The following is a 54,515-nucleotide window of genomic DNA, read 5'->3' on the forward strand; positions in this document are numbered from 1 at the left end:
CTGGAGGTCGCCGGGCTCGGCCACGGCGCGGACCCGACCAGCGACGACTTCGGCTCCCGGGTCATCGCCTCGACCGGGGCCAGCGGCCACAACGGCTACCTCGCCGCCGGGACCGCCAGCCTGCGGAACTTCGCCGACATCGCCCTGGACCGCTACGCGGACGTGATCTGCGCCGACCACGGCGGGTCCTGCGTCAGCGGGCTGTAGCGCGCGGGCCGGTTACTCGCGGGCGGCCGAGGTGGAGCTCATGTCCGGGTAGCGGTCGCCGGCGACCTGGGCCGCGATCGGCTCCAGCGCGGCCAGTTCCTCCGCGCTCAGCCGCAGCGTGGCCGCGGCGGTGTTCTCCTCCAGCCGGCTGCGCTTCCTGGTGCCCGGGATCGGCACCACGGTCAGCCCGTGCACCTCGGCCTGCTGCTGCACCCAGGCCAGCGCGATCTGCGCCGGGCTCGCGCCGTGCGCGGCCGCGATCTTGTGCACCGGGGTCAGCAGCGCCGCGTTGTGCGCGGCGTTGTCGCCGGTGAACCGGGGCTGGTACTGCCGGAAGTCGCCGCCGGTCAGCTCGGAGGCATGGGCGAAGGAGCCGGTCAGGAAGCCGCGCCCGAGCGGCGAGTAGGGCACGAAGCCCACCCCGAGCTCGGCGGCGGCCTGGACCGCGCTGCGCTCCACGTCGCGGGAGAACAGCGACCACTCCGACTGCAGCGCGGTGATCGGGTGCACCGCGTGCGCCTCGCGCAGCTCGGCGCCGGTGACCTCGGACAGGCCCAGGTACTTGACCTTGCCCGCCTGGATCAGCTCCGCCATCGCCCCGACCGACTCCGCGAACGGCACCTCCGGGTCGCGCCGGTGCATGTAGTACAGGTCGATGACGTCCACGCCGAGCCGGCTCAGACTGGCGTCCACGGCCTGCCGGATATAGGCGGGGTCATTGCGGATCGCCCGGTGGGACGGGGCGTCGGCGCGGCGATCGATGGAGAACTTGGTGGCCAGCACCACCCGGTCCCGGTTGGCCCGGACGAAGGGGCCGATCAGCTTCTCGTTCTCGCCGTTGCCGTAGATGTCGGCGGTGTCGAACAGGGTGACGCCCAGCTCCAGGGCGCGGTCCAGGGTGGCCAGCGCCTCGGTGGTGTCGGTGTCGCCGTAGAACTCGCTCATGCCCATGCAGCCGAGGCCCTGGACCCCGACGACGGGTCCGGCGCTGCCCAGAGTGGTGGTGGGGATCGTGCTGCTGCTCATAGCTGCTGCTGCCTCTCCGCATAGAAGTCGATCTTGTAGTCGATGATCAGAAGGGTGGCCTGCAGGTCGGTGATCCGCTGCCGGACCTCCTCGCGGTGCCGCGCCAGCAGTTCCTGCCGGGCGGCGGCGGTGTGGTCGCCCTCCCGGCACAGGTCCGCGTAGCGCACCATGTCCGCGACCGGCATGGCGGTGAGCCGCAGTTTGCCGAGGAACTCCAGCCAGCCGAGGTCCCGGTCGCTGAAGCGGCGCTGCCCCGAATGGGAGCGGGCTGGGTGGTCCAGCAGCCCGATCCGCTCGTACCAGCGCAGGGTGTGCGCGGTCAGCCCGGTCCTGACGGAGACCTCGCCGATGGTGTAGCGCGGGGTGTCCTCGGGTTCCGGCTCTTCCACTACGACTGCCAGTGACATCGCCATGCCTCGAACCTACCTAGTTGGAGTGCACTCCAAGCAAGCGCGGAGCAGGCGCCGCCGAACGCTCGCTAGTCTGTCCGGTATGGACAGCCTGCTGATGATCGACAAGTGGCCGGTACCGACCGTGGCCGCAGCGGTGGTACGGCGCGACGGGACGCTCGCCGGGGCCCGGGGGCCGCAGCAGCACGCCTTTCCGCTGGCCTCGGTGACCAAACCGCTCAGCGCCTACGCGGTGCTGGTCGCGGTCGAGGAGGGGGCGCTGGAGCTGGACCAGCCGGCCGGCCCCGAGGGCTCGACCGTACGCCACCTGCTGGCGCACACCTCCGGGCTGGCCTTCGACGCGCACCGGCAGCTGGCCGCCCCCGGCACCCGCAGGCTCTACTCCAACGCCGGGTACGACGTCCTGGCGGAGACCCTGGAGAAGGCCACCGGCATCCCCTTCGCCCAGTACACGGCGGAGGCCGTGTTCGAGCCGCTGGGCATGGCCGACACCAGGATCGACCCGGCCGCGCCGAGCCAGGCCGGGGCCGGCGGCGTCTCCACCGCCGCCGACCTGGCCCGCTTCGTCGCCGAACTGCTGGCGCCGGCCGTGCTGCACCCCAGCACCCTGGCCGAGGCCACCACCGTGGCCTTCCCCGGGCTGGACGGGGTGCTGCCGGGCTTCGGGCACCAGCGCCCCAACGACTGGGGTCTCGGCTTCGACCTGCGCGACCACAAATCCCCGCACTGGATGGGAGCCAACAGCGCCCCCACCGCCTTCGGCCACTTCGGCCAGACCGGCACCTTCCTCTGGGCGGACCCGGTCGCCGGGGCCGGCTGCGTCGCCCTCTGCGACCGCAACTTCGACGCCTGGGCCGCGGAGCTCTGGCCCCCGTTCACCGACGCGATCCTGCGGGAGCTTCCCCGGCTGCCCTAGCTGAGAATCAGCCGTACCGCAGGGCTGATCCCATCACCCAGAGCAGCGCCTCGACCCCGTCCGGGCCCGCCGCGGGGTCGACCGGCTCGGCCGTCCCGCTCAGCCGCAGGCTGTCCCCCGGGCCCAGCTCCTGCCCCACCCCGCGCGGCCCCCGGGCACTGCGCAGGCCGAGGCCGCCGCGCAGCAGATGCAGATAGCGGTAGCCGGCGGGCGGCAGCGCGGGCAGGGCCTGGTAGGGCCCCAGCCGGAGCAGATACAGCGCCGCGTCGGCCCGGCGCAGCTCGGTGCCGTCCGCCAGCGGCAGCAGCCCGGAGCCGGCCGGGGCCTGGCGCAGGCCGTAGCGCGGCGGGGTGCCGAACTCGTCCGGTTGCAGCCAGAACTGGACGAAGCGGACCGGCCCCGCCGCCCCGCCGACGTTGCCCTCGCTGTGCGACACCCCCGCGCCCGCGCTCAGGTACTGCACCTGGCCGGGGCGGACCACGGCCGCGTGCCCGTGGTCGTCCCGGTGCGCCAGCGCGCCCTCGACCACCCAGCTGAGGATCTCGGTGTCCCGGTGCCGGTGCGGGGCGAAGCCCGCGCCGGGCGCGAGGGTCTCCTCGTTGCAGGCCAGCAGCGCTCCGAAGTGGGTGTTCGCGGGGTCGTAGTGCCCGGCGAAGGAGAACGCGTGCCGGGTGTCGACCCCGTCCTGCGGCGCGGAGCGGTGGCGCTGGTCGGCGCGGTGCACGGTCAGCCCGGCCACGGGCGGGTCATGGTCAGCCATGCGCCGACGCTACCGCCCGCCGCGCGTCGCGCAGCGCGTTCTGTGACCGTTGCCACGCACCGGGGACGCGCTGCTCGGCACGTATCGCGCTCCCGGTAGGGCAGTCTTGTGCCTGTGCCAGCCGCCCCTGCCAAGAAGCCCGCCAGGACCGCCTCCGCCTCGCCCGCGAAGAAGGCCGCCGAGCCGCCCGCCGCCGAGCCCGCGGCCGGCGACCCGCCCGTCCGCCGGGGCTCCCCGCGCGGGACGGCCATAGAGCGGCGGACCGCCGCCGAACGGGCCGAGCGGCATGCCGCGACGCTCAAGCGCCTGGAGCGCGCCTCCGGGAAGCTGTCCACCGCGGCGATCGCCCGGATGGACGAGCAGCTGTCCTGGTACCGCAACATGCCGCCGGAGCACCGCTCCTGGATCGGCCTGGTGGCCCAGGCCGGCATCGCCGCGTTCACCGAGTGGTTCCGCCACCCGGAGGCCCCGCAGGCGATCAGCACCGACGTCTTCGGCACCGCGCCGCGCGAGCTGACCCGGGCGGTGACGCTGCGGCAGACCGTGGAGATGATCCGCACCACCATCGAGGTGGTCGAGGAGGCCATCGACGAGGTCGCCTCCCCCGGCGGCGAGGACGGGCTGCGCGAGGCCGTGCTGGTCTACGCCCGGGAGATCGCCTTCGCCACCGCCCAGGTGTACGCGCAGGCCGCCGAGGCGCGCGGGGCCTGGGACGCCCGGCTTGAGGCGCTGGTGGTGAACTCGCTGCTGTCCGGGGACGCCGACGAGGGCGTGCTGTCCCGCGCGGCGGCCCTCGGCTGGGGCTCGCCGGACCGGGTGATGGTGGTGATGGGCAGCGCCCCGGCCGGGGACAGCGAGCTGGTGGTGGAGGCGATCCGCCGGGCCGCCCGGCACGCCAAGCTGCATGTGCTGACCGGGGTGCTGGGGGCCCGGCTGGTGGTGGTGGTCGGCGACGGCGGCAAGAATCCGGACCGGCTCTGGGATCCGGTCCCGGCCGCCCGCTCGCTGATCGGCCAGTTCGCCGCGGGTCCGGTGGTGATCGGCCCGACCGTGGGCGACCTGCTGTCGGCGACCCGCTCGGCCCAGGCCGCCGCGGCCGGGCTGCGGGCCTGCGCGGCCTGGCCGGACGCGCCGCGCCCGGTGCTCGCCGACGACCTGCTGCCGGAGCGGGCGCTGGCCGGCGACCAGGCGGCGCGCCAGCAACTGGTGGAGGAGATCTACACCCCGCTGGACGAGGCGGGCTCGGCCCTGCTGGACACCCTCTCGGTCTACCTGGAGCAGGCGTCCTCGCTGGAAGGCGCCGCCCGGATGCTGTTCGTACACCCCAACACCGTCCGCTACCGGCTACGCCGTGTGACCGATGTCACCGGATACGCGCCCAGCGACGTCCGTTCGGCGTTCACCCTGCGCATCGCCCTGGCCCTGGGACGACTCCAGGCATCCTGACCTGCGTACATGCACGACTGTAGGGAACCCACAACCAGGGGTTCGGTTCTTCGTCTCCGTCCCCACCCGCGCGAGGTGGCCTCAGCGAGAGAAGGTTGGTTTCGTGCTCGTTATCGTTGCTCCCGGACAGGGTGCCCAGACGCCAGGATTCCTCGCCCCGTGGCTCGAGGTCGACGGTGTGGCCGACAGGCTGCACTGGTGGTCCGCCGTGGCCGGGCTCGATCTGGTGCACTACGGCACCGAGGCTGACGCGGACGCCATCAGGGACACCGCCGTCGCCCAGCCGCTGCTGGTGGCCGCGGGCCTGGCGGCCGGATCGGCCCTGCTCGCCGGGTCGAAGCCGCTGCGGCCGGAGCTGCTCGGCGCGGTCGCCGGGCACAGCGTCGGCGAGATCACCGCCGCCGCCTTCGCCGAGGTGCTCACCCCCGAGCAGGCGATCGCCTTCGTCCGGCAGCGCGGCCTGGCCATGGCCGGCGCCGCCGCCGAGACCGCGACCGGGATGTGCGCCGTCCTCGGCGGCGACCCGGACGAGGTCGCCGCGAAGATCGCCGAGCACGGCCTGACCGCGGCCAACAACAACGGCGGCGGCCAGATCGTCGCGGCCGGCACGCTGGAGCAGCTGGAGGCGTTCAAGGCGGACCCGCCGGCCAAGTCCAGGATCATCGCGCTGGCGGTGGCCGGGGCCTTCCACACCGGGCACATGGCGGCCGGCGTCGAGCGCCTCGCCAAGCTGGCCCCGGGGCTCACCGTGCGCGACCCGCGGACCGCCTATGTCTCCAACGCCGACGGCAAGACCGTGGACGGCGGGGCCGAGGTGCTGAGCCGTCTGGTGTCGCAGGTCTCCAACCCGGTCCGCTGGGATCTCTGCATGGAGGCGCTGGAGCGTCTCGGCGCCACCTGCGTGATCGAGGTCCCACCTGCTGGGACGCTGACCAATCTGGTGAAGCGCAACCTCAAGGGGGTGGCTACCCTCGCTCTGAAGACTCCGGACGACCTCGACAAGGCCCGCGAGTTGATCGCTGAGCACGCCGCACCCGAGGGGATCCCTTCATGACAGAGACTTCACTGCCCGCGCAGATCAAGCCGAGCAGCGGCGCCGCGTACGCGCGGATCCTGGGCGTGGGCGGCTACCGTCCGGTCCGGGTCATCCCCAACTCCGAGGTGCTGAACTGGATCGACTCGTCCGACGAGTGGATCCGCACCCGCAGCGGCATCACCGAGCGGCGCTGGGCCGGGCCCGAGGAGTCGGTCGCGGAGATGTCGGTGCAGGCCGCCGCCAAGGCCATCGCCCACTCCGGGATCGCGCCCGAGCAGATCGGCGGGGTGATCGTGGCGACCGTCTCGCACCTCAAGCAGACGCCGGCCATCGCCACCGAGATCGCCCAGCGGCTCGGCTGCGGCACCGCCCCCGCCTTCGACATCTCGGCCGCCTGCGCCGGCTTCGGCTACGGCCTCAGCCTGGCCGACGGCATGATCCGCACCGGCAGCGCCGAGTACGTCGTGGTGATCGGGGTCGAACGGCTTTCCGACCTGACCGACAAGACCGACCGTTCGACCGCGTTCATCTTCGGCGACGGCGCCGGCGCGGTCGTGGTCGGCCCGTCCGAGACTCCCGGCATCGGCAAGGTGATCTGGGGTTCGGACGGTTCGCAGAAGGACGTCATCAGCCAGACCCAGGCCTGGGACACCGCGTTCGCCAAGCCGGACGCGGTCAACGGCGTGGGCGAGGAGGCGAAGTGGCCGGCGCTGCGGATGGAGGGTCAGGCGGTCTTCCGCTGGGCCGTCTGGGACATGGCGAAGGCTGCGCAGCGCGCGCTGGACGCCGCCGGGATCACCGCCGACCAGCTCGGCGCGTTCATCCCGCACCAGGCCAACATGCGGATCATCGATGCCATGATCAAGGCACTGAAGCTTCCCGAGACAGTCCCGGTCGCCCGGGACATCGCGGAGACCGGTAACACCTCGGCCGCCTCGATCCCGCTGGCGATGGAGCGGATGCTCCAGACCGGCGAGGCCAAGAGCGGCGACCTGGCCCTGATCATCGGTTTCGGGGCCGGTCTCGTCTACGCGGCGGCAGTCGTTACCCTGCCCTAGTACCAACCAGTTACCAACCAGTACGGACCGGTTGATCTTCCGACCGGACCACCACGGACGACCGTGGCCCGCATTCCGGCGGACGCGGAAAGTGCACAACACGAAGGAGTGCCGACATGGCCACCAAGGACGAGGTCCTTACCGGTCTCGCGGAGATCGTCAACGAGATCGCCGGGATCCCGACCGAGGACGTCGAGCTGGACAAGTCGTTCACCGACGACCTGGACGTCGACTCGCTGTCCATGGTCGAGGTCGTCGTCGCGGCCGAGGAGCGCTTCGGCGTCAAGATCCCGGACGACGAGGTCAAGAACCTGAAGACCGTCGGCGACGCCGTCGACTTCATCCTCGCCAACAGCTGAGACATCTCGACCCGGTTGGGGTTCGTCCCGGCCGCCGCGCGCGGCCGGGACGGGCCCGGACCAACTGGACCACCCGGACCAGCACCACCCCCAGTAGGCAGACGCAGAACGTGGGAGAAGAAGCAGTGACCAACGACAACCGCACCGTGGTCGTCACAGGGATCGGCGCCTTCACGCCGCTCGGCGCCGACGCCGCGTCCACCTGGGAGGGCCTGGTCACCGGGCGCTCCGGGGTACGCCTCCTGGAGGAGGAGTGGGCCGCCGACATCCCGGTCAGGATCGCGGCCCGTACCGCCGTCGAGCCCGGCACGATCATCCCCAAGCACCAGGCCCGCAAGCTGGACCGGTCGGCGCAGTTCGCGCTGATCGCGACCCGTGAGGCCTGGACCGACGCGGGCTTCGAGACCTCCGCCACCGCCGAGGGCTCGACCGTGGACCCGGACCGGCTGGGCGCGGTCGTCGCCTCCGGCATCGGCGGTGTGACCACCCTGCTCGACCAGTACGACGTGCTGCGGGAGAAGGGCGTCCGCAGCGTCTCCCCGCACACCGTGCCGATGCTGATGCCGAACAGCCCGGCGGCCAACGTCGGTCTGGAGATCGGCGCGCGGGCCGGCGTGCACACCCCCGTCAGCGCCTGCGCCTCCGGCGCCGAGGCCATCGGCTACGCCATCGAGATGATCCGCACCGGCCGCGCCGATGTCGTGGTCGCCGGCGGCACCGAGGCGGCCATCCACCCGCTGCCGATCGTCGCCTTCGCCAACATGATGGCGATGTCCAAGAACAACGAGCACCCGCAGGAGGCCTCGCGCCCCTACGACAAGGCCCGGGACGGCTTCGTCCTGGGCGAGGGCGCCGGCATCGTGGTGCTGGAGTCCGCAGCCCACGCCGCCGCGCGCGGAGCCCGGGTGTACTGCGAGGCCGTGGGCCAGGGCCTGTCCTCGGACGCCCACCACATCGCGCAGCCCGAGCCGACCGGCGCCGGCATCGCCCGCGCCCTCGCGCACCTGTTTGAGTCCACCGACCTGAACCGGGACGAGGTGGTGCACCTCAACGCGCACGCCACCTCCACCCCGCAAGGCGACGTGGCCGAGATCAAGGCGCTGCGCAAGGAACTCGGCGACCACGTGGAGCACATCGCGGTCTCCGCCACCAAGTCGATGACCGGCCACCTGCTCGGCGGCGCCGGCGGCATCGAGACCGTCGCCACCGTGCTGGCGCTGCACCACCGGCTGGCCCCGCCCACCATCAACGTGGACGACCTGGACCCGGAGGTCGACGCCGATATCGTCACCAAGGAGCCGCGCAAGCTGCCCGAGGGCCCGATCGCGGCACTGAACAACTCCTTCGGCTTCGGCGGCCACAACGTGGTGCTGGCCTTCCGGCGGGACTGACCGGAGACACACCACCGACCCGGAGAGACGCCACCGACCGGAGAGACGCCATGGCCAAGGGCCGGGGATCCGAGGAGACCAAGGCCGCGCTGGTGGAGGCGGCCATCTCCGCCCTGCGCGAGAACGGCTTCGCCGGGGCCAGCGCCCGGGAGATCGCCCAACGCTCGGGCTGCAACCAGGCGTTGATCTTCTATCACTTCGGCACGGTGGCGCGGCTGCAGCTGGCCGCCCTGGACGCGGTCAGCGCCACCCGCGACGCCCGCTACCGGGAGATGGTCGCGGAGTCGCACGGCCTCGCCGCCCTGGTCCGCGCGGCCCGGGCGGTGTTCGACGAGGATCTGGACCAGGGGCATGTCACCGTCCTGGTGGAGATGATCGCCGCCGCCCAGTTCAACCCGGAGCTGCGGCCCGAGGTCGCCGCCCGGATCCGCCCCTGGCGCGAGTTCGCGGCCGGCACGGTCAAGGACGCCCTGGCCGGCTCCCCCGCCGCCCGGCTGCTGCCGCCCGACGAACTGGCCCACGCCGTGGTGGCGATGTACCTGGGGCTGGAGATGCTCGCCAACCTGGAGGGTGAGCGCGAACCGGCGCTGGCCCTGTTCGACCGGGTCGGGAAGATCGCTTCGCTGCTCGACATCTTCAAGAGAAAACGCAAGTGAGCGTGCGTGCCGGAGCCCGGCGGGTGTTTCCCCGCCGGGCTCCGGTTCACCGCCTGAGCGGTGTGTGCCACCGCCTGAGCGGTGTGAGGTTCACCGCCGAAGCGGTGTGAGGTTCCGTCAGCCGTTGGTGAACGACTTCAGGTAGGCCTCGGTGGGCGAGCCGACACCGGTGGCGGAGTCGTAGCCCTTGACCGCGGTCAGACCGTAGTCGCGGCCGAAGGCGATCAGCCGGGCCCGCAGCGTGCCGCTGATGACGCCGGCGTCGAAGACCGAGCTCAGCGGGGGCTGGCCCTTGATCGCCGTCTTGTTGACGACGTCGGTGTAGGACTTGCCGCCGTAGCGGGAGTAGATCTCCGGGTTGGCGAAGCCGATCGCACGGCCGTGGTGGGCCTGGATCGCGTCGGCCTGGACCGCGGAGAACTCCGGCGCCGAGACGCTGGTGCCGCCGTAGCCGCCCTCGCTGTAGGCAGCCCCGTCGGAGATGCCGACCAGGACCGAGGTGTAGAGGTCACCGTTCATCGAGATGTCCGGGGTGACCCGCTGCGCGGTGGCGCTGTGGGCGCCGGTCTGCAGGGTGTGCGACAGCGAGCTGGGAACGACCGGACCCTGGTACCAGGGCTGGGCGAAGTCCTCGCTGACGCCGCCGCCACCACCGAAGTAGAAGGCGCCGGGCAGGGGGGTCCAGCCCTTCTGGTCGGCCGTGAGGGCCGAGCGCAGGGTGCCCATGTCGGTCTCGAAGCCGTAGGTGCCCTTCTTCGAGGAGATCGCCAGGGCGGTCCCGCCGACGCTGGTGACCCAGACCGAGGAGTCGGGCCAGTTGGCCTGGGCCCGGTTGGTGGTCGGGTCGCAGTTGGCACCCGTGGCCGCGGCACCCGGCGAGCTGTCGCCGCAGTCGCCCGCGGAGAAGTCGAAGCCGATGCCCTCGGCCGCGCCCTGCTGGAAGGTCTGCTCGTAGGACGCGATCAACGCCGGCGAGGTGTCGCCGTTGACCGAGCTGTGCATGATCTCGCCCCAGGAGTTGGAGACGACATCAGCGAGGTGCTTGTCCACGACGTTGGCCAGGGCAGCGCCCAGGTCGTCGTCCGAGCAGGAGTTCGCGCCGACGTAGACGACCTTGGCGTCGGGCGCGAGCCCGTGCACCATCTCGACGTCCAGCGCCTCCTCGGGGGCCCAGCCGGCCGGGCCGCCACAGGCGTCCTGGCTGTTCCACTGGTCCGGGGTGACGACCTCGGTGTACTGGCCCGTCTTGAAGGCCTTGTCACCGTGGTTGGTCGAGTACTGGTTCGCGTCCGCCTCCATGGTGCTGGAGCCGTAGGCGTCGATGATGGCGACCGTGGCGCCCTTGCCGGTCAGACCGGAGGCGGTGATGCCGTACGCCTTGCGGAGCTGCGAGGGGTAGAACGAGCACTGGTCGAACGAGGTCTTGGCGACGTAGCCGACCGGTGCGCCCTTGGCGTCCTTCTGGCCCCAGTAGTCGGAGCAGGTGGCGACGGTCGGCAGGCCGGCCTTGCCGGGCTTGGCGGCGTCACCCTTGGCCGCGGTGTTGACCGGGATCGACGCCGGCTTGGCCGACGGGGTAACCGAGGAGAGGCCGACGACGCCGATGACGTCCGCGGCGACTCCGGCCGGGATGACCGCGTTCGCGCTGGGCGCGTGCACGTTCTTGCCCTTGACCAGGTACTTGTGCAGCGAGGTGCCGAAGGCCCGCTTGATCGCCGCGCTGTTGCCGCTGACGGTGATCGCGTGCTCGGTGGTGCTGCCGATCTTCAGGCCGGCTCCGGTGAGCCAGGCCTGCACGGCCTTGATCTGGGCCGGGGTGGCCAGGAACTTCGCCGTGGCTGCGGCCGGGGAGAGGTACTTGCCGTAGCTCGGGTCGCCCGGCGTGGAGACGGCCTTCGCGTAGGCCGCGAGGGCCGCCGGGTCCTGTGCGTTGAGATAGACCGTTGCCGAGGTGACGGTACTGGCAGCGACCGCCCCCTTGTCAGCGGCTGCGGTGGCCCAGGACGGACGTGTCCCGGCCAGTACCTTGGCCTTGGCCGAGGGGGCCGCCTGGGAGGCGGGGGCGAAGGCAAGCGTGCCGGCCCCGAGTGCCAGTGCGGCACCCGCGGCGGTGGCGAGACGAATGCGGCGTCCGCGTGATGACAGGTGATTGGTGATGACGTCTCCAGATATGAGGGACCGTCAGGAATGACACCTCGAGTGACTCATATGTTTGTCTGTTCGAAGTGTTCATGTGATGTGTACACGGGGGAGGAATTGCGGCGCAAGGGGTTGCCGGGAACTTGTCGAGCTGTGTCACCACTCGGAGTGGAAACAACCTGGACCAGACGCAGCTCCGACCGGGGAGCCGACCCGGCACGCCGCAGGGCCCGACCGCCGGTGCGGTCGGGCCCTGCGTCTGCTCGGTTCAGAAGCTCTCGAAAGGCACCGGGTTCCCCGCGGCGTCGAGCGGGACCGGGGTTGCCAGCACCGTGCCCTGGGCCTGGTCCGGCCAGGCGGAGGACGGCGGAGTGAAGATCCAGTACCGCCCGGCCGGCAGCCCCTTCCCCGCCGGGAGCGGGTAGGTGGGGATGACCACGTTGGTCGCGATCCGGATCCGCACCGCACGCTCCGGAAGCGGCCCGAAGGTGATCGGCAGCGTGTCGGAACCCGGTGCCGGAGCGTCCGCGTAGTAGTCGTCGTCCGGTGGCTTCAGGTCGAAGCCGCAGGCCCCCGAGGTCCAGCTGACGCCGGAGCCGGGGCCGCGCGCGTCGTCCACGGTGAGGCACAGCCCGTGCTTGCCGTCGGCGCGGGCGTCCAGCTGCCAGTTCACCCCGAAGGTGGACTGCTTCGTCAGGACGACGTACGCCGGACCCTGCGCGGAACAACCCGTCAGGCCGGCGGGTGCCAGCACCGCGAGGACGGCCAGGACCGTTGCTGCCTTGCCCATGCGGAGGCCCCCCTTGCGTCGAGCACTGGTTCACCGTGGGTCCGGTCACCCGGATCCTGATGCCGCCGGAGCTGCCGCCGCCACCTCGGTTCACCTAGACGATGTCGCCGGGGCCCTTTTGGTTGCACTGCCGCAGTGCATGGCACGGTCACCGGGACCGTCCGCAGCGGCGTCACCGGGCGCGGCGGTCAGACCACCTGGTGCAGCCAGCGCACCGGCGCGCCCTCGCCGGCGTGGCGGAAGGGCTCCAGCTCGTCGTCCCAGGGCTTGCCGAGCAGACGGGAGACCTCGGCCTCCAGGTCCACCTCGCCGGTGCGGGCGCGCAGCAGGGCCGCGCGGAGCCGGTCCTCCGGGATCAGGATGTCGCCGTGCGTCCCGGTGACGGCATGGAAGATGCCGAGATCGGGCGTGCTGCTGAAGCGCTCGCCCTCGAAGCCGACGCAGGGCTCCTGGGTCACCTCGTAGCGCAGCAACTGCCAACCGCGCAGGGCGGATGCCAGCCGGGAGGCCGTACCCGGCTCGCCCTCCCAGGAGCACTCGGCACGCCAGGTGCCGGGAGCGACGGGCTGGCGAATCCAGTCGAGGCTGACCCGCACGCCGAGCACGCCTGCTGCGGCCCACTCGACGTGGGGGCAGAGCGCGCGCGGCGCGGAGTGCAGATAGAGAACTCCACGAGTCGTCACCGGGACCTCCAGTGTGGTGCGAGGGGCGCCTTCCCCAGCGGCCTCGTTGCCACGTCCGAACGGTTCCTGTGAACTGCTCCTGGTCTCCGTACTGGTGTCAGTACGTCACAGCGGTAATGACTACCCGGGGTGACTTTCTGTAAACACTACTCAATCAACAATCTCCACAAAACGGACTAACTCTCACTCAGCGTGGCCAAAAACAGGCCGACTTGGTCAATCCGAGGAGAAAGTTGATCGCTCACCGGAATGTTGAGGAAACGGTACCGCGCCTGGGCCCGCCATGGGCGGCGGTCCCGGCGAACCACCCGAAAGCACTTCGCATCCGTTCATCATTCAAGCTGATCTTCCAGGCCCAGCCCCCCGATTGGGACCGGCCGCGCCGAACTCGGCACGGCCGGCGGCCCGCTGACGAGCGGTCGGCGGGGATGTCGGAGGGGGCTCGGCGGGGCTCCGCGGGGGGCTCGGCCCTCAACCGTCCTGGGGCTCAGCCCTCAACCCTGACCAGCATCTTTCCGTTGTTGGCCCCGCGCAGCATGCCGAGGAAGGCGTCCACGGTGTGCTCGAAGCCGTCCACCACGGTCTCGTCCACCACCAGCTTGCCCTCGCGCAGCCAGCCGCCGACCTCCTCGACGAACTGCGGCTGCAGGGCGAAGTGGTCGCCCACCAGCATGCCCTCGAGGCGCAGCCGCTTGCCGATCACCAGCGCCAGGTTGCGCGGCCCGACCGGCGGCTCGGTGTCGTTGTACTGGGCGATGGCGCCGCAGAGCACCGCGCGGCCGCGGAGCTTGAGCGCGCCGACCGCCGCCTCCAGGTGCTCGCCGCCGACATTGTCGAAGTAGACGTCGATGCCCTCCGGGGCCGCCTTGGCCAACTGGTCGGCAACGGGGCCGGTCTTGTAGTCGAAGGCGGCGTCGAAGCCGAGCTGCTCGGTCAGCCGGCGGACCTTCTCCGGCGATCCCGCACTGCCGACGACCAGCGAGGCCCCGCGCAGCTTGGCGATCTGGCCGACCATGCCGCCGACCGCGCCGGCCGCGCCGGACACGAACACGGCCTCGCCCGGCTTGAACGCGCCGACCTCGAGCAGCCCGGCGTAGGCGGTGAGGCCGGTCATCCCGAGCACTCCGAGGAAGGACTGCAGCGGCAGCTTGCCGTCGACCTTGACCGCCTTGGCCGCGTCCAGGGTCGCGTACTCGCGCCAGCCGAGACCGTGCAGCACCGCGTCGCCGACCGCGAAGCCCTCGGCCTCGGAGGCGACGACCCGGCCGACCGCGCCGCCGTCCATCACCGCGCCGAGCCGGAACGGGGGAACGTACGACTTGACGTCGTTCATCCGGCCGCGCATGTAGGGATCGACCGAGAGGTACTCGTTCCTGACGGTGATCTGCCCCGCCGCGGGCGCCTGGACCGGCGCCTCCACCAGCGCGAAGTCCTCCGGAACCGGCCAGCCGTTCGGACGTGCGGCCAGGTGCCACTCGCGGCCGGTCGCGGGCAGGGTCTGCTCAGCCATGTCAAAATTCCTTAACTTTGTCGTCCATTGAGCACTTCAAGTAACTGTGCGACCAAAAGCTTCACCATGTCAAATATTCAGCTAACCTTTCGCTATGTCGCAACCCCAGGACCCCCTCACCCTTGAGGTGGTCGACCTGATGGCCAACCTCGTCTCGCTCTTCCACAAGGAGTACGAGGAGGCCGCCGCCGCCCGCTCGCTCACCGGGGCCCAGGCCAAGGTGCTGGCGCTGCTGCGGCGCGGCCCGATGCCGATGCGGCAGATCGCGCAGACCCTCGCCTGCGAGCCGTCCAACATCACCGGCATCGTGGACCGGCTCGAAGCCCGCGGCCTGGTGGCCCGGCAGGCGGACCCGGACGACCGCAGGGTCAAGCGGGTGGCCACCACCGAGGCCGGACGCGCCGCGTCCGAGGAGCTCAGGGAGTCGCTGGACTTCGCCCGCACCCCGCTGGCCGGCCTGGCCCCGGACGAGCGCGGCCAGCTGCGGGACCTGCTGCAGCGCATCGTCGACGGCGCCAAGCGTCCGACGCCGTCCGGCACGCAGTAGTCACGCAGTGGTTACCCGGGTGTAGTCCATAAGGATGAGAGGGCTCAGCCAGCCTGGGGACGTCACCGCCGAGGCGCACCTATAGGCTCCCTGTGGACGAAGGACCGGACAACTGCCCGGCCCCGACAGCAGGTGGAGGCAGGCACGTGGCGGGGGAAGCGGTACGCGACAGGGCGACGGCAGACAGCCGGCGCACCGGCTCCACACCCCCGGGACCCCGCCTGGGCAGCCGGTTCGGGAGTCGGCTCGGGGGTCGGCTGGCGAGCCGAATCGGCACCCGGACGGCCTGGATCCTGGTCCTCTCCGGCACCGTGCTGTCGCTCGCGCTCTACGCCGTCGTCCGGCACGCCGTCGGCGTCGACATGGTCGACATGGTGGTCTACCGCGCCGAGGGGAACACCGTCCGGCACGGCACCGACCTCTACACCATGGTCGTGCCCAAGTTCGATCTTGTCGCGACCTACCCTCCCTTCGCCGCGCTGATGTTCGTGCCGACCACCTACTTCCCCATCGAGGTGCTGCGGGTCCTGGTCACCGGGATCAACCTGGTCCTGCTGGGAGTCCTGGCCCTGCTCTCCTTCCGGCTGGTCGGCTGGCCCCGCCGGGAGATACGGCCGATCGCCGCGGTCGCCCTGGTCGGCGCCGGCGTCTGGCTGGAGCCGGTGTGGGCCACCCTCAAGTACGGCCAGATCAACCTGCTGATCGCCTGCCTGGTGCTGGCCGACCTCACCCGCCCGGACCACGCCCGCAGCAAGGGCCTGCTGATCGGGATAGCCGCCGGGCTGAAGCTCACGCCCGGCGTCTTCGGCATCTACCTGCTGCTGACCGGCCGCCCGCGCGCGGCCCTGGTCTCCTGCGGCGGCTTCCTCGGCACCGCCCTGCTCGGCTGGATCGCCCTGCCGAACGCCTCCAGGCGCTTCTGGACCCACTACCTCTACGACTCGCACCGGGTCGGGGTCACCCACATCCCGGACAACCAGTCGCTCCGCGGCGCCGTCGCCCGGCTGCTGCACGAGCAGGACCCCGGGCTGCCCTGGGTGCTGCTGGCCGGCCTGGTCGCGGTGGTCGGACTGGGCACCGCCGCGTACGCCACCCGGAGCAACCGCCACGTCCCGCGCGCCGAGGCCTGGGGCGTCGTCTGCGCCGCCGTCACCGCCCTGCTGATCTCGCCGATCAGCTGGACCCACCACTGGGTGTGGTGCGTCCCGCTGCTGGTCCTGCTCACCGCCGAGGCGGTGACGGAGCAGCAGCAGCCGCGCGGCACCCGCCATCTGCGCTGGCGGCTGGTGCTGGCCGGCGGTCTCGTCACCTTCCTGGGGTACGGCATGTGGCTCACCCCGCACAGTCCGCGGCGCAGCATCAGCCTGCAGCTCTGGCAGCAGCCGATCTCCTCGGTCTACGCCGTTTTCGGCCTGCTGCTGCTCGGTGTGGCCCTGGCCCGGGTGATCCGCAGGAACCGCGCGGCGGCGGCCGCAGGAAAGATCCGTAGGTCGGAACCTCGCGCGCGGTCCACGCGTCTCACCAGCTATGCTGCGGCGAGCGGTCCACACGCGGACCGCTAGTCCTGATGTATGACGATCGGCTGGAAAGATCGTCCATGCAGTCGGTACTGTGTGCGAATGACCTGGGGCGGTAGCTCAGCCGGTTAGAGCAGGGGACTCATAATCCCTTGGTCGTGGGTTCGAGTCCCACCCGCCCCACCAGAGCCGGAGTCAGCCACAAGGCCCTTGAGCTGGGACTTAACGTCCGAGCGCGAGGGCTTTTGGCGTGCCGCGCGAGCATCGCCAATCTCCTGCGGGAGCGGTGCGGGAGCGAGGGCGCCGGAAACCCTCGCAGAAGCCCGAGGGACGATCTTCGATGCAGCCTCGGCGATAGTCATATCAACCTCCGACAGGAGGCTGGTATGGGTGTCCATCGAGATCCCGATGCTCGAATGCCCCAGGATCTCCTTGATCGCGAACATGTCACCGCCGCGCGAAGACAGGGGCCGCCAGATGGAGCGGCAGAAGCCGATCGTGGACAGCGCTGGGCAAAGCCAGGACGTCCCTGGTGTCCGACGTCGGGCAGATCCAGCCGGATCTGAAACCGACGCGGCCAGGGCTGCCCGAGCGGGCCGACTGCTCAGCCCCAGACCCGGCCCCCACGCCGATCCCCCGCATCTCCTGACTGCGGCACACTGCCCCTGGTGTGATTCTCGGTGTCCGTCCTACCGTCGGCTGACCTTGAACAGCCGACTCCACCAGGAGGCACCGTGAAGCTCAAGTTCCTCGGCACGTCGTCCGAGGAGGGCAAATGCCCCACCCTGTACGAGACCGAAACCGGGGACATCGTGGTCCAGGGCTACACCCTGACCGACGAGGAGGCCCTGGAGCAGCTCCGTGACGTGCTGCCCGGGGAGTCCTTCGTGGTCATCCCCCGGTCCCTGCTCGTCCAGTACGCCCCCAAGGAGTAGCGCGGGTGACCCAGTTCATCACCGACGAGCAGTTCGACGAGCTGTTCCGGTCATTCGAGCACACGGCCTGGAGGTGGGAGGCGCAGCGCGGCTACGACTCCGACCGGCACACCGACGCCTTCCAGGTGTTCCTGGCGGGCGGTGACCCGGTGCGGGACACCGACCGGCCCTGGCCTCGCAATATCCGGGCGCAGACCCGGGCCGGGAAGCGGATCGAGAGGGTTCGGGTGCTGGATGACCCGCCCACCGAGGGCCAGCGGTTCCTGCTCACCGGCGCGCCGTACAACATCGCCTCGGGTGAGGACATCCGGCACCTCAGTCGCCTGAAGGCCGAGGAGTTGCATCTCCCCACCTGGGACTTCTGGCTGTTCGACGCGTGCACCGTGCTACGGCTGCACTTCGACGACCAGGAGGGCTGGCTGGGAGCGGAGCGGATCGAAGACCCGGTCCAGGTGTTGGCCGCTTGCCAGGTCAGGGACGCGGCCTGGCACTTCGCCATCCCGCACGAGGAGTACATCCGGGTCGGTACCTTCGTCATGTGAATGACTTCCAGGCCGCTCGGGTCGCCCTCGGGACGCGTCTTCGTGAGATGCGCACCGGGGCCGGTCTGAGCGGCCGGGAGCTGGCTTCCCGCCTGGGCTGGCCGCAGTCCAAGGTCAGCAAGGTGGAGAACGGGAAGCAGACTGTCACCGCAGACGGGCTCACGGCCTGGGCACAGGCAACCGGGAACCCCGATGAGGCCGGGGAGCTGAAGGGCCGGCTGCTGGCCCTGGAGACCAGCGTCCGCAGTTGGAGGCGGCAGCTCGCCGGTGGCCACGGCGCGGTCCAGAGCGCCAACCAGCTCCAGGAGGAGCGGGCGGAGAGCATCTGCCTGTTCGAGAGCGCCATCATCCCCGGGACCTTCCAGATCGCCGAGTACGCCAGGGCTGTGTTGGAGGACGTCTCCGTCCGCCACGGCTCCCCCCGGGACATCGACGCCGGGGTGCGGGCCCGCCTCAAGCGCCAGCAGGTCCTCTACCAGCCCGGCTACCACGTCCACGCCCTGATCTGGGAACCGGCGCTGCTGACCCAGCGCTGCTCCAAGCGCGGTATGGGTGCCCAACTGGACCGGCTGCTGGGGCTGATGGAGCTGGACTCGGTGACCCTGGGCATCGTGCCCTTGGGAGTGCGTACCCACGTCTCGCCCAAGAGCGGCTTCTGGATCATCGACGACTCCCTCGTGGTCGCCGACACCTGGACGGCCGAGATGTGGCTGGACGGGGCCGATGACCTGGAGCTGTACCGGAAGATCTTCAAGCAGCTGGCCGGCATCGCCCAATACGGCACGGCCGCACGGCACCTGATCGGCCGGGCCAGAGCCGTGCATGAAGGACCGTGAGAATCACCGGGAAGGGTCCGGCGTCCCGATCGAATCATCGCGAATCATTCCGGCAGACGAGAATCGAACGCTCCTAGCGTGCTGAGCAGGCAGAACCGCTCGCACGGAAGGGGTACGACGTGACGACCACCGATCGCTCGCGCTGGGCAGTGGAGGGTCCGCCGGAAGCCCCGGCCTGGGACCCGCTCATCAACCCGTACGTCTCCGGTGCCTGCCGCGCAGCCCGGCACAGCGAGTGCATGAGGGGGTTGGACTTCTACCCGGAGGGACTGGCCGGGGAGAAGACCGACGTCCGGTGCTCCTGCGCCCATGGCTCCTGCCCCTGCTCGGCGGCGAGATGAGTGCCCCGGCCCGCCCACTGCCGCACCCGTGGGACCTGAAACCAGCCCAACTGCGCTCCCTGGCCTGCTGCTGGTGCGGGCCGGTCGCTGATCGGCGAGCCCGACAGCCCCGCCGGGACCACCAGCGTCACCCACCGGTTCGGCCGGGTCGTGGAGTTCAAACTACAGTCCTGCGGGGGGGGTGCGCGTCATGAGCGACCGTGCACCGGGCTGGTGCGTCCACTGCACGGAACACACCTGGCGCGGGATCGTCCTGGCCACGATCGAGCGCAACAGCGGCGCACCGTACGACGTGGTGATCCACGAGGCGTGCCAGGAGCCCCGCAGGGAGGTGGTCAAACTCCAGCTGAGCATGATCCCCATCGATCCTCCCGAGAGGGCACCCAGGGGCTCTGAGGGTGATCCGCGGTGACCCCTGGACTGCCCGATCCGCTGGTCCAGGGCCCTTCCACGGGCCTGCTGGCGCTGCTCGTCCCGCTGGGCACAGCTGCCGCCTGGACCGGGTCATCGGCGGTGGCGCTGATGGACCGGGGGAAGGTCATCCTGCCCGGCCACCGCAAGTGCTGGCCGGACAGGTCATCCGACCTGCCACTGAGGCGGTTCGAGCTTGAACTTCTCGGCGATCCGCTCAGCAGCCGGCACTACTGTGCCGCGCAGTTGCTCGATGGCCAGCCGGAATAGCTCCGCATCGCGGCGGTAGCGCTCACCGTCGGGGTCACCGCTATGGGCGAAGGTGCTGAACGCCTGGCGCATGGAGGACAGCTCGTGGGCGAGGTCACCGCCGGGCTTGGTGTTTTCCAGTGCTCCGCTGAGCAGGGTTCGGCACTCCAGAGCGGAGCGTACGCAGTAGTCAGGATCGGAGCGGGAGGGGGAGCGGGTTTGGTCCAGGACGTGCCGGTCCTCCAGCATCAGCAGCACCTTGCGGGCAACGTCCTTCTGGTTCCTGGTGAACTCCCAGCTCAGCCCCACGATGGGAGTGCTGAATCCTGTCGGTCGAACGCCCATGGCGGCCTCCTCGCCTTCTCTCCAGACTGCGCGTCATGGCGAGAGGACGCACCCCGGAGCGGCCCGGGATGCCGGGCCTCAAGAAGGGGGCCACGCTGGATCCCATGAGCGACCAGCCCCCTCCACAGGACCGGCCGGTGCAGGTCGGCGGCATGCACGACGACAACCGGCAACGTTTCGTCACTTTCTGCCGTGAGCCCCAGGTCCTGATGACTCGCGACGAGTTCGTCCTGGCCATGCAGCAGCGCTATCCCGGAAAGGACCCGTTCACCTGGGACGGAGTGAACTGGGTGGACGACCACGCCGGACAGTGGCCCGGCGTGTAGCTCGCCCGGCAGTGGACGGAGGTCGAAGAGCCCAGATGGTCGTGGCGTACCGGTGTGTCGGCGTCATGGATTTCGCCTGGAGAGCATTAATAAGAGGACCCGCAGACGCTCCGGTAGACAGGCGAAGTCCCATGCGTCTGATGGAAGACGCAGTAGACACGGAAGCGCCAGTTCAGGGATAGTCCGCGCGAGCGACCTCTGTACGGGGCTCGCGCTGACTGTCCCAGACGGACACTGCTACTCGTTCGGGCACGCGCTCGCCCTTCTTACCGAATGCCCAGTGCTGATTCAGCCCGAATCCACCGATGAATGACCTGTCCGAGGCCTGGACATAACGACGCGGATGCCCTCTGACCTGGGACGATGGGACTTCCTACAGAACCAAGTCGCCAGAACGAGAGAACATCCGCGAGATGCAATCCTGCCATGCCGCCACAGCGGTTTCCGCCGTCTTCGACGAGCCGAACCTGATCGCCGATGCCGGGCTGCTGTCGCTGGTCCGGCTGGCCGAGCGGGCCGGCCTGCGGCAACTGGCCGCGTCCGCGCTCCGCATCGAGGGCGCCGACAACAGCGGCGGAGCCAACCCGGCCGCCAAAGTGATGTCGCTGATCAGCGCGATGTGCGCGGGCGCGGACAGCATCGACGACGCGGCGCGGCTGCGGCACGGCGCGATGGACCGCGCCTTCACCTCGGTCCGCGCGCCCTCCACCCTGGGCACCTTCCTGCGCTCCTTCACCCACGGCCACAACCGCCAGCTCCACCGCGTTCACCGCGACTTCCTGGCCCGACTGGCCCGCAGCACCCCACTGCTGCCCGGCGCCGACACACTGATGTTCATCGACATCGACCCCACCCACCGCCGCGTGTACGGCCACGCCAAGCAGGGCGCGCAGGTCGGCCGCCTCAAGGGCCAGCGCACCCTGCACCCGATCCTGGCCACCCTGTCCACCCCGATCGCCCGGCCCGTGATCGGCGCGGTCCGCCTGCGCCGCGGCAAGGCCGCCGACGTCCGCGGAGCCGAGAGCTTCGTGAGCGAGGCCCTGGCCATAGCGAAGGAGACCGGCGGCACCGGGATCCGCCTGGTCCGCGCGGACAGCAAGTTCTACACCGCCGACGTGGTCGCCGCCTGCCGCCGGGCCGGCGCCCGATTCTCCCTGACCACCGGCATGAACCCCTCCATCGCGGGCGCGATCTCCCGCATCCCGCAGGAGTCCTGGACGGCGATCCGCTACCCGGACGCCTTCGTCGACCCCGACACCGGCGAGATGGTCTCCGACGCCGAGGTCGCCGAGATCCCCTACACCGCCTTCACCGGCCGAAGGAAGTCCGAGCACGTCACCGCCCGGCTGATCGTGCGCCGGGTCCGCCGATTGAACGCCGAAGTGGCCCAGGGTCAGGGCGAGTTGTTCACCGCCTGGCGTTACCACCCCGTCTTCACCGACAGCTCCTTCGCGGTGCTGCAGGCGGAACTGCACCACCGGCAGCACGCCGTGGTGGAGCAGGTGATCGCGGACGGGAAGTCCGGGCCTCTGGCCCACCTGCCGTCCGGGAACTTCCAGGCCAACGCCGCGTGGCTGACCCTGTGGGCGATGTCGCACAACCTGCTGCGGGCCGCCGGTGCGCTGACCTCGGTCTTCCACGCCAAGGCCACCACAGCGACCCTGCGCGCCCACCTGGTCCACGTCCCGGCCCGGCTCGCGCGCACCGCGCGCACCAAATTGACGGTGCATCTGCCCGAGCACTGGCCCTGGCGCGACGCCTTCACCGCCCTGTTCGAGGCCGTCCACTCCCCACCGCCGCGCCCGGCGGCCTGACCGCCACAAGATCCCGCACCGCGACGGCCCGACGGCCACCGGCGACAGCGCCACCAACCGCTCCCGACCCCGCACAACCCCTCGGACAGGCCGCGACCCGCGCACGGCGGCTACCGCACACCCTCAACCTGTTGCCCCCAGCGGCCGACCGTCCACGGGCAGGAGAGCAACCCCGAAATGATCAGCCGGTGGATTCGGGTTCAGTAGTTCGCGGATCTTCGCTTGGGCGAAATCCTGCGCGCTCCCGTCGAAGGCGCAACCGTCCTCGTCGATGGAAAGCTCAACCTCTGGGTCATCCCCGTATGTGTACCTCGAAGTCCACTCATAGTCGGGCATAAGTTCGCCTCCTTGCCTCTGCCCCCATGTACATCAATTCTGAACTTCAGGTCTTGGAACCGCAGGTCGGGGGGATCGAGTTCATCCCTTCCGGAGATCTCTCTAGATGCCCCGGAACACCAGGGCGAGGATGCCCAGCGCCAGGGCGGCCAGGCCGCTGACGACGGCAGCCAAGGCCATGGCCATGGCCAGCAGGGCAGCCACGCTGACCCCTCCGACGGCGGTCCAGGCCAGCACGGTGCGGACGTCGGGGACGGGAGGCGGGGCCGGGTAGTGGTGGTGGTGCACCACCTGCGGCTGCTTGCGTACGGCGGGCACATACGGGGGCTCCTCGGGCCAGCCGGGGAGCATGTGGTCGGGCATCTCGATCTCCTTCGTGGACGGGGTGCCGGCGCACGGGGCACGGCCCCCTCTAGGGGGTCTACGTCGCAGGTCAGGGCCCATCTACTCCGATAGTGGCCCAGGCGATCAACCGCAGGACCGGGACCCGCTGGCAGTACGGGCGCACCGAAGTCGACCGGGCCGGGCGCGAGCACACCGGAGAACGTCCTTGATCGACGCCCAGCGCAACTTCGAGGCGCGGTGCCAGTCATGAGCGTTTCCTCGACCATGTCCGGGCTCCGGCCAAGGACGAGCCGTTGGAACGGAGTTGGGCGGCTCATCGATCTGGATCACGACCGCTTCGAGCCCCAGGGCATTCAGCTCGCGGCCTGGCCCGACGACCGCACCGTCTTGTACTGGTGGCGGCATCGCAATCCGGGATTCCGGCGGCCCACGGCTGAATGAATGCCCGGCTTCTGACACACTGGCGCCATGACATTGCAGCGAAAGGACCATGCCGCGTAGGCGCCCTTCGGACCTGCGCTCAGACCGCCAAAGGTTCCCGGTTGAGCGCGGGCGGTACTCGAAGATCGGTCAGGTCTCTGGCTCGGCGCAGGCCGAGATCATCCACTTGGAGCGAACTCGCTTCGTGCCCGGCGACCTGGGCAAAGCCCTGGCTGCCTGGAGTGCGCTGGCGCATACCCCGCGACGGCGTTCCCCTGTCGTTCGCACGGGCTGTGGTGAACCGTCCTGCTGCCCACCGGAGCCAAGCGAGTGGCGAGACCTCTTGGAGGTCGCCATGCATGCTTTGCCTCCCAAGTCCGCGCGCGAACTCGTCCGCATCGTCGGGCGCTTGGACAGCAGAGTCCTCGATCATCCGGCCCTGAGACACACCGTTTCACCGCGCGGTCGATGGTGGTGCTTCAGCCTGTGGCCGTGGGAGGACTGAAAGCGACGTCGCGGGGTCAGGTTTCTTCCAACAGCCGAGCCGATCGTCGGTGTCACAGGCGGTCCAGGGAGGCGAAGACCTTGTCGGCGGGGCGGTAACGGCCCGGTTGGGCAGTCACTGGCGTCGTGAAAGCCAGGGCCTTCTCCTTGATGGTCATGTCGGCATGGACGTAGGCGTTGGTGGAGCGGACGCCGGAGCGGCCGATCCAGAGCGCGATGACGGTGGTATCCACTCTGGCCTGCAACAGGGACAGTACGACGCTGTGCCATCGCGACCTGCGGACCCCACGGAGGAGCCGAGGCCGGCAGTGTGGTGAGCGGCTCCGCTGTGGCCGGTTCCGGCGACTGCGTGACCTGCGGGGCAGTTCGCACGGTCCACAGGCGCATCGAGTGGCTGAGGGGTGAAGTTTCTATCGGAGATCCCCCCGACTGAACAGCAACAACGACCCACCCCGGCAATCTGCGCGACAAAGGCACCGAACTCCTGCGGGAACTCACTGCCACCTGCGCCGAGATGACCGAACTCGCCAGCCTCGTCGGCGAGTTCGCCGTGCTCCTGGCGTCGGCCGAGGGCAACGACGCCAAACTCACCGACTGGATCACCCAGATCCGCGCCGTCGACCTTCCCCACCTGCGCTCCTTCGCGAACGGCCTCGAACTCGACCGCGCCGCCGTCGACGCCGTCCAGTAGGCAACCCGAAGCGTCACCACCGCATATGGGACGGAGCCAAGACGCTGACAGTCCCCGCGGTGGGCACCACCGTCGACGAACCTGGCTGGCTGCTCCGCCGGGAGCCGGTGTCGGGTCAGGGCGGGGTGGCTGGAAGACTGGATGCCCGTGATGACACATTCTGATCTTGCTCGCCGTATCCACGCGGCCTCTCATCTGACCGGACAGTTCACGCTCAGGTCGGGACTCACTGCCACGGAGTACTTCGACAAGTACCGGTTCGAGGCCGACCCCGTTCTGTTGGACGAGATTGCCCGGTTGATGGCCCCGTTGGTGCCGTCCGACACCGAGGTGCTCGCCGGGCTGGAGATGGGTGGCATCCCGGTGGTGACCGCGCTCGGCCGACACACCGGACTGCCGTGTGCGTTCGTGCGCAAGCAGGCCAAGCCGTATGGCACCTGCCGTCTGGCTGAGGGCGCGGAGGTGGCCGGTCGGCGGGTGCTGGTCATTGAGGACGTGGTCACCAGCGGCGGACAGATCGTGCTGTCGACCGCGGATCTGCGGGGCTTGGGGGCCGTGGTGCGCCAGGCCCTGTGCGTGATCGACCGGGAGCAGGGCGGCGCCGATGCCCTGGCAGCGGAGGGCATCGGCCTGCTGTCGCTGCTGACAGCCGATGACCTGCGGGCTGCCGCCGCGGCCTGACCAGCAGGCCTGACCCTGTCTGCGGCGGGATCTGTTCCGCCCGCCCTCGCGGTTCTACAGTGGGCGCATGACCTCGACCGCGTTGGCCCCGCTGGTGCTGGTGGCCTTTGCTGTCTATGTGATGGTCTTCTGCGTGCGCGACCTGCGTGAACACCCGGACACTCGGCTGATGTCGGCGCAGGCGTGGATGGTTGCTTGCGTGATCGGGACGTTGCTGGGCTGCGCTGCCTACCTGATCGCGGGACGCAGCGAGACCCGTTGAGGCGGCCGTTCGAGCGTGGCCCGCTTCCGTGAACCTCCCGGGGCAGTACAGCTAGCGGGCGATGAGCCAGATGCCGAACGGCAGGCCGAGGATGCTGGCCAGGGCGAAGACGACCCCGCCGGTGCGGATGCCCCATACGGGCGCGGGGACGGTCCGCGGGTAGTGGTTGCCCTGGAACCGTTGGACCAGGCGTTGGTGGAACCACCCCGATCCGGCCCGCGAGGCGAGGGCGATGCCGGCGGGCAGGGCGAGGAGGGACCAGAGCAGCAGGAACCATCCGGAGGAGGGTGGGTTGCCGCCATGCTGTGCCGCGAGGGTGATCATGTGTGGCGCGTACCCCGTGAGCGCGGAATGAAGGGCTACCACTTGCTGGGCTGAGGCCGGCCTGACTGAACCGCCGCATCCTCGGTCGGAGTTGGGGAAGCAGCTCCGCATGATCTTCCTTGCCGCCGCCACGCCCGCCACCGCCCCCGTCTCGTCCTACGGCGATGGGCTCGCCGTGACGCTGGCTGCGGTCGTCGCCATCGTGATCGTCGTGGCGCTCGGCACCCGGCCCGGCTGAGCCGGCCTGCATCCGGGACGCGCATCGGGGCAGGTGCGAGGGATGTTCCTCGCCACGGCCCACCAGGCCGTCACCCAACCCGCAGCCCTGATCATCACCGTCGGGATCGCCATCGCCGCAGTAGGGGCGGCGCTCAGCCTCTACGAACGCTGGCGCAGGCACTAGCCGTGTCCTTCGCACATGGGGAAACGTGTGTCGAGCCAGCGGGGGTGGGTTGGGTCGACTTCGAGTATGTCGAGGAGTCGGGCCTGGATGCCTTCGCTGACTAGGACGACCGGTGGGTTGGTGGCGGTGCCGCTGCGCATGCGCAGGTCGGACAGCGCGGTCAGGATCAGTTCGCCGGTGGGTCGCAGGGCCTGGTTGCTGCCGGGCTGGAGGCCGTGCATAGTGCGCTGGTCGCCCAGGGCCTGGCGGACCTGGCGCTCGATCAGGCAGAAGACGAGCAGGGCTAGGCAGATCACGGTGATCAGGGCGGCGATGCGGCGGTTGTTCTGCAGGAACATCGGCGCGATCGCGAAGGGGCCCTTGACGTGGCTGTAGCGGCGTTCGACGGTGCCCTGGCCCTTGTAGTGCAGTAGGACCTGGGCGGCGGTGGCCTGGTCGGCGGGCAGGTTGGTCAACAGCGCGTACCAGCCGTCGACGGCCGCTTCGGCGTCGATGGCAGCCTGGTCGAAGGACCAGGCCAGGGTGGGTTTCCCGTCCGGGCCGGTGCCGACGTCGGTGTGCAGGTAGGCGGTGACCCGGTGTTTGGTGGCGATCACCGCGACCGTGTCGGCGACCTTCTTGGCGTCGGGGTAGTGGCGGGTGCCCAGGTTGCGCTGGACCTTCTCCAGGTCCTCGCGGGCCCGGGCCAGCTTCTTGGTCCGGGCCTTGAGCTGGCCGGTCGCGTTGGCGCTGGAGTGGACCAGGATCCGGCGCATCGTCAGCGCGGGGTCCTTCTTGCGCCGGGGTTTCCAGGTGAACTCGTCCTCCAGGACCCGGTAGGCCGCGCGTTGGTCGGCCGGCTTGTCGGCGTCGCGTTCGGCGGTGTAGTCCACGGTTGCGGCCGATTCCAGGTCCAGGGCGGCGTAGACGGCGCTGTCGACGCTGGCGGCGGCGGCCGGGGCCAGGAAGTGGACGCCTTCGGCCGTCATCGCGGACACGTTGTCGTAGGTCAGCAGCTTGCTGTCGCCCACCAGCAGCAGGTCCGGGCGCTCGGCGATCTGCCGCAGGGCGGTCATCGCGCCGGTGACCTGGGAGACCTCGGCGGCTCCGCCGCTGAAGGCGCGGTGGGTGACGGGGATGCCGCCGTCGCCGGTGACCGCCATTCCGGCCTGGATCTGCTTCAGGTCGGTGCGCCGGTCCTTGGGGTGCCCGAACCTGACCACGGGGTAGTCACTGTCGGGGTTCTCGTAGGCGCCGTAGAGGGAGACGCTGGTCATGTCCCAGTGGCAGCGCGAGGCGTCGATGCCGAACTCGGTGATCGCCTTGGCCCCGATGGATCCGATGAGTTCGTCCAGATGCGGGGCGACGGCGTCCAGCGCGCGGGCGATGCGGTCGTCGTTGAGGAAGTCGGCGTGGATGCCGAAGACGTCCTCCACCGCCCACTGCTCGGCCCAGCGAGCCACCTTGAACAGCGGTGTGGGCGAGGACAGGCGGTTGGCGATCAGCGCCTCGATGACCTGTCCGTGGGTGAGGTGAGCGACGTCGCGCACCGGGCACAGTCCGTCGATGATGCCGGCGACGTCCAGCCGGCGCAGGAAGTGCGCACAGGCCGGCAGCGCCCCGAGCCGCTTCTCGACCACCGCAGTGATCAGAAGCTCGGCTCGGGGACGCTGCACACGGGAACGATCGCGACCGACGGAGACAGGCACGCCACCATCAACGCCCACAGCTCGATGACGACACCGCCCAAGGCTGCGAATCGCCACAAAGAGTCATGTGCGAAAGACAGGACTAGCCGGCCACCAACGCCGCACCACCCGGTCCGGCGTTCAGCGCGGAAGCACCCACTCCGGGACCCAGGTCCCGACTGCGTCGTGGCCCGCCGTTGTGGCGGCGAGGTGGGCGCGGAGGGTGGTCAGCGCCGGGTGGGGGTTGTCGCGGTGCCAGAGCAGCGAGTGCGGGTAGACGGGCGTCGGGTCGGTCACCGGGATGCGGCGCAGGCCGTGGTCGGTGGGCCAGACCAGCCTCGTCTCCCCGCCCATGAAGGTGGCCAGGGCCGGGGTGTCGGCGATGGTGTCCAGGAGCGCGTCGGAGCCGAAGTTGGGGCCGGTCGCCTCGATGGTGAGGCCGAACTCGGCGACCAGGTCGTCGTAGTAGGCGGCCCACTCGGTGCCGGGGACGATGCCGGGCATCCAGATCCGGTGCCCGGTGAGCTGGGCGAGGGTCACCGACCGGGCGCCCGCCAGCGCGTGGGCGGGGCCGGTGAGCAGTTGCAGCGGCTCGTCGAGCACCCGGACGGACTCGATGTCCTCGGGGAGGGGCCGACCAGGCGCGGCGACGGCGCGGAAGGACGCGTCGATCGCACCGGAGCGAATCGCGGCGAGGGCCGTCTCGATGTCGTGAAGCATCAGCAGGTCGAGCTCGATGTCGGGGTGTGCACGGTGGAAGCCGCGCATCAGACCCGACCCAGCGCCGCGCGAGGAGAGCATGTCGACGCGCAGCGGCCGGCGGCCAGCGCTCACGGACGCGACCGCACGCTCGGCGACACGCAGCAGCTCGCGGGCGTGGGGCAGGAACGCCTGCCCGTCGATGGTGAGCTCGGCCCCGCGCGCGGTGCGGGTGAACAACCGCACGCCGAGGTCGCGCTCCAAGGCGGCGATGCGCTTGGAGACGGCCTGCTGGGTGACCGCCAGCTCGGCGGCGGCCTCCTGGAACTGCCCCGCGTCGGCGGCGGCGACAAAGGTCCGGACGGTGTCGAGGTCCATACCGACACCCTAGGGGCACAACCATTGGTTGTGAGCGGTGGCACTGGGGTTGTTTGATCCCCAGGTACGGCGCTTGCTTTGATGTTTCCGGTCGCGGATCGGTTGTACGGGTGAGCAGCGAGGGGCGTCTGACATGGGGAGCGGGCACCGGCTGGGAGAACTGCTCGGACATCGACTGGGGTGGCGCTTCGGGTGGCTCTGGGGAGCGTACGGGACCAGTGCGCTCGGCACCTGGCTCGCCTTCGGGGCGTTCCCGCTGATCGCCATCCGGGTTCTGCACGCCGGGTCGGCCGAGGTCGCCGCGCTGGCCTCGGTGGGGGCTGCGGTGGGCGCGGCCGCGGCGGTGCCGCTCGGCCCGTGGGTGGAGTTCCGCCGCAAGCGGCCGGTGCTGATCGCGATGGACCTGGTCCGGTGCGCGGCGCTACTGACGATCCCCGTCGCGTTCGCGTTCGGCCGGCTCACCTTCCTCCAACTCCTGCTGGTCTCGGTCGTCGTCGCGGCGGCCGACATCACCTTCCGCGCCGCCTCCGGCGCGTACCTGAAGACGCTGCTGCCGGCCGAGGACCTGCTGGTCGCCAACGCCCGCTTCGAGTCCACGGCCTGGACGACCACGATCATCGGACCGCCGCTGGGCGGCGCGGCGATCGGGCTGCTCGGTCCGGTGGCGACGGTGCTGGCGGACGCGGTCAGCTACCTGCTCTCGGCCCTGGGCATCCGCGCCACCGGCGGGGACGAGCCGCGGCCCGAGCGCCGCCAGGCCACGCGCCTGCGGGCCGGGGATCTGCTCGACGGCTGGCGGTACATCCTCGCCGACGCGGCGCTGCGTCCGCTGCTGGTCAACACCGCCCTGTTCAACGGCCTGGTGATGGCCGCCGGGCCGCTGCTGGCCGTGCTGATGCTCGGCCGGCTCGGGTTCGCACCGTGGCAGTACGGCCTCGCCTTCGCCGCGCCCTCGATCGGCGGACTGCTCGGTTCACGGCTGGCCCGACCGCTGGTCACCCGGTTCGGCCAGCACCAGGTCCTGGTCGCGACCGGGACGCTGCGTGCGTTCTGGCCGGTCGGCCTGGCCTTCGTCGGGCCGGGCAGCGGAGGGCTGCTGCTGGTGATGGGCGTCGAACTGGGGCTGATCTTCTGCTGCGGGGTCTTCAACCCTGTCTACGCCACCTACCGCCTCCAGCGCACCGCCACCGACCGGGTCACCCGCACGCTGACCGCCTGGACGGTGACGACCAAGGCCTCGACCGCGCTGCTGACAGCCGTCTGGGGGGTACTGGGCGCGCTGATCGGCCCGCGTACGGCCATCGGCCTGGCCGGAGTGCTGCTGCTGGCGACCCCGCTGCTGCTCCCCCGCCGCGCGGCAGCGCCACTCTCCGGGGCGGAGCCGGAGCCGACACCGAGCCACGCCTGACAGATCGTCACAATCGGGGAGCCGGCATCAGTGTTCAGCTTGCTGGGCGTGCTTGGGGAGGAGCCAGACCAGGGCGAAGGCGATCAGGAACAGCACAGCGGCGATCCCGATCACGAGTTCGCCGGCGTGGTCGAAGGCCGCGATGGTGCCGTGGTTGGCCTGGGCGAAGAACACCGTGCCGAGGGCGGCGACGCCGATGGCGCCGGAGAACTGCTGGACGGCGTTGAGCATGCCCGCGCCGGTGCCGACCTCTTCGGTGGTGGCGCCGCCGAGGACGAAGTCGAAGATCGGGACGAAGACCAGGCCGGTGCCGAACCCGACCAGCAGCAGTGAGGGGGCCAGGGTCGTGGAGGTGAGGCTGCCGCCCCAGTGATCGATGGTCCACCACAGGGCGAGCAGGCCGACGACGGCGATGCCGAGGCCGAGGTGCAGGGTGGTGCGGCCGATCCGCTGGGTCAGCACAGCACCGGCGAGGACCACGGCGACGGCGCTGCCGAGGGCCAGCGGGATCAGGGTGAGGCTGGTGTGCAGCGGGGTCCAGTGCAGACCGAGCTGCAGCAGCAGGTTGAACGCGAGCTGGAATCCGCTCAGGGCGGCGAAGAAGGTGCCGACGATGGCCAGGCCGGCCACGAAGCTGCGTTTGCCGAACAGGGACGGGGTGATCACCGGGTGGCTGCTGCGGCGCTCGGAGACGACGAACAGTGCCAGGGTGACCAGCGAACCGGCCATCGACAGATAGGTCCACAGCGGCCAGCCGAGATCGCGGCCCTGCACCAGCGGGATGATCAGCAGCGCTGAGGCCAGGGTGAGCAGGGCGATGCCGCCCAGGTCGAGTCGGGCGTCGGCGTCCTCGCCGGTACGGTGCGGCAGGAAGCGCCAGGCCAAGGCCCAGGCGAGGATGCCGGCGGGCACGTTGATCAGGAAGATCGAGCGCCACTGGCTGCCGAACAGGTCCAGGTGCAGCAGCCAGCCGGCCAGGATCGGGCCGGCCACGGTCGCCAGGCCCATCACCGGGCCGAAGGGGATGAGCGCCTTGCGGAGGTCCTGGGGCGGGAAGACGACCTTCACCATGGCGAAGCCCTGCGGGATCATCACCGCGCCGCACAGGCCCTGCACCAGCCGGGCGCCGATCAGAAAGCCGACGCCGGGCGCCAGGCCGCAGGCGAGCGAGGCGAGGGTGAACCCGGCCATGCCCAGCAGGAACAGCCGGCGGCGGCCGAGCAGGTCGCCGAGCCGGCCGGAGGTGATCAGGCCGATGGCGAAGGCCGCGGTGTAGGCGGTGAGCACCCATTGCAGGGTGGTCTCACTGCCACCGAGGTCGGCGCGGATCGAGGGGCCGGCCAGGTTGGCAATGGTCGAGTCGATCACGTCCATCACATCGGCGATGAACACCACCGCGAGGACCAGCCAGGCTCGGCGGACGGGAAGCGCGGCGAGGTCGCTCGACGCTTCCAACGAACTTTGTTCTACAGTCACGAACTAAGTTCTACGTGACGAACAATGTTCGTGTCAAGGTAGGCTGAGCTGCATGACCGTTGATCCGGAACGTCGCCGCGCCGCCCGGCACGCCCAACCGCCCGCTCCCCCGACGCAGCCGAGGCGCCGGAAGCCGCCGATCACCGTGGGCAGGATCACCGACGCCGCGCTCCAGGTCGTCGCCACCCAGGGCTATGACGCCCTGACCATGCGCAGCGTCTCCGCCGTCCTCGACACCGGCCCCGCCTCGCTGTACGCGCACGTGGTCAACAAGGCCGACATCGACGAGCTGATCATCGGCCGGCTCTGCGCGCAGCTGGCCCTGCCCGCGCCGGACCCGGCGGCCTGGCGCGAGCAGATCCTGGACGTCTGCGCCCAGATCCGCGACCAGTACCTGCAGTACCCCGGCATCTCCCGCGCCGCGCTGGCCATGGTCGCCACCAACCTCGACGTCCTGCGCGTCAACGAGGGAATGCTGGCCATCCTGCTGGCCGGCGGCATCGAACCGCAGACGGCGGCCTGGGCGATCGACGCCCTCTCGCTCTACGTCGCCGGCTACGCGCTGGAGACCTCCCTGGTCGCCCAGCGGCAGAGCCAACGCGGGGACGACTGGGTGGTCGGCCGCGACGAGATGGTGGCCCGGTTCACCGCGCTACCCGCCGACCGGTTCCCGCAGACCCGCCGCTACGCCGCCGAGTTGACCTCCGGCACAGGACACGAGCGCTTCGACTTCGCCCTCGGCCTGATCGTCGACAACCTCACCCGGCACCGATCCGGAAGCGCAGGCTAGCGACCCGGGTTCGGCTGCGGGTCGGGCGTCCGGCGCGGATTGTCGATGGCCAGCACCCGGGCCGCGCGGCCGTGCGCGGGAATGACCGTCTCCCGTTCGAGGGTCATCCCGAGCTTCTCCATGATCCGCTCGGAAGGGCGGTTCTCCGGGTGGCAGACGCTGATCACCCGGTCGAGCCCGACCTCCTCGAAGGCGAAACGCAGCACCGCTCGCGCCGCCTCGGTGGCGATCCCCTGTCCCCAGTACGAGGGTGAGAGCCGCCATCCGATCTCGACCGCGGGCAGCACCTCTGGCAGGAACAGCGGAATGGCCAACCCGACCCACCCGACGAGAGCACCGCTCTCCCCCGCCGGCCCGGTGTCCCGGAGCTCCACCGCGAAGAGTCCGAACCCGCGCTCGTCCCAGGTCCGCTCGAACCCGGCGATGGCTCGTGCCGTCTCCTCCGGGGTTCGCACCCGCCCGTCCGCGATATAGCGCATCACCTGGGGATCCCCGTCGATGACCGCCATCGGCGCGACGTCTTCCTCACGCCAGCGCCGTAGCAACAACCGTTCCGTCGTCAACTCAACCATCGCGAAAGGATAAGCCCGACCGGGGCGTCAGGGGCGACGTGGTCGGAGACGGCGGTAGATCCGCTCGGGCGGGAGGGTCGGCAGCAGGAGCGCACCTGACATCGCCGTCGCATCCAGCCAGCTCATCGCCGCACCAGCCTGTAAGTCATCCCCCGTTGCTCCATGTGCTGAGGGTAGGGGTGCGCGACGGCCGGAGTGGTCACCCGGCCGGCCCAGTCCCCCTGCCGAGACCGGCACCAGCCCGCAGGGTGGGCGCATGAGCGACACACCGCCCCCGCCCGGGCAGCCACCGGGGCAGCAGTCCTACCACTACGGTCAGCCGGGCCAGCCCGGACAGCCGCCGTACAACTACGGTCCGCCGGTGCCGCCGCAGAAGAAGCGCCGGTTCGGCCGGGGCTGTCTCTTCGGCTGCCTGGGCGCGGTCCTCGCCGTGGTCGTGATCGTGGTGGTTCTGGTCGTGGTGCTGTCCCGGTCCAGCTCGAAGAGCACCAACAAGACTCACCCGCCCGCTGACGACGTCCGGATCAGTTCCTGTGCGGTGGACCCCACCACCGGCTTCCCCACCGCCAAGCTGACGATCACCAACCAGTCCTCGAAGACCTCGACCTACCTGGTCACCGTGGAGTTCGACAAGGCGGACGGCACCCGGGTGTCCGAGGGGGCGACCGGCAGCACCAGCGTCGCTCCCGGCCAGAAGGTGGAGACCTCGGCCGGCGGCCCCGACCAGGTGAGCGGCAAGATTTCCTGCAAGGTCACCGACGTGACCCGGCTCGCCGGCTGAGCCGACCTGCCCGTCGGTCAGGCCAGGGCTTTCTGGACCCGGCTCCAGAGCCCGCCGTCCACCGCGCCGACGCGGCGGCGGAAGTCGGCCAGCGGGACCTCGCGGGCCTCGTCGGTCTCCAGCCAGCTGGCGCGGTGCTCGCGGTCGCCGACCGTACCCGGGGCAGCGACAGCACGCCGGGACGCTCGGTGTGGTGCTTGCTGGTGATCTTCAGGACGGTGGCGGTGGTCGCGCCCCGGTGCAGCACCAGGCAGGGGCGGTCCTTGGAGCCGGGGCCGTCCTCGAACGGCACCTCGGCCCACCAGATCTCGCGCGGCTCGGGCAGCCGCGAGGGCGCCCGCTTGCTGCTCCGGGACGGTGCGGCCGGGGGACGACCGGCCCGCGGTCCGGGCCGGGGAATCCGCGGACGGGGGCGCGGACGGTCGGTCCCAGACCCACGACCGGACCGGCCACCGGAACCGCCGGAGCCGCCCCCGCGCCTCCGGCCGTATCCGAACGCCCCGGCCACCAGCACCACCAGCGCCAGCGCGGCCTCGATCAGTTGAGAGTGCGTCATTGCCCCTGCCCCTCCTCGGAAGACGACGACAGTACGACCCCGCAGAACGACAAGGGCCCCGACCTAGGTCGGGGCCCTTGTGCGAAGCTCCTCCAACTGGACTCGAACCAGTAACCTGCCGATTAACAGTCGGCTGCTCTGCCAATTGAGCTATGGAGGATCGTTCACCGGCCGGAACAGCTTCCAGCGGCTCCCTCAACTGGACTCGAACCAGTAACCTGCCGATTAACAGTCGGCTGCTCTGCCAATTGAGCTATGAGGGAAGGTGCGGCTTCACCGACCCGGCTCCGTCGAGCTGAGGGCGGCGCTTGCTGCGGGTCATACATTAGCGCACCCAGGGGGGTGTTCCGCCAATCCATACTCCCACGGCGCCGACCGCCCCGGTTCGTCCTCGCTGGCCAGGGTAGGCGGCCATGGACGGCGCGGCAGCCGGGCAGCCCGGCTCCGACCGCCGTAGGCTCCCCGAAGCGCACAAACGCAGACACGACAGACAGAGCACGACAGACAGAGGTGGAGGCGATATGCGCAAGCTCACTTTCCTCGCGGGGCTGGCCGTCGGCTATGTACTCGGCACCCGCGCCGGACGCGAACGCTACGAGCAGCTCCGTAAGAGCGCCCGCGATCTCTCGCAGACCCCGGCCGTTCAGTCGGCCGGCCGCAACGCCCGGCAGGCGGTCGGCACGGCCGCGGGCAAGGCGGCGGACGTGGTGGTCGACAAGGTCGGCGACAAGCTGCCGGCCTCGGTCACCGAGCGGGTCCCCTACCTGCGCGACCGCGCGGCCGGAGCCGACGGCAAGGCCGGCGCGGACGCCTGGGGCGCCCCCGGGCGGTAGCACGCACGCCCCGACCGGGAGCGCGCGAGCCCCGGCCGAACGCTGACGGAATCGCGCCGTCCGGCCGCAATCGCTTCCAGGACGGCGCGAGTCTCGCGTCCTTGCGGCATGATCTCGTTACATGGCGATATCGGCTGGCATCGACTGCTCGTCCCAGAGCACCAAGATCGTTGTCTGTGACAGCGACACCGGTGCGATCCTGCGGGAGAACCGCGCCCCGCACCCCGGTGCGACCGCCGCCGGGGGCGCGACGGCCGAGATCGACCCGCAGTCCTGGCTGCGCTCGCTCGGCGCCGCCGCCGAGGGCGGGATGCTCGAAGGCGTCCGGGCGATCGGCGTCAGCGCCCAGCAGCAGGGCATGCTGGCCCAGGACGCGGGCGGGGTGCTGGTCCGTCCGGCGCTGCTGCGGCACGATCCGCGGGCCGGTCGGGCCGCCGCGCAGCTGATCTCCGAGCTCGGCGGCGCCGCCGCCTGGACCGACGCGGTCGGCGGGATCCCCACCGCGGGCTCCACCGTCGCCAAGCTCCGCTGGCTGGCCGAGAACGAGCCGCAGAACGCCAAGCGCGTCGCCGAGGTGCTGCTCCCGCACGACTGGCTGGTCTGGCAGCTGCTGGGCCACCCGAACCGCCGCGCCACCGACCGCGGCGACGCCTCCGGCACCGGCTACTGGTCCCCGGTGACCGGCCGCTACCGCAGCGACCTGCTGGCACTGGCGCTGGGCCACGAGCCCTCCGTCCCGTCCGTGCTCGGCCCGGCCGAGGCCGCCGGGCACAGCCCCGAGGGCCTGCTGATCTCGGCCGGCACCGGCGCCACCATGGCCACCGCGCTGGGCCTCGGCCTGGACCAGGGCGACGCCGTGGTCTCCCTGGGCAGCAACGGCACCGTCTACGCCGTCCACGACAAGCCGCTGGTCGACCCGGACGGCGCCATCACCGCCTTCGCCGACGCCACCGGACGTCATCTGCCGCAGGTCAGCACGCTGAACGCGGCCCGGGTGCTGCAGGCCGTGGCCGAGCTGCTGCGCACCGACGCGGCCGGCCTCAGCGAGCTGGCACTGCGCTCCACCCCCGGCTCCTACGGCCTGGTGCTGCTGCCCTACCTGGACGGCGAGCGCCTCCCCGACCTGCCGCACGCGGCCGGGACCCTGGCCGGGCTGCGGATCGACTCGATGCGCCCCGAGCACCTGGCCAGGGCCGCCGTCGAGGGCATGCTCTGCGGGCTGGCGGACGCGCTGGACGTGCTGCGGGACCGCGGGGTGGCGGTGCGCCGGGTGTTCCTGACCGGGTCGGCCGGACGGCTGGCCGCGGTGCAGGCCATCGCCCCGCTGGTGCTCGGCGTCCCGGTGGTGATCCCGGCCCCCGGCGACTACGCCGCGATCGGCGCGGCCCGCCAGGCCGCCTGGGCGCTGGCCGGCAGCACCACCCCGCCGCAGTGGCCGCTGCGCGACGCGGTCACCGTCAACCCGGGCGAGGACGTGGCCGTGGGCCAGGCGGTACGGCAGCAGTTCGCCGCCGTCCGCAAGCAGACGCACCCCGAGCTGGGCTGAGCAGAACAGAAAGACGAGACAGGTCAGTCCAGGTAGCCGCGGAGCTGGTCGGCGAAGGCGTGGTCGCGCAGCTTGTTGAGGGTCTTGGACTCGATCTGGCGGATCCGCTCGCGGGTGACACCGAACAGCCGTCCGATCTCCTCCAGGGTGCGCGGACGGCCGTCCACCAGCCCGTAGCGGAGCTGGACCACCCGGCGTTCGCGCTCGCCCAGGGTGGAGAGCACTGCTTCCAGGTGCTGCCGCAGCAGGATGAACGCGGCGGACTCCACCGGGGAGGCCGCGTCGCCGTCCTCGATCAGGTCGCCGAGGGCGACATCGTCCTCCTCGCCGACCGGCGCGTGCAGCGAGACCGGCTCCTGGGCCAGCCGCAGCACCTCGGTGACCCTGGCCGGGGTGATCTCCAGGACCGCGGCCACCTCCGCCGGGGTGGGCTCCTGGCCCCGCTCCTGGAGCAGCCGCCGCTGCACCCGGACCACCCGGTTGATCAGCTCCACCACGTGCACCGGCACCCGGATGGTCCTGGCCTGGTCGGCCAGGGCCCGGCTCATCGCCTGCCGGATCCACCAGGTGGCGTAGGTGGAGAACTTGTAGCCCCGCGCGTAGTCGAACTTCTCCACCGCGCGGATCAGGCCGAGGTTGCCCTCCTGGACCAGGTCCAGCATGGTCAGCCCGCGGCCGACGTAGCGCTTCGCCACCGAGACGACCAGCCGGAGGTTGGCCTCGATCAGCCGTCGTTTGGCGATCCGGCCCAGCACGATCAGCCGGTCGAGGTCCGACACCAGCCGGTCGTCGGCGAGCCCGGGGTGCGCGTTGAGGTACTCCTCGGCGAAGAGCCCGGCCTCGACCTCCCGGGCCAGCTCGACCTCCTGCACGGCGGTGAGCAGGGGGATCCGGCCGATCTCGCGCAGGTACTGGCGGAACAGGTCCGCGGAGGGGCTCGAGGTGTCGTCGATCGCGGCGGCCGGGGGCTCGTCCGAGCGGTCGTCGGTCTCCACGAGGGCCTCCGGCGGTGGCTCGTCGGCGAGCGGCACGGGGGGCTCGGCGGGCTCGGAGGGCATGCCGTCGTCGGAGGGTGCGCCGTCGCGGGAGGGTACGCCGTCGTCGGAGGGTCGGAGGGTGTCCTGGTGGGCTGGGCGGATGGCCGTGGCTAGGTCCACGTCCTTCCCTTCCGGCACCGGGGATCGCTCTGCGGAGTGAGGGGCCGGCGCCTGCTGGCCGGGGCTGCGACTAGGACTGTGCGGTGGGGGTGCGAGTGCTGCGCGGTGCCGGGGGGACGGCACGGTGCGGGGCTGCGGGAGCTGCGGTGCGGGAGGGGCGAGGTGGGGCCGCGCGGGGGTACCGCAACCCAGTGTGCTCCCCTGCTGACGTTCAGGCAGAGGGGTGTGCGCAGACTTTCTCCGTACCCCTCCGCACCGGGCCGGACGGCTCAGAGCGCCGAGGCCCCGCGCTCGCGCAGGCCCTGACCGTACTGCTGGAGCGCCCACAGCTCGCCCTGGACCGCGGAGAGCTGCTCCGGGGTGGCCCGCGGGCCGAGCCGCTGGAGGTGGGCCCGGCAGTCGGCGACCCTGCGGTCCACCGCCTGGAGCCGCAGCTTGACCAGGAACTCCCCCGCGTACATGGCGTCGGCGGCGCGACGGGTGCGGACCGGCTCGACGGTCAGCTCGGTGATCAGCCCGCGCACCCCGTCGTCCGGCGCGGCCGCGCGGACCAGCCCGGACCAGGCGTCCGGGGCAGCGACCCCGGCGGCCACCCCGCCGGCGGCGGCGATGGCGGCCCGGACCTGCCCGTACGGCGGGGTCGGGAACTCGTCCTGGGCGTAGAAGTCGAAGGTGGGCGCGACCAGGGCCGGCAGCTGGAGCGCGAGCTTCAGCAGCTCCCGTTCCACGAACTGGGCCGGGTCGCGCGGGTTCAGCCGGTACGCGGGCCGCATCGGCGCGGCGGCCACCGGCGCCGGGGCGCCGTAGCTGCGGCGCTCGCCGGGGCGGTTGCCGTTGCGGTCCTTCTGCTGGTCCCGCTCGCGCTGCCAGCGGGCCAGCTGGGACACCCGGCGGACCACGAACGGCTCGTCCAGGATGCCGATCATCCCGGCCAGCTGCACCGCGTAGTCGTGCTGGATCGACTGGTCCTTGATCTGCGCCACGATCGGCGCGGCCTGCTCCAGCGCGGCCGAACGGCCTTCCGCGGTCTCCAGGTTGTGGGTGGCGACGGCGGCCCGGATGGCGAACAGGAACAGCGGGACCGGGTTCTCGATCAGGGTGCGGACCGCCTCGTCGCCCTGGGCCAGCCGCAGCTCGCAGGGGTCCATCCCGCCGGGGCTGACCGCGATGGAGGTCCGCGCGGCGAACTTCTGGTCGTCCTCGAAGGCGCGCAGCGCGGCCTTCTGGCCCGCCGCGTCGCCGTCGAAGGTGAAGACGATCTCGCCCCGGTACTGCGAGGTGTCCATCAGCAGCCGGCGCAGGATCTTGATGTGGTCCTCGGCGAAGGCGGTGCCGCAGGTGGCCACCGCCGTGGTGACGCCCGCGAGGTGACAGGCCATCACATCGGTGTAGCCCTCGACCACGACGGCCCGGCCGGTCTTGGCGATGTCCTTCTTGGCGAGGTCGATGCCGTAGAGGACGTTGGACTTCTTGTAGAGCGGGGTCTCCGGGGTGTTCAGGTACTTGGGGCCGTTGTCGTCCTCGCGCAGCTTGCGCGCGCCGAAGCCGACCACCTCGCCGGTGATGTCCCGGATCGGCCAGATCAGCCGGCCCCGGAAGCGGTCCATCGCGCCGCGCTGGCCCTCCGAGCAGACCCCGGACAGCAGCAGCTCGCGGTCGCTGAACCCGCGCCCGCGCAGGAAGCGGGTGAGGTTCTCGAAGCCGCCGGGGGCGTAGCCCAGGCTGAAGTGCACGGCGGCCTCGGCCTCGAAGCCGCGCTCCTTGAGGAAGCGGCGGGCGATCTCCGCCTCCGGGCTGCTCAGCTGCTCGGTGAACCAGGCCGCGGTGATCTTGTTGATCTCCAGCAGCCTGGTCCGCTCGCCCTTCTGCTGGCCCGGCTGGTAGCCGCCGCCCTCGTAGCGCAGGGTGATCCCGACCTGCCCGGCCAGGCGCTCCACGGTCTCGACGAAGGACAGGTGTTCGATCTTCATCACAAAGCCGAGGGTGTCGCCGCTCTCCTGGCAGCCGAAGCAGCTGTAGACGCCCTTGCTGGGGTTGACGTAGAAGGACGCGGACTTCTCGTCGTGGAACGGGCAGAGGCCCTTCAGCTGGCCGCCGCCGCCGTTGGCGAGCTGGACGTACTCCCCCACCACATGGTCGATCCGGACGGCGGCCCTGACCGCGTCCACGTCCTCGTCCTTGATCCGACCTGCCACGCCCAGCAGTGTATGCCCGGGGAGTGACAGCACTGGAGGGTCAGTACGGCACTACCCAGGAGCCCTACAGTTCCGCGAGCGGGACGGAGGGGTCGGCGAGGCGGTCCGGGTCGATGGGGCGGCCGGAGCGGATGAGCTGCTGGAGCACCCCCGCCACGTCCCAGACGTTGACGTTCATCCCGGCCAGCACCTGGTTGCCCGGCCCCTGCCAGAAGGCGATGAACTCGCGCTTGCCCGCGTCGCCGCGCACCACCACGTGGTCGTAGGAGCCGGGGGCGGCGTGGCCGGAGTACTCCAGGCCGACGTCGTACTGGTCCGAGAAGAAGTAGGGCACCCGGTCGTAGACCACCTGCCGGCCGAGCATCGCCCGGGCCGCCGCCGGGCCGCCGTTGAGGGCGTTGGCCCAGTGCTCCACCCGCAGCCGCCGGCCGAACAGCGGGTGCTCCGCGGAGGCCACGTCGCCGGCCGCGAAGACCACCGGGTCCGAGCTGCGCAGCGAGGCGTCCACAGCGACGCCGCCGCCGTCCTCGGCCGGGGCGATCTCCAGCCCGGCCGCGGCGGCCAGGGCGGTGTTCGGGGCCGCGCCGATGCCGACCAGCACGGCGTGCGCCGGGTGCTCGTCGCCGTCGTCGGTGTGCGCGGCCAGCACCATCCCGTCCTCGCCCTCGATCGCGGTGACCGAGGCGCCGAAGTGGAACCGCACCCCGCGGTCCTCGTGCAGATGCGTGAAGAAGGCGCCGAGCTCGGGGCCCAGTGCGCCGAACAGCGGGGTGGACTGCGGCTCGACCACGGTCACCTCGGCGCCGTAGCCGCGGGCGGCGGCGGCGACCTCCAGGCCGATCCAGCCCGCGCCCACCAGCAGCAGCCGCCCGTTCTCCCGGCCCAGGGTCTGCAGGGTGGCCCGCAGCCGCTCCGAGTCGTGCAGCCGGCGCAGGTAGTGCACACCGCCCAGCTCGATCCCGGGGACGTCCAGGGTGCGCGGCGCGGACCCGGTGGCCAGCAGCAGCCGGTCGTAGGTCAGCACGGTGCCGTCGCCGAGCTCCACCGCCCGCGCCGCCCGGTCCAGCCGGGTGACCGGGGAGCCCAGCCGCAGCTCGATCTCGTGCGCGGCGTACCAGGGCGACTCATGGACGAACAGCTCCTCGCGCGGAGCCGAGCCGGCCAGGTACTCCTTGGACAGCTTGGGGCGCTCGTACGGGGGTTCGCGCTCCTCGCCGACCAGGATGACCCGGCCGGTGAAGCCCTCGGCGCGCAGCGTCTCCGCGGCCTTGGCCCCGGCCAGGCCGGCTCCGACGATGACATGGGTCTCGTGTGCGTCCACCACGGGTGGTCTCCTGTCAGGTCGCGACGTCGTCCTTGACGTCGTCACAGCGTGGAGTGGTCACAGCAGCCTCCCGCACCCGCACCGAACGGTGAAGGGCGCATGCAGACTTACTCGAGCGCCGCCTGCTCCCGGGGCGCGCCGACCAACAGTCGGTGCCGGGCCGCCGCGGAGGCGTCGGTGAGGGTGGCGATCTGGTCGACCACCGCGCGCAGCCGGCCGGCGTCGTCCGCGGCCTCCTGGTACAGCGCCTGGAACACCGGGTCGAGGCCGTCCGGCGCGGAGGCCAGCAGCGCCTCGGCCAGCTCGCCGATGACCGTGCGCTGCCAGGTGCGCAGCTGCGCCTGGTCGTCCCGCTGCATCACATAGCGGACCGCGACCGCCTTGAGCACCGCGCACTCGGTCCGCTGCGGGCGCGGGACGATCAGGTCGGCGCCGTAGCGGGTGAGCCGGCCGGGCCCGTAGCGCTCCCGGGTGGCCTGCTCGGCGGCGGTGCAGAAGCGGCCGATCAGCTGGCTGGTGGTGTCCTTGAGCGCGGCCCGGGCCCGGGCCGAGGCGTCGTAGCCGCTGGGCCACCACTCCTCGGCCTGGAGCCGGTCCAGCGCCTCGGCCAGCTCGCCCTCCTCGGCGTCCGGCGCATAGCGCTGGGCCACCGCGAACAGGTCGGCCCGCTCGGTCGGGGAGCGCAGCGCGGCCGGGGCCACATGCCCGGCGTGCAGACCGTCCTCGACGTCGTGGACCGAGTAGGCGACGTCGTCGGACCAGTCCATCACCTGGGCCTCGAAGCAGCGTTCGAAGCCGCCCCGGTTGGCCGGGGCGTCCTCCCGGAGCCAGTCGAAGACGGCCTGGTCGTCGCTGTAGACGCCGTACTTGTGCGGCAGTTCGGGGTGGCTGCCCCTGGTCCACGGGTACTTGGTGGCGGCGTCCAGGGCGGCCCTGGTCAGGTTCAGCCCGACGCTGCGCCCCCCGTCCCCCGCGCTGAAGCGCTTCGGCTCCAGCCGGGTGAGGATCCGCAGGCTCTGGGCGTTGCCCTCGAAGCCGCCGCAGGAGGCGGCGGCCAGGTCGAGGGCCTGCTCGCCGGTGTGGCCGAACGGCGGGTGGCCGATGTCGTGGGAAAGGCAGGCGGTCTCCATCAGATCCGGGTCGCAGCCCAGCGCGGCGCCCAGCTCCCGGCCGATCTGGGCGCACTCCAGCGAGTGGGTGAGCCGGGTCCGCGGAAGTCGCCGGCCGCCGGGGCGACCACCTGGGTGGTGCCGGCCAGCCGGCGCAGCGCGGCGGAGTGCAGCACTCGGGCCCGGTCGCGCTGGAAGGCGGTCCGGCCGGGGCGCTTGTCCGGCTCGTCCACCCAGCGGGCCTGGGCGGCGGCGCTGTACTCGGTACTGACCTGTTCCGTGTCGTCCATATCCGGCAACCGTAACCGCCGCGTCCGACAGCCCGGACCTGACACACCATCGGACCGCGGCCCGGAGCATGGCGGGAACCGCTACCCGCAGCCCGTGTCAGACCGCCGCGGGCACCGCGCTACGGGCCGACACCACCGCGTCGTAGCGCTCCAGCAGCAGCGCGGCCATCGCCTCCTGCGCGCCGAGCGGGGCGGCGACCAGCCAGGGCGCGTCGGCCGCGGCCAGCCGGGCGAAGTCGCCGGGGGCGGTGAAGTAGGAGGCCAGCGCGATCCGCCGGTAGCCGCGGTCGCGCAGCGCGGCCACCGCCTGCGGCACGGTCGGCGCGGCGGCGGAGACGTACGCGGGTACGACCGGGACCCGCAGCCGGGCCGCCAGCAGCAGCGCCTGGGTCTGCGCGTCCTTGGCCGAGGCCGGGTCCCTGGAGCCGGAGGCGGCGAGCACCACGGCGTCCCTGGCGTCGCGGCGGCGGACCCGGGTGGTCTCGGGCTCGTCCCAGCCGGTCTCGGCCAGCCGCTGCCGCAGGGCTTCCGCGAGCAGCGGGTGCGGACCGAGCGGCGCGGCGGCGGAGGCGTCAAGACGCGGGTGCCGGGCGATCGCCTCGGGGAGGTCGCAGCGCACGTGGTACCCGCGTCCGAGCAGCAGCGGCACCAGCACGGCCGAGCCGCCGGCCCGCCTGCCCGCCAGTTCACCGAGGACGTCGTCGAGCAGCGGCTCGTTCAGGCCCAGGTGCGCCAGCCGTACGTCCAGGCCGGGGCGCAGGGCGCGGACCTGGTCGAGCAGCAGGCACATGGTGGTACGCGCGGCAGGGTCGCGGGAGCCGTGGGCGACGGCGACCAGGACCGGGCGCGCGTCCCGCTGCGCACGCCGCCCGGCCGCTCCCATACGCCCCCGAACGGCCCGGGGGCCTGCCTGGCCCGGGGCGAAGCGGTCGGCGATCTCGGCGATCAGCTCGGCATGACTGCTGCCGAAGGGGACCCACTCGGAGGAGGTGTCGGTCGGCGTCATACCGACCAGCCTGCCGCAACGGTGTTTCCCCGTAGTTGCGCGCCCGTCACACGGCGTTTCCCCGCCCTCACCCCCGGCCGCCCCGGCAGGAGAGCGGCCGAAAGAGCGGGGTCCGGGTAAGACCGGTCCTGGTAAGAGTGTCCGGGAGGAGCCAGGTCATGCTGTGGTGGCGGCGACGGCCTGGGCGTAGAGGGCCTTCACAGCGGGGCCGAAGTAGCTGGCGAAGGAGATGTCCGGGGTGTCCCCGCCCTGCTGGTAGCCCCCGACCACACCGACCAGGGTGCCCTCGCCGGTCTGCGGGTCCACGTCGGCGAGCATCGGTCCGCCGCTGCTGCCGTCGGCGAACCCGGTGCAGTCGAACTCGGACTGGGTCGCGGTGAAGGCCTTCAGGGTGTTGCGGCAGGCGACCGGCTTCTCGGTGTCGGTGGGGTAGCCGATCACCCCGACCGGCTCGGGCCGCTGCGGGGAGAAGCCGACGGCCTGCGCGCCGACCACGTCCTCAAGCCGGGCCGAGGCCGCGCCGACCTTGCTGACCAGCACGAACGCCACGTCGTAGGCGGGGTCGCTGGTCGCCGCCCAGTGCGGGTCGACCAGGACCTTGGTCGCGGCCCACTCCCCGTAGGGCTCCTTGCCGTCGTGGTAGCCGGGGACGAACAGCACCGGCGCGGACGGCGCCGCGGGCACCCCGGCGGCCGGGTCGGAGAGGCAGTGCGCGGCCGTCACCACGATGCTGCCGACAGCGCTGGCGACCACCGTGGCGGTGCAGCCGTGGTGGTGCGTGGAGTGCCCCTGGGCATCGGTGAAGAAGATCGCCCCGACGCTGGGCAGCCCGTCGAAAGGCTTGCTGTTGGCGGACAGCGAGGCGGCCGGACCCGCGAATCCGACCGGGATGTCGGTGCTGGAGTCGGCGACCGCCCGGCGCGGGGGCGGAGTCGAACTGCTGGCCCCGCTGTCGCCGGGCCGGGCCCACTGCAGCACGAGCACGAAGCACACCCCGAAAACCAGTACTCCGGCGACCCGGGTGAGTACGCGCAACTGCGAACGGGTCACCTGGACCTGCTCCTTTCGGGCTGACGTACCGACGAACCGAATGATATGCACCGGCTCCGGGCGCGCACATGAACGACAGGTAAGAGCGACGGGCCGCCGCCACACCTCCCGCACACTCCCGCCACGCCTCCCCGCAGTTCGTGTCACAACTGTGTAAGAGAGCCTCCTGGTCAGCAAAAACGCCAACTTGGGTCAGTTAGGGTTCCTTTGAACCAAGGGTTGCCACGAGGTGCCCGTACATGCATGTCGAGAGGTGGAGCACACCCGTGAGCCTGACCGGGACCGCCTTCTTCTACCTGCTCATTTTCGCCACCGCGGCAGCGGTCATCGGCACCCTGGTCACCTGGGGCGTGGTCCGCGGACCGCGGCCGCTGCGCTGGGGGCTGCGGCTGGTCATGATCGCCATCTGCCAGTTCACCGCGATCGCGGTGATGGCGGCGTGGATCAACAACAGCTACGGCCTCTACACCTCCTGGAACGACCTGCTGGGCCGCGACAACGGCAGTCCCACCGCGGCCATGCCAGGGCCGCCGGCCGGTCGCGCGATGTTCACCAGGGGCAGCAACGGCCTGCTGGAGACCTACTTCCACGGCGAGCACTCCAAGCTCTCCGGACAGGTGCTGGCCTGGACTCCGCCACAGTACGACGAGCCCGCGTACCGGCACCAGAAGTTCCCGGTGATCGTGCTGCTGCACGGGGTGCCCGGCTCCCCGCAGTCATGGGTCGAGGGCGGCGGGATCCCGGACGACCTGGCGAAGATGATGGAGTCCGGGATGATCAACCCCGCCATCGTGGTGATGCCGGTGATCAACCCCGGCGGCATCGACACCGACTGCAGCGACACCCCGGCCCGGAAGAACGCCACCTGGATAGCGCAGGACGTGACCCAGCTGATCAAGACCCAGTTCCGGGCCCTGCCCGACGCCAAGGGCTGGGGCCTGGTCGGCCTCTCCACCGGCGGCCTCTGCGCGCTGAAGCTCCCGATGCAGTACCCGAACACCTTCGCGAACGGGGCGGCGCTCGACCCGGACGAGCTCGCCGGCGACCCCAAGGTGCTCACCAACACCAAGCTGCGCCAGGAGAACAGCCCGCTCTGGCTGACCGGGAAGAAGCCCAACGTCTCGCTGTTCGTCGCCACCAGCGCGCAGGACCGGTTCAGCAAGGTCGGCCAGCTCAACGCCCTGCGCAAGGCCGCGAAGTGGCCCACCACGGTCGCCCCGCCGTACATCCTGCCCACCGGCGGCCACAGCTGGCACACCTGGATGCGGATGTACCCCACGGTCTTCCCGTGGCTGAGCACCCACCTCGACCCGCCGCACGTGGTCGCCCCGCCCAAGCCGAAGCCCACCACCAAGCCCGCCCGCGGCCCGGTGTCCAAGAACACACTCCCGTCGCCCTGGATCCCGGCCGACAAGGCCTGAGCCGGGCCCGCGCAGGCTTTCGGCTCAGAGGCCGGTGGTGCCCTCGTTGGGGCTCTCGCCCTGCTCGGCCAGGAACTCCTCGAAGGCCCGGCCCAGTTCGTCCGCCGACGGCAGGTCCACCGGCTCGGCCATCAGGTTCTCCCGGTCGGAGGCCCCCGCCACCGCGTCGTACTGCTGCTCCAGGCCGCCCACGGCGCTGCGCAGCTCGTCGTCGCCCTCGGCGAGCTGCTGGTCGATGTCGGTGCGGACCTCGTCCAGCTTGGCCCGCAGCGACACCCCCGGCAGCACCAGGCCGGTCGCGGCCTGCACGGCCTCCAGCACGGCCACCGCGGCCTGCGGATACGGCGTACGGGCGAGGTAGTGCGGGACGTGCGCGGCGAAGCCCAGCACGTCGTGGCCCGCCTCGGCGAGCCGGAACTCCAGCATCGCCGCGACGCTGGCCGGGACCTGGACCTTGTCGAACCAGCGCGGGTATAGCCCGAGCAGGTCCTCCCGGTTGCCGTGCGGGGTCAGCCCCACCGGGCGGGTGTGCGGGACGCCCATCGGGATGCCGTGGAAGTTCACCGCGAGCCGTACCCCGAACTGCTCCGCCACCTGGCGCACGGCCGCGGCGAAGCGCTCCCACTCCACGTCCGGCTCCGGGCCGCTCAGCAGCAGGAACGGCGCGCCGGCCGAGTCGTGCAGCAGGTAGAGGTCGATGGTCGGGGCCTCGTAGGAGTCCCAGCGGTCGCGGTCGAAGACCATGGCCGGGCGCCGGGCCCGGTAGTCCACCAGCCGGTCCGCGTCGAAGCGCACCAGCAGCTTGCGCGCCGGGTCCTCCAGCAGGTGGTCCACCACCTGCTCGCCGACCTCGCCGGCGTCCATGAAGCCCTCGAAGAAGTGCAGCAGGACCGGGCCCTTGGCCGCGCCCCCGGCCAGGCCGGGAACAGCCTCGCCCTCGGCCCCGCCGTCACCCTCCTGGCCGGTCTCACCACCGGACGTGCCGAAGGCCGCCCCGACGGCGGCCAGCGCCTCCGGCTCGAATGCGTACAGCGCCTGCGGATCAAGCACGGTGAACCCAATCTCCCGAGGTCCGCGCCCTGAACCGCGCGCAGACTCCACTATTCCATCAGCAGCGCCCATGGCTTGTGCCGCATTCCCGAACACGCGGGAAACCCGGCATCGTTCCCGCACGGAACCAGCGCCCGGAAGTCGGGCGCGGCGCGTGGTGACTTGACCGCCCGGGGCCGGTATGGTCCTCTCGCTGCACCGCATCGATGCCGTGCAGCAAGCCTTTGGCACCGCTCTACCCTCGCACGTCCTGACGTATCCACGCATCGCACCTTGCCTTCACCTGGCCGCCCGCTGTCCTTCGCGCACTCGTTCCTTCCTCGGCCATCTCCCGGACAGACACTGTCCCCCCGCTCCCTGCGCCGCCACGGCTGACGCGCTCCGTCGCCGTACCCGGACCCGCAGGGCGCACCCCCCTGTCCCGCCGCCTGAAGGACACAAGGCCGTGCCTCTTCCTGTCTACCTCCATGGCCGCACCGTGCGGCTGGAACCCCTCGCGGAGCGCCACATCGAGGCGCTGACCACAGCCGCCGCGGAGGATCGCGGCAGCTATGCGTTCACCCCGGTCCCGCACGGGACGGAGGCGACCGCCCGCTATGTCGCCGAAGCCCTGGCCGCCCAGGAGGCGGGCCGCGCCCTGCCGTTCGCGACGGTGCGAACGGCCGACGGCGTGGTCGTCGGCTCCACCCGGTTCTGCGAGCTCGACTACTGGCAGGGGCCGGTGATCTGGCCTCCGGTCCCGCGCGGACCGGTCGGCGATCCGGCCTCGGCGGTGCCGGACGCCGCGGAGATCGGCGCCACCTGGCTCTCGGCGCGGGCGCAGGGCACCGGGATCAACACCGAGGCGAAGCTGCTGATGCTGCGGCACGCGTTCGAGACCTGGGGCGTGCGCCGGGTCTCCATGCGCGCCGACGCCAGGAACGCGCGCTCCCGCGCGGCGATCGAGCGGCTGGGCGCGGTCCTCGACGGAGTCCACCGGGCGCACAGCCGCGGGCTCGACGGGGAAGTCCGCGGGACCGCCTTCTACTCCCTGCTGAACGAGGAGTGGCCGGCCGCCAGGACTGCGCTGGAGCTGCGGGTCAGCCGCCCGCTGATCCCGGCGTAGCCGGTTCTGGAACCAGTCCTGGAAAAACTAAAAGCTGGGGCGGGCCGCCCCCGGACGCCATTGTCCGGAAGTGACCCGCCCCAGCGGTACGACGGGATGCTCTGCGCCGAGCGCCGCCGTAGCTTGGGGGCGAGCAGCTCCCCCTCCCTTCCCTCATCCTTGGTCGGGGACGGGGGTTGCACCGGGAGGGGGATCGCCCGCGCTGACACCGGAGGGCACACCCTTTGAGGGAAAGGGCATCCGGTGAGGGTTGTCAGCGCGAGTCGCTGCCCGCGGTCTCGATCGCGGCGCGGCCTGCTTCCAGGCGCGCCACGGGGATTCGGAAGGGCGAGCAGGACACGTAGTCCAGCCCGACCTCGTGGAAGAAGTGGACCGAGTCGGGGTCGCCGCCGTGCTCGCCGCAGACGCCGAGCTTCAGGTCGGGACGGGTCGCCCGGCCCTCTCGTACGGCATGCTTGACCAGGGCGCCGACACCGTCGCGGTCGATGGTCTCGAACGGGGAGACCCCGAAGATGCCCTTCTCCAGGTAGGCCGTGAAGAACGAGGCCTCCACGTCGTCCCGGGAGAAGCCCCACACGGTCTGGGTCAGGTCGTTGGTGCCGAAGGAGAAGAACTCGGCCGCCTCGGCGATCTGCCCGGCGGTCAGTGCCGCCCGCGGCAGCTCGATCATCGTGCCGAGCTTGATGTCCAGCTTCACCCCGGTCGCCGCGGCGACCTCGGCCAGCACCAGTTCGCACTCGTCGCGGACTATCTCCAGCTCCTGCACCGTCCCGACCAGCGGAATCATCACCTCGGGACGGGGATCCCCGCCGCCGAGCCGGCGTTCCGCCGCGGCCTCGGCGATGGCCCGCACCTGCATCCCGAACAGGCCCGGGATGACCAGGCCGAGGCGTACCCCGCGCAGCCCCAGCATCGGGTTCTGCTCGTGCAGCTTGTGCACGGCCTGGAGCAGCCGCAGGTCGTTCTCATTGGGGTCCTTGCGGGCCTCGGCGAGGGCGACCCGGACCGACAGCTCGGTGATGTCGGGCAGGAACTCGTGCAGCGGCGGGTCCAGCAGCCGGACCGTGACCGGCAGCCCGTCCATCGCCTGGAACAGCTCGACGAAGTCGCCCTTCTGCAGCGGCATCAGCGTCGCCAGGGCGGTGTCGCGGTCCTTGTCGTTGTCGGCCAGGATCAGCTGCTCCACCTCGCGGCGGCGCTCCTCGCCGAGGAACATGTGCTCGGTGCGGCACAGCCCGATGCCCTGGGCGCCGAAGCGGCGGGCGCGATTGGCGTCGTCCGCGTTGTCGGCGTTGGCCCGTACCCGCAGCTTGCGGCGGACGTCGGCGTGCGCCATCACCCGGTGCACCGCCTGGACCAGGCCGCCCTCCTCGTCGGCGCCGGCGTGCAGCGTCCCCTCGAAGTACTCGACCACCGGGGACGGGACGACCGGGACCTCGCCCAGGTAGACCTTGCCGCTGGAGCCGTCGATGGAGATCAGGTCGCCCTCCTCCACCACCTTGCCGTCGGCGGTGGTGAAGCGGCGCTTCTTGGTGTCGACCTCCAGCTCCTCGGCGCCGCAGACACAGGTCTTGCCCATGCCGCGGGCGACGACGGCCGCGTGCGAGGTCTTGCCGCCGCGGGAGGTGAGGATGCCCTCGGCGGCGATCATGCCGTCCAGGTCGTCCGGGTTGGTCTCGCGGCGGACCAGGATGACCTGCTCGCCGGAGCGGGACCACTTGACCGCGGTGTAGGAGTCGAACACGGCCTTGCCGACGGCAGCGCCGGGCGAGGCGGCGATGCCCCAGGCCACCCGGGGGGCCTTGGTGTCCTCGTCGAAGCGGGGGAACATCAGCTGCGCCAGCTGCGCGCCGTTGACCCGGTGCAGCGCCTCGTCCAGGTCGATCAGGCCCTGGTCGACCAGCTGGACCGCGATCCGGAAGGCGGCGGCGGCGGTGCGCTTGCCGATCCTGGTCTGCAGCATCCACAGCTTGCCGCGCTGGATGGTGAACTCGATGTCGCAGAGATCCAGGTAGTGGTTCTCCAGGGTCTTCATGATCGACATCAGCTCGTCGTAGGAGGCCTTGTCCAGGCCCTCCAGCTCGGCCAGCTGCATGGTGTTGCGGATGCCGGCCACCACGTCCTCGCCCTGCGCGTTCTGCAGGTAGTCGCCGTAGACGCCGGCGTGGCCGCTGGCCGGGTCGCGGGTGAAGGCGACGCCGGTGCCCGAGTCCTGGCCGAGGTTGCCGAACACCATGGAGCAGATGTTGACGGCGGTGGCCAGATCGCCCGGGATCCGCTCCTGGCGGCGGTAGAGCTTGGCCCGGTCGCTGTTCCAGCTGTCGAAGACGGCGTGGACGGCCAGGTCCATCTGCTCGCGCGGGTCCTGCGGGAAGTCGCGGCCTGTGTGGTCGCGGACGATGCCCTTGAAGGTCTCGACCACGGCCTTGAGGTCGGCCGCGTCCAGATCCAGGTCGTCGACGCTGCCCTTGACCTCCTTGGCCCGCTCCAGCGCCTCCTCGAACAGCTCGCCCTCGACGCCCAGCACGGTCTTGCCGAACATCTGGATCAGCCGGCGGTAGGAGTCCCAGGCGAAGCGGTCGTTGCCGGACTGGGCCGCGAGGCCGTTGACCGAGGCGTCGGAGAGCCCGATGTTGAGGACGGTGTCCATCATCCCCGGCATCGAGAACTTGGCCCCGGACCGTACCGACACCAGCAGCGGGTCGGCCTCGTCGCCGAGCCGCTTGCCCATCTGCTGCTCCAGCGCGTCGAGGTGCGCACTCACCTCGACCCGGAGCGCGGCCGGCTCGGTGCCGGTGTCCAGGTAGACCTTGCAGGCCTCCGTGGTGATGGTGAATCCGGGGGGGACGGGAAGCCCCAGGTTGGTCATCTCGGCGAGGTTCGCACCCTTCCCGCCGAGCAGGTCCTTCAGATCCTTGTTGCCCTCGGTGAAGTCGTAGACGAATTTCTGCTCTGCCGACACGGGTCTGTTCTCCTGCCGCACGGTTGCCCTGACGCCGCAGAACATACCCAGATCAAAGGCCGTTCGACTCCTCCGTTGGGCCGTCAGTGGTTTGTACCCGTGGGTAACCCGCTAGATCGAAAGCACCCGATCGGGCTTCGCCTGTGAAACTGAAATCGTCGCCCTGACGCTAGCCAGCGTTCAAAGGTTGAACGAAAGGAAACCTCAGCATCACATGATCAGCACTCAGCGTTCATGATCGGTATCACTGCTGTTGCGTTGGCTTGATCAGGTGTACGAAATCACCACGGCCCGACGGGTGCACGTTCGGAAGCCGGTGCATCCGCCGGGCCGCCTGCGCTTTTGCGTCCAACTGACGCAAAGTGAGCAGTGATGTGTCCAGAGTCACGTGCCTGCAGAGCGCCCGTCTCACCCCTCGCGCGTAGGTCGTCGTACGTAGAGCAGCTCAGTCCTAGCCGCCGCTGGTGTCCAGTTCGGCGTCGGCGCCGGGCACGGCGCAGTCGTACGGGTCGTCCAGCCAGCCCTCGGGCAGCACCACCCGGTTCGCCCCCGAGGTGCGGCCGCGCGGGCCGTCCGCGCTCTCCGGCCAGCGCTGGTCCTGGTCCACCGCGGCGAGGTGCCCGGCCAGCTCGTCCAGGGAGGAGGAGAGGCCGAGGCCGCGGCGCAGCTCGGAACCGACCGAGAAGCCCTTGGTGTACCAGGCCACATGCTTACGGAAGTCGACGACGCCGTGCTTCTCGTCCCCGATCCACTCGCCGAGCAGCTGCGCGTGCCGGTACATCACCTGGGCGACATAGGAGAAGTCGGGGCGGGCCACTTGGGTCTCGCCCTCGAAGATCGAGACCAGCTCCTTGAACAGCCACGGCCGGCCCAGGCAGCCGCGTCCGACCACGACGCCGTCGCAGCCGGTCTCCCGCACCATCCGGACCGCGTCGTCCGCCGACCAGATGTCGCCGTTGCCCAGCACCGGGATGTGCGCGGGCACGGCCTCGCGCAGCCGGGCGATCGCGGACCAGTCGGCCACGCCGCTGTAGTGCTGGATCGCGGTGCGGCCGTGCAGCGCGATCGCGGACACGCCCTCCTCCGCGCCGATCCGGCCGGCGTCCAGGTAGGTCATGTGGTCGTCGTCGATGCCCTTGCGCATCTTCATGGTCACCGGCAGGCCGCCGGCGTTGGAGACCGCCTGGTTCAGGATCCGCTGCAGCAGATTCCGCTTGTACGGCAGCGCGGAGCCGCCGCCGCGGCGGGTCACCTTGGGGACCGGGCAGCCGAAGTTCAGGTCGATGTGGTCGGCCAGGCCCTCGTCCGCGATCATGCGGACGGCGCGGCCGACGATGTCCGGGTCCACCCCGTACAGCTGGATCGAGCGCGGCTGCTCGGAGGCGTCGAAGCGGATCAGCCGCATCGTCTTCTGGTCCCGCTCGACCAGGGCCCTGGTCGTGATCATCTCGGAGACGAACAGCCCCTTTCCGCCGGACTGCTCCCGGCAGAGGCTGCGGAACGGGGCGTTGGTGATCCCCGCCATCGGCGCGAGCACGACCGGGGGCCACACCTCGATGGACGAGCCGAGGCGCAGCGGGGCGACGGTGGGTGCGGGGGCGGTCGTGGTCATCCCGGGTTCTTTCCGATCGAGCGGCGCTGGGGGCAGACCCCCCAGTGTCCCATCCCGGCTCACCGGTCCTGAGCAACCAGGGTGTGCAGCCGCTGCAGCCGCTCGCGGGTCTCGTCGTCGGCCGGGGTGTAGGTGATCAGCCGGGTGCTCTCGCGGGGGCCCAGCCACAGCGTGGTGAACTCAAAGTGCAGCAGCCCGACCAGCGGGTTCAGAAAGCGCTTCTCGCCGCTGCCGGAAGTGCGCACCTCATGCTCCCGCCACTTCGCCTCGAACTCGGGCGAGGCCAGGGTCAGCCGCTTCAGCAGCGACTTCCAGGTCGGCTCGGCGACATGGTCGGCCATCGCGGCGCGGAACTTGGCGACCATCATCGACGTCCCCTCCTCGTAGTCGACCAGGGCGCGCTTCCACTCCGGGTTGGTGAAGCAGAGCAGCAGCTGGTTGCGGTCCTCGGGGGCGATGGCGTCGAGGTCGCCGATCATCCGACCGTAGGTCCGGTTGTAGGCGAGGATGTCGTAGCGGCTGTTCACCGCCGCGCAGGGCAGCGGCTCCAGCTGGTCGATCATCGTCCGGACCGACGGGGTGATGGTGGGGCAGACCGAGGGCGGCGCCGGATCCGAGGCCCCGGCCAGCACGAAGAGGTGCTGGCGCTCATTGGGGTCGAGCAGCAGGCCGCGCGCGATGGCGTGCAGCACCTGCGGGGAGACCTGGATGTCACGGGCCTGCTCGAGCCAGGTGTACCAGGTCACCCCGACCGCGGCGAGCTGCGCCACCTCCTCCCGGCGCAGGCCCGGCGTACGGCGCCGGCCGAGCGCGGGCAGGCCGACCTGCTCCGGCGAGATCCGCTCCCGGCGGCTGCGCAGGAACCCGGCCAGCTCACGGCGTCGCACCTCCTCCGGCTTGACGGAGGAGGAGTGGACAAGTGCGAGCGGAGCTGGTGCAGTGGCCATGTCTACCAGGATGCGTCATTCCGCATCCCTGTGCCAGGTAGTACTGATACCTGGATAACTACACACTGGTACCAGGTTAAGAAGCAGCGGATCGTAGCGGTCATGACCACACAGGTGAATCCCGCATCCCGGGCGAACGTCCTGCCCCGGGTAACCCGCTTGGGCGCCACCAGCACGCCTTCTTCCTCAACCTCGTCCTCCTCTTCCTCCCGCACGCCGCGGCTGAGCAGCCTCGGGCTGTTCACCGTCCTGCTCGGTGCCTTCCTCCCGATGCTGGACTTCTTCATCGTCAACGTCGCCCTGCCGACCATCGACCGCGACCTGGTCGCCGGGCCCGCCACCCTTGAACTCTTCGTGGCCGGCTA

General features: G+C 71.1%; 56 protein-coding genes, 3 tRNA genes and 1 pseudogene (2 of these 60 only partly in view). 31 read left to right on the plus strand and 29 right to left on the minus strand.

Annotation, left to right across the window (positions count from 1 at the left end):
- Positions 1 to 207 carry the 3' portion of an alpha/beta hydrolase gene (locus tag ACXKR8_RS15635; RefSeq protein WP_458273515.1) on the plus strand. It extends 1,002 nt beyond the left edge of the window, so the window shows 207 of its 1,209 coding nt (coding positions 1,003–1,209); the start codon falls outside the window, past its left edge; its stop codon occupies positions 205 to 207.
- A gap of 12 nt (positions 208 to 219) precedes the next feature.
- Here the strand turns inward: ACXKR8_RS15635 and ACXKR8_RS15640 are convergent, their stop codons facing one another.
- Together ACXKR8_RS15640 and ACXKR8_RS15645 are read right to left on the minus strand one after the other, a co-directional pair.
- The gene (locus ACXKR8_RS15640) at positions 220 to 1,233 is read right to left on the minus strand and encodes an aldo/keto reductase (RefSeq protein WP_458273516.1); all 1,014 of its coding nucleotides are present in this window, start codon (positions 1,231 to 1,233) and stop codon (positions 220 to 222) included.
- Positions 1,230 to 1,646 carry a MerR family transcriptional regulator gene (locus ACXKR8_RS15645; protein WP_458273517.1) on the minus strand — a complete coding sequence of 139 codons (417 nt, stop codon included), beginning with the start codon at positions 1,644 to 1,646 and terminating at the stop codon, positions 1,230 to 1,232. Before ACXKR8_RS15645 ends, ACXKR8_RS15640 begins: the two co-directional genes overlap by 4 nt.
- 79 nt (positions 1,647 to 1,725) lie before the next feature.
- On the opposite strand from ACXKR8_RS15645, the gene ACXKR8_RS15650 reads away from it, so the two are divergent.
- Positions 1,726 to 2,559 carry a serine hydrolase domain-containing protein gene (locus tag ACXKR8_RS15650; RefSeq protein WP_458273518.1) on the plus strand — a complete coding sequence of 278 codons (834 nt, stop codon included), beginning with the start codon at positions 1,726 to 1,728 and terminating at the stop codon, positions 2,557 to 2,559.
- 7 nt (positions 2,560 to 2,566) lie between these two features.
- On the opposite strand, the gene ACXKR8_RS15655 is transcribed toward ACXKR8_RS15650, so the two are convergent.
- A complete protein-coding gene (locus ACXKR8_RS15655; protein WP_458273519.1) occupies positions 2,567 to 3,319 on the minus strand; it encodes a pirin family protein in 753 nt (250 codons plus the stop codon).
- Between the two features lie 249 nt (positions 3,320 to 3,568).
- Here ACXKR8_RS15655 and ACXKR8_RS15660 point away from each other — a divergent pair, with 249 nt between their 5' ends.
- From ACXKR8_RS15660 to ACXKR8_RS15685, 6 genes are all read left to right on the plus strand, one after another.
- Complete coding sequence (locus ACXKR8_RS15660) at positions 3,569 to 4,765, plus strand: PucR family transcriptional regulator (protein ID WP_458274993.1); 1,197 nt, start codon at positions 3,569 to 3,571, stop codon at positions 4,763 to 4,765.
- A 103-nt stretch (positions 4,766 to 4,868) separates the two neighbouring features.
- Positions 4,869 to 5,819, plus strand: coding sequence for an ACP S-malonyltransferase (locus ACXKR8_RS15665; RefSeq protein ID WP_458273520.1), 951 nt, complete (start codon positions 4,869 to 4,871; stop codon positions 5,817 to 5,819).
- Positions 5,816 to 6,859, plus strand: coding sequence for a beta-ketoacyl-ACP synthase III (locus ACXKR8_RS15670; protein ID WP_458273521.1), 1,044 nt, complete (start codon positions 5,816 to 5,818; stop codon positions 6,857 to 6,859). The genes ACXKR8_RS15665 and ACXKR8_RS15670 overlap by 4 nt, the downstream gene beginning before the upstream one ends.
- 116 nt (positions 6,860 to 6,975) lie before the next feature.
- Positions 6,976 to 7,218, plus strand: coding sequence for an acyl carrier protein (locus tag ACXKR8_RS15675; protein WP_458273522.1), 243 nt, complete (start codon positions 6,976 to 6,978; stop codon positions 7,216 to 7,218).
- Positions 7,219 to 7,343: 125 nt separating this feature from the next.
- Positions 7,344 to 8,609: a beta-ketoacyl-[acyl-carrier-protein] synthase family protein gene (locus ACXKR8_RS15680; RefSeq protein WP_458273523.1), complete on the plus strand. Its 1,266-nt coding sequence runs from the start codon at positions 7,344 to 7,346 to the stop codon at positions 8,607 to 8,609.
- Between the two features lie 50 nt (positions 8,610 to 8,659).
- Positions 8,660 to 9,265, plus strand: coding sequence for a TetR/AcrR family transcriptional regulator (locus ACXKR8_RS15685; RefSeq protein WP_458273524.1), 606 nt, complete (start codon positions 8,660 to 8,662; stop codon positions 9,263 to 9,265).
- Between the two features lie 117 nt (positions 9,266 to 9,382).
- On the opposite strand, the gene ACXKR8_RS15690 is transcribed toward ACXKR8_RS15685, so the two are convergent.
- The 4 genes from ACXKR8_RS15690 to ACXKR8_RS15705 form a co-directional block, all read right to left on the minus strand.
- Positions 9,383 to 11,437 carry a S53 family peptidase gene (locus tag ACXKR8_RS15690; RefSeq protein ID WP_458274994.1) on the minus strand — a complete coding sequence of 685 codons (2,055 nt, stop codon included), beginning with the start codon at positions 11,435 to 11,437 and terminating at the stop codon, positions 9,383 to 9,385.
- A gap of 235 nt (positions 11,438 to 11,672) precedes the next feature.
- Positions 11,673 to 12,194: a hypothetical protein gene (locus tag ACXKR8_RS15695; protein WP_458273525.1), complete on the minus strand. Its 522-nt coding sequence runs from the start codon at positions 12,192 to 12,194 to the stop codon at positions 11,673 to 11,675.
- A gap of 188 nt (positions 12,195 to 12,382) precedes the next feature.
- Positions 12,383 to 12,877 (minus strand): DUF3145 domain-containing protein, encoded by a 495-nt coding sequence (locus tag ACXKR8_RS15700; RefSeq protein ID WP_458273526.1) that lies wholly within the window; start codon positions 12,875 to 12,877, stop codon positions 12,383 to 12,385.
- Positions 12,878 to 13,364: 487 nt separating this feature from the next.
- Positions 13,365 to 14,387: an NADP-dependent oxidoreductase gene (locus ACXKR8_RS15705; RefSeq protein ID WP_458273527.1), complete on the minus strand. Its 1,023-nt coding sequence runs from the start codon at positions 14,385 to 14,387 to the stop codon at positions 13,365 to 13,367.
- Between the two features lie 94 nt (positions 14,388 to 14,481).
- On the opposite strand from ACXKR8_RS15705, the gene ACXKR8_RS15710 reads away from it, so the two are divergent.
- From ACXKR8_RS15710 to ACXKR8_RS15745, 8 genes are all read left to right on the plus strand, one after another.
- Positions 14,482 to 14,934 (plus strand): MarR family winged helix-turn-helix transcriptional regulator, encoded by a 453-nt coding sequence (locus ACXKR8_RS15710; protein ID WP_458273528.1) that lies wholly within the window; start codon positions 14,482 to 14,484, stop codon positions 14,932 to 14,934.
- 146 nt (positions 14,935 to 15,080) lie between these two features.
- Positions 15,081 to 16,496, plus strand: a complete 1,416-nt coding sequence (locus tag ACXKR8_RS15715; RefSeq protein ID WP_458273529.1) for a glycosyltransferase 87 family protein — start codon at positions 15,081 to 15,083, stop codon at positions 16,494 to 16,496.
- A 64-nt stretch (positions 16,497 to 16,560) separates the two neighbouring features.
- Positions 16,561 to 16,637: transfer RNA gene (locus ACXKR8_RS15720), tRNA-Ile, on the plus strand.
- A gap of 548 nt (positions 16,638 to 17,185) precedes the next feature.
- Complete coding sequence (locus tag ACXKR8_RS15725; RefSeq protein ID WP_458273530.1) at positions 17,186 to 17,386, plus strand: hypothetical protein; 201 nt, start codon at positions 17,186 to 17,188, stop codon at positions 17,384 to 17,386.
- Positions 17,387 to 17,391: 5 nt separating this feature from the next.
- On the plus strand, positions 17,392 to 17,928 hold the full coding sequence (locus ACXKR8_RS15730) for a DUF6879 family protein (protein WP_458273531.1): 537 nt from the start codon (positions 17,392 to 17,394) through the stop codon (positions 17,926 to 17,928).
- Entirely contained in the window at positions 17,925 to 18,764 is an 840-nt protein-coding gene (locus ACXKR8_RS15735) for a helix-turn-helix domain-containing protein (protein WP_458273532.1), read from the plus strand. The genes ACXKR8_RS15730 and ACXKR8_RS15735 overlap by 4 nt, the downstream gene beginning before the upstream one ends.
- Positions 18,765 to 18,883: 119 nt before the next feature.
- Complete coding sequence (locus tag ACXKR8_RS15740) at positions 18,884 to 19,105, plus strand: hypothetical protein (RefSeq protein ID WP_462100531.1); 222 nt, start codon at positions 18,884 to 18,886, stop codon at positions 19,103 to 19,105.
- 190 nt (positions 19,106 to 19,295) lie between these two features.
- Positions 19,296 to 19,517 (plus strand): hypothetical protein, encoded by a 222-nt coding sequence (locus tag ACXKR8_RS15745; RefSeq protein WP_462100532.1) that lies wholly within the window; start codon positions 19,296 to 19,298, stop codon positions 19,515 to 19,517.
- Between the two features lie 164 nt (positions 19,518 to 19,681).
- On the opposite strand, the gene ACXKR8_RS15750 is transcribed toward ACXKR8_RS15745, so the two are convergent.
- Positions 19,682 to 20,110, minus strand: a complete 429-nt coding sequence (locus ACXKR8_RS15750) for a DUF6650 family protein (protein ID WP_458273534.1) — start codon at positions 20,108 to 20,110, stop codon at positions 19,682 to 19,684.
- Between the two features lie 35 nt (positions 20,111 to 20,145).
- On the opposite strand from ACXKR8_RS15750, the gene ACXKR8_RS15755 reads away from it, so the two are divergent.
- Entirely contained in the window at positions 20,146 to 20,436 is a 291-nt protein-coding gene (locus tag ACXKR8_RS15755) for a hypothetical protein (protein WP_458273535.1), read from the plus strand.
- A 413-nt stretch (positions 20,437 to 20,849) separates the two neighbouring features.
- Positions 20,850 to 22,250, plus strand: a complete 1,401-nt coding sequence (locus ACXKR8_RS15760; protein ID WP_458266600.1) for an IS1380 family transposase — start codon at positions 20,850 to 20,852, stop codon at positions 22,248 to 22,250.
- 123 nt (positions 22,251 to 22,373) lie between these two features.
- On the opposite strand, the gene ACXKR8_RS15765 is transcribed toward ACXKR8_RS15760, so the two are convergent.
- The 3 genes from ACXKR8_RS15765 to ACXKR8_RS15775 all read right to left on the minus strand — a co-directional run bounded on the left by ACXKR8_RS15765 (position 22,374) and on the right by ACXKR8_RS15775 (position 24,088).
- Entirely contained in the window at positions 22,374 to 22,586 is a 213-nt protein-coding gene (locus ACXKR8_RS15765; RefSeq protein WP_458273536.1) for a hypothetical protein, read from the minus strand.
- Positions 22,587 to 22,688: 102 nt separating this feature from the next.
- Positions 22,689 to 22,949 (minus strand): hypothetical protein, encoded by a 261-nt coding sequence (locus tag ACXKR8_RS15770; RefSeq protein WP_458273537.1) that lies wholly within the window; start codon positions 22,947 to 22,949, stop codon positions 22,689 to 22,691.
- Between the two features lie 959 nt (positions 22,950 to 23,908).
- Entirely contained in the window at positions 23,909 to 24,088 is a 180-nt protein-coding gene (locus tag ACXKR8_RS15775) for a hypothetical protein (protein WP_458273538.1), read from the minus strand.
- Between the two features lie 212 nt (positions 24,089 to 24,300).
- Here ACXKR8_RS15775 and ACXKR8_RS15780 point away from each other — a divergent pair.
- From ACXKR8_RS15780 to ACXKR8_RS15790, 3 genes and pseudogenes are all read left to right on the plus strand, one after another.
- Positions 24,301 to 24,537 (plus strand): annotated as a pseudogene (locus ACXKR8_RS15780) (ISL3 family transposase); the annotation flags it as partial.
- Positions 24,538 to 24,696: 159 nt separating this feature from the next.
- Positions 24,697 to 25,227 carry an orotate phosphoribosyltransferase gene (pyrE, locus tag ACXKR8_RS15785; protein ID WP_462100533.1) on the plus strand — a complete coding sequence of 177 codons (531 nt, stop codon included), beginning with the start codon at positions 24,697 to 24,699 and terminating at the stop codon, positions 25,225 to 25,227.
- A gap of 67 nt (positions 25,228 to 25,294) precedes the next feature.
- Complete coding sequence (locus tag ACXKR8_RS15790; RefSeq protein WP_458273540.1) at positions 25,295 to 25,489, plus strand: hypothetical protein; 195 nt, start codon at positions 25,295 to 25,297, stop codon at positions 25,487 to 25,489.
- A 51-nt stretch (positions 25,490 to 25,540) separates the two neighbouring features.
- Here the strand turns inward: ACXKR8_RS15790 and ACXKR8_RS15795 are convergent, their stop codons facing one another.
- Positions 25,541 to 25,813 (minus strand): hypothetical protein, encoded by a 273-nt coding sequence (locus tag ACXKR8_RS15795; protein WP_458273541.1) that lies wholly within the window; start codon positions 25,811 to 25,813, stop codon positions 25,541 to 25,543.
- Between the two features lie 109 nt (positions 25,814 to 25,922).
- Here ACXKR8_RS15795 and ACXKR8_RS15800 point away from each other — a divergent pair, with 109 nt between their 5' ends.
- Positions 25,923 to 26,051 (plus strand): hypothetical protein, encoded by a 129-nt coding sequence (locus ACXKR8_RS15800; protein ID WP_458273542.1) that lies wholly within the window; start codon positions 25,923 to 25,925, stop codon positions 26,049 to 26,051.
- Between the two features lie 42 nt (positions 26,052 to 26,093).
- A complete protein-coding gene (locus ACXKR8_RS15805) occupies positions 26,094 to 26,216 on the plus strand; it encodes a hypothetical protein (RefSeq protein WP_458273543.1) in 123 nt (40 codons plus the stop codon).
- Here the strand turns inward: ACXKR8_RS15805 and ACXKR8_RS15810 are convergent.
- Both ACXKR8_RS15810 and ACXKR8_RS15815 read right to left on the minus strand, forming a co-directional pair.
- On the minus strand, positions 26,213 to 27,871 hold the full coding sequence (locus ACXKR8_RS15810) for an IS1634 family transposase (protein ID WP_458267569.1): 1,659 nt from the start codon (positions 27,869 to 27,871) through the stop codon (positions 26,213 to 26,215). The two genes, ACXKR8_RS15805 and ACXKR8_RS15810, sit on opposite strands and share 4 nt — an antisense overlap.
- A gap of 153 nt (positions 27,872 to 28,024) precedes the next feature.
- Positions 28,025 to 28,960, minus strand: a complete 936-nt coding sequence (locus ACXKR8_RS15815) for a LysR family transcriptional regulator (protein ID WP_458273544.1) — start codon at positions 28,958 to 28,960, stop codon at positions 28,025 to 28,027.
- A 133-nt stretch (positions 28,961 to 29,093) separates the two neighbouring features.
- Here ACXKR8_RS15815 and ACXKR8_RS15820 point away from each other — a divergent pair, with 133 nt between their 5' ends.
- Positions 29,094 to 30,368 (plus strand): MFS transporter, encoded by a 1,275-nt coding sequence (locus ACXKR8_RS15820; RefSeq protein WP_458273545.1) that lies wholly within the window; start codon positions 29,094 to 29,096, stop codon positions 30,366 to 30,368.
- Between the two features lie 27 nt (positions 30,369 to 30,395).
- Here the strand turns inward: ACXKR8_RS15820 and ACXKR8_RS15825 are convergent, their stop codons facing one another.
- Positions 30,396 to 31,844 (minus strand): DHA2 family efflux MFS transporter permease subunit, encoded by a 1,449-nt coding sequence (locus ACXKR8_RS15825; protein ID WP_458273546.1) that lies wholly within the window; start codon positions 31,842 to 31,844, stop codon positions 30,396 to 30,398.
- A 52-nt stretch (positions 31,845 to 31,896) separates the two neighbouring features.
- Between ACXKR8_RS15825 and ACXKR8_RS15830 the strand changes: the two genes are divergently transcribed.
- Positions 31,897 to 32,634, plus strand: coding sequence for a TetR/AcrR family transcriptional regulator (locus tag ACXKR8_RS15830; protein WP_458273547.1), 738 nt, complete (start codon positions 31,897 to 31,899; stop codon positions 32,632 to 32,634).
- On the opposite strand, the gene ACXKR8_RS15835 is transcribed toward ACXKR8_RS15830, so the two are convergent.
- Positions 32,631 to 33,206: a GNAT family N-acetyltransferase gene (locus tag ACXKR8_RS15835; protein ID WP_458273548.1), complete on the minus strand. Its 576-nt coding sequence runs from the start codon at positions 33,204 to 33,206 to the stop codon at positions 32,631 to 32,633. The two genes, ACXKR8_RS15830 and ACXKR8_RS15835, sit on opposite strands and share 4 nt — an antisense overlap.
- Positions 33,207 to 33,462: 256 nt before the next feature.
- Between ACXKR8_RS15835 and ACXKR8_RS15840 the strand changes: the two genes are divergently transcribed.
- Positions 33,463 to 33,987 (plus strand): hypothetical protein, encoded by a 525-nt coding sequence (locus tag ACXKR8_RS15840; RefSeq protein ID WP_458273549.1) that lies wholly within the window; start codon positions 33,463 to 33,465, stop codon positions 33,985 to 33,987.
- Here ACXKR8_RS15840 and ACXKR8_RS15845 read toward each other — a convergent pair.
- The 3 genes from ACXKR8_RS15845 to ACXKR8_RS15855 all read right to left on the minus strand — a co-directional run bounded on the left by ACXKR8_RS15845 (position 33,959) and on the right by ACXKR8_RS15855 (position 34,806).
- Positions 33,959 to 34,543 carry a hypothetical protein gene (locus ACXKR8_RS15845; RefSeq protein ID WP_462100534.1) on the minus strand — a complete coding sequence of 195 codons (585 nt, stop codon included), beginning with the start codon at positions 34,541 to 34,543 and terminating at the stop codon, positions 33,959 to 33,961. The genes ACXKR8_RS15840 and ACXKR8_RS15845 overlap by 29 nt on opposite strands.
- 87 nt (positions 34,544 to 34,630) lie before the next feature.
- Positions 34,631 to 34,703, minus strand: a tRNA-Asn gene (locus ACXKR8_RS15850).
- Positions 34,704 to 34,733: 30 nt separating this feature from the next.
- Positions 34,734 to 34,806: transfer RNA gene (locus ACXKR8_RS15855), tRNA-Asn, on the minus strand.
- Positions 34,807 to 35,064: 258 nt separating this feature from the next.
- On the opposite strand from ACXKR8_RS15855, the gene ACXKR8_RS15860 reads away from it, so the two are divergent.
- Together ACXKR8_RS15860 and ACXKR8_RS15865 are read left to right on the plus strand one after the other, a co-directional pair.
- Entirely contained in the window at positions 35,065 to 35,376 is a 312-nt protein-coding gene (locus ACXKR8_RS15860) for a YtxH domain-containing protein (RefSeq protein ID WP_458273551.1), read from the plus strand.
- Positions 35,377 to 35,497: 121 nt separating this feature from the next.
- Complete coding sequence (locus tag ACXKR8_RS15865) at positions 35,498 to 36,922, plus strand: FGGY family carbohydrate kinase (protein WP_458273552.1); 1,425 nt, start codon at positions 35,498 to 35,500, stop codon at positions 36,920 to 36,922.
- 23 nt (positions 36,923 to 36,945) lie between these two features.
- Here ACXKR8_RS15865 and ACXKR8_RS15870 read toward each other — a convergent pair whose 3' ends face one another.
- The 6 genes from ACXKR8_RS15870 to ACXKR8_RS15895 form a co-directional block, all read right to left on the minus strand.
- Positions 36,946 to 38,079: an RNA polymerase sigma factor gene (locus ACXKR8_RS15870; RefSeq protein WP_458273553.1), complete on the minus strand. Its 1,134-nt coding sequence runs from the start codon at positions 38,077 to 38,079 to the stop codon at positions 36,946 to 36,948.
- A gap of 269 nt (positions 38,080 to 38,348) precedes the next feature.
- Complete coding sequence (gene dnaG / locus ACXKR8_RS15875) at positions 38,349 to 40,274, minus strand: DNA primase (protein ID WP_458273554.1); 1,926 nt, start codon at positions 40,272 to 40,274, stop codon at positions 38,349 to 38,351.
- A gap of 64 nt (positions 40,275 to 40,338) precedes the next feature.
- On the minus strand, positions 40,339 to 41,598 hold the full coding sequence (locus tag ACXKR8_RS15880) for an NAD(P)/FAD-dependent oxidoreductase (protein ID WP_458273555.1): 1,260 nt from the start codon (positions 41,596 to 41,598) through the stop codon (positions 40,339 to 40,341).
- 107 nt (positions 41,599 to 41,705) lie between these two features.
- Complete coding sequence (locus tag ACXKR8_RS15885) at positions 41,706 to 43,067, minus strand: deoxyguanosinetriphosphate triphosphohydrolase (RefSeq protein ID WP_462100535.1); 1,362 nt, start codon at positions 43,065 to 43,067, stop codon at positions 41,706 to 41,708.
- A 27-nt stretch (positions 43,068 to 43,094) separates the two neighbouring features.
- On the minus strand, positions 43,095 to 44,003 hold the full coding sequence (locus ACXKR8_RS15890) for a sirohydrochlorin chelatase (protein ID WP_458273557.1): 909 nt from the start codon (positions 44,001 to 44,003) through the stop codon (positions 43,095 to 43,097).
- A 156-nt stretch (positions 44,004 to 44,159) separates the two neighbouring features.
- Positions 44,160 to 45,053, minus strand: coding sequence for a trypsin-like serine peptidase (locus ACXKR8_RS15895; protein ID WP_458273558.1), 894 nt, complete (start codon positions 45,051 to 45,053; stop codon positions 44,160 to 44,162).
- Between the two features lie 266 nt (positions 45,054 to 45,319).
- Between ACXKR8_RS15895 and ACXKR8_RS15900 the strand changes: the two genes are divergently transcribed.
- The gene (locus ACXKR8_RS15900) at positions 45,320 to 46,474 is read left to right on the plus strand and encodes an alpha/beta hydrolase (protein ID WP_458273559.1); all 1,155 of its coding nucleotides are present in this window, start codon (positions 45,320 to 45,322) and stop codon (positions 46,472 to 46,474) included.
- 24 nt (positions 46,475 to 46,498) lie between these two features.
- Here the strand turns inward: ACXKR8_RS15900 and ACXKR8_RS15905 are convergent, their stop codons facing one another.
- Complete coding sequence (locus tag ACXKR8_RS15905) at positions 46,499 to 47,524, minus strand: proteasome assembly chaperone family protein (protein ID WP_458273560.1); 1,026 nt, start codon at positions 47,522 to 47,524, stop codon at positions 46,499 to 46,501.
- Positions 47,525 to 47,969: 445 nt separating this feature from the next.
- On the opposite strand from ACXKR8_RS15905, the gene ACXKR8_RS15910 reads away from it, so the two are divergent.
- Positions 47,970 to 48,629 carry a GNAT family N-acetyltransferase gene (locus ACXKR8_RS15910; RefSeq protein WP_458273561.1) on the plus strand — a complete coding sequence of 220 codons (660 nt, stop codon included), beginning with the start codon at positions 47,970 to 47,972 and terminating at the stop codon, positions 48,627 to 48,629.
- 253 nt (positions 48,630 to 48,882) lie between these two features.
- Here ACXKR8_RS15910 and ppdK read toward each other — a convergent pair whose 3' ends face one another.
- The 3 genes from ppdK to ACXKR8_RS15925 all read right to left on the minus strand — a co-directional run bounded on the left by ppdK (position 48,883) and on the right by ACXKR8_RS15925 (position 54,150).
- The gene (gene ppdK / locus ACXKR8_RS15915; protein ID WP_458273562.1) at positions 48,883 to 51,636 is read right to left on the minus strand and encodes a pyruvate, phosphate dikinase; all 2,754 of its coding nucleotides are present in this window, start codon (positions 51,634 to 51,636) and stop codon (positions 48,883 to 48,885) included.
- A 406-nt stretch (positions 51,637 to 52,042) separates the two neighbouring features.
- Positions 52,043 to 53,203 carry a tRNA dihydrouridine synthase DusB gene (dusB, locus tag ACXKR8_RS15920; protein WP_458273563.1) on the minus strand — a complete coding sequence of 387 codons (1,161 nt, stop codon included), beginning with the start codon at positions 53,201 to 53,203 and terminating at the stop codon, positions 52,043 to 52,045.
- A gap of 59 nt (positions 53,204 to 53,262) precedes the next feature.
- Positions 53,263 to 54,150: a helix-turn-helix transcriptional regulator gene (locus ACXKR8_RS15925; RefSeq protein ID WP_458273564.1), complete on the minus strand. Its 888-nt coding sequence runs from the start codon at positions 54,148 to 54,150 to the stop codon at positions 53,263 to 53,265.
- A gap of 102 nt (positions 54,151 to 54,252) precedes the next feature.
- On the opposite strand from ACXKR8_RS15925, the gene ACXKR8_RS15930 reads away from it, so the two are divergent.
- Positions 54,253 to 54,515, plus strand: the 5' portion of a protein-coding gene (locus tag ACXKR8_RS15930) for an MFS transporter (protein ID WP_458273565.1). The gene runs 1,231 nt beyond the window's last position; only the first 263 of its 1,494 coding nucleotides appear in the window; the start codon lies at positions 54,253 to 54,255; its stop codon lies off the right edge, out of view.

This window comes from Streptacidiphilus sp. PAMC 29251, assembly GCF_054208735.2.

Bases quoted from the DNA above. Each gene is read 5' to 3' on its own strand.
- ACXKR8_RS15845 (WP_462100534.1), bottom strand. From the start codon at position 34,543: ATGACGCACTCTCAACTGATCGAGGCCGCGCTGGCGCTGGTGGTGCTG.
- dusB (WP_458273563.1), bottom strand. From the start codon at position 53,203: ATGACCACGACCGCCCCCGCACCCACCGTCGCCCCGCTGCGCCTCGGC.
- ACXKR8_RS15655 (WP_458273519.1), bottom strand. From the start codon at position 3,319: ATGGCTGACCATGACCCGCCCGTGGCCGGGCTGACCGTGCACCGCGCC.
- ACXKR8_RS15885 (WP_462100535.1), bottom strand. From the start codon at position 43,067: ATGCTCCGGGCCGCGGTCCGATGGTGTGTCAGGTCCGGGCTGTCGGAC.
- ACXKR8_RS15890 (WP_458273557.1), bottom strand. From the start codon at position 44,003: ATGACGCCGACCGACACCTCCTCCGAGTGGGTCCCCTTCGGCAGCAGT.
- ACXKR8_RS15835 (WP_458273548.1), bottom strand. From the start codon at position 33,206: ATGGTTGAGTTGACGACGGAACGGTTGTTGCTACGGCGCTGGCGTGAG.
- ACXKR8_RS15670 (WP_458273521.1), top strand. From the start codon at position 5,816: ATGACAGAGACTTCACTGCCCGCGCAGATCAAGCCGAGCAGCGGCGCC.
- ACXKR8_RS15770 (WP_458273537.1), bottom strand. From the start codon at position 22,949: ATGCCCGACCACATGCTCCCCGGCTGGCCCGAGGAGCCCCCGTATGTG.
- ACXKR8_RS15685 (WP_458273524.1), top strand. From the start codon at position 8,660: ATGGCCAAGGGCCGGGGATCCGAGGAGACCAAGGCCGCGCTGGTGGAG.
- ACXKR8_RS15765 (WP_458273536.1), bottom strand. From the start codon at position 22,586: ATGCCCGACTATGAGTGGACTTCGAGGTACACATACGGGGATGACCCA.
- ACXKR8_RS15705 (WP_458273527.1), bottom strand. From the start codon at position 14,387: ATGGCTGAGCAGACCCTGCCCGCGACCGGCCGCGAGTGGCACCTGGCC.
- ACXKR8_RS15830 (WP_458273547.1), top strand. From the start codon at position 31,897: ATGACCGTTGATCCGGAACGTCGCCGCGCCGCCCGGCACGCCCAACCG.
- ACXKR8_RS15795 (WP_458273541.1), bottom strand. From the start codon at position 25,813: ATGATCACCCTCGCGGCACAGCATGGCGGCAACCCACCCTCCTCCGGA.
- ACXKR8_RS15640 (WP_458273516.1), bottom strand. From the start codon at position 1,233: ATGAGCAGCAGCACGATCCCCACCACCACTCTGGGCAGCGCCGGACCC.
- ACXKR8_RS15790 (WP_458273540.1), top strand. From the start codon at position 25,295: ATGACCTCGACCGCGTTGGCCCCGCTGGTGCTGGTGGCCTTTGCTGTC.
- pyrE (WP_462100533.1), top strand. From the start codon at position 24,697: ATGACACATTCTGATCTTGCTCGCCGTATCCACGCGGCCTCTCATCTG.
- ACXKR8_RS15675 (WP_458273522.1), top strand. From the start codon at position 6,976: ATGGCCACCAAGGACGAGGTCCTTACCGGTCTCGCGGAGATCGTCAAC.
- ACXKR8_RS15820 (WP_458273545.1), top strand. From the start codon at position 29,094: ATGGGGAGCGGGCACCGGCTGGGAGAACTGCTCGGACATCGACTGGGG.
- ACXKR8_RS15840 (WP_458273549.1), top strand. From the start codon at position 33,463: ATGAGCGACACACCGCCCCCGCCCGGGCAGCCACCGGGGCAGCAGTCC.
- ACXKR8_RS15815 (WP_458273544.1), bottom strand. From the start codon at position 28,960: ATGGACCTCGACACCGTCCGGACCTTTGTCGCCGCCGCCGACGCGGGG.
- ACXKR8_RS15755 (WP_458273535.1), top strand. From the start codon at position 20,146: ATGGCGAGAGGACGCACCCCGGAGCGGCCCGGGATGCCGGGCCTCAAG.
- ACXKR8_RS15645 (WP_458273517.1), bottom strand. From the start codon at position 1,646: ATGGCGATGTCACTGGCAGTCGTAGTGGAAGAGCCGGAACCCGAGGAC.
- ACXKR8_RS15750 (WP_458273534.1), bottom strand. From the start codon at position 20,110: ATGGGCGTTCGACCGACAGGATTCAGCACTCCCATCGTGGGGCTGAGC.
- ACXKR8_RS15860 (WP_458273551.1), top strand. From the start codon at position 35,065: ATGCGCAAGCTCACTTTCCTCGCGGGGCTGGCCGTCGGCTATGTACTC.
- ACXKR8_RS15745 (WP_462100532.1), top strand. From the start codon at position 19,296: ATGAGCGACCGTGCACCGGGCTGGTGCGTCCACTGCACGGAACACACC.
- ACXKR8_RS15865 (WP_458273552.1), top strand. From the start codon at position 35,498: ATGGCGATATCGGCTGGCATCGACTGCTCGTCCCAGAGCACCAAGATC.
- ACXKR8_RS15925 (WP_458273564.1), bottom strand. From the start codon at position 54,150: ATGGCCACTGCACCAGCTCCGCTCGCACTTGTCCACTCCTCCTCCGTC.
- ACXKR8_RS15695 (WP_458273525.1), bottom strand. From the start codon at position 12,194: ATGGGCAAGGCAGCAACGGTCCTGGCCGTCCTCGCGGTGCTGGCACCC.
- ACXKR8_RS15805 (WP_458273543.1), top strand. From the start codon at position 26,094: ATGTTCCTCGCCACGGCCCACCAGGCCGTCACCCAACCCGCAGCCCTG.
- ACXKR8_RS15760 (WP_458266600.1), top strand. From the start codon at position 20,850: ATGCAATCCTGCCATGCCGCCACAGCGGTTTCCGCCGTCTTCGACGAG.
- ACXKR8_RS15650 (WP_458273518.1), top strand. From the start codon at position 1,726: ATGGACAGCCTGCTGATGATCGACAAGTGGCCGGTACCGACCGTGGCC.
- ppdK (WP_458273562.1), bottom strand. From the start codon at position 51,636: ATGTTCTGCGGCGTCAGGGCAACCGTGCGGCAGGAGAACAGACCCGTG.
- ACXKR8_RS15710 (WP_458273528.1), top strand. From the start codon at position 14,482: ATGTCGCAACCCCAGGACCCCCTCACCCTTGAGGTGGTCGACCTGATG.
- ACXKR8_RS15800 (WP_458273542.1), top strand. From the start codon at position 25,923: ATGATCTTCCTTGCCGCCGCCACGCCCGCCACCGCCCCCGTCTCGTCC.